This is a genomic window from Dactylosporangium sp. NPDC000521, from assembly GCF_042898305.1.
GTDB lineage: Bacteria > Actinomycetota > Actinomycetes > Mycobacteriales > Micromonosporaceae > Dactylosporangium.
This window is the reverse complement of sequence record NZ_JBIAYW010000034.1, coordinates 1-55,807: the sequence shown is the minus strand read 5'-3', so window position 1 is coordinate 55,807 and position 55,807 is coordinate 1. Positions and strand designations below refer to the sequence as shown.

54 protein-coding genes and 3 pseudogenes (1 of these 57 cut by a window edge) are annotated in these 55,807 nt (G+C 71.7%); 25 read left to right on the top strand and 32 right to left on the bottom strand.

All coding sequences use genetic code 11. The annotated features are described in order from the left end of the window. From ACFY3L_RS50565 to ACFY3L_RS50530, 8 genes are all read right to left on the bottom strand, one after another. On the bottom strand, positions 1 to 684 hold the 5' portion of the coding sequence (locus ACFY3L_RS50565) for a hypothetical protein (RefSeq protein ID WP_389341742.1). Its footprint begins 510 nt before the window's first position; only the first 684 of its 1,194 coding nucleotides appear in the window; its start codon is at positions 682 to 684; the stop codon falls past the left edge of the window. 2 nt (positions 685 to 686) lie between these two features. Beyond that, positions 687 to 1,439, bottom strand: coding sequence for a SigE family RNA polymerase sigma factor (locus ACFY3L_RS50560; protein ID WP_389341739.1), 753 nt, complete (start codon positions 1,437 to 1,439; stop codon positions 687 to 689). 81 nt (positions 1,440 to 1,520) lie between these two features. Beyond that, positions 1,521 to 2,360, bottom strand: coding sequence for a PH domain-containing protein (locus tag ACFY3L_RS50555; protein WP_389341736.1), 840 nt, complete (start codon positions 2,358 to 2,360; stop codon positions 1,521 to 1,523). 5 nt (positions 2,361 to 2,365) lie between these two features. Next, the gene (locus ACFY3L_RS50550) at positions 2,366 to 2,563 is read right to left on the bottom strand and encodes a hypothetical protein (RefSeq protein ID WP_363409904.1); all 198 of its coding nucleotides are present in this window, start codon (positions 2,561 to 2,563) and stop codon (positions 2,366 to 2,368) included. 98 nt (positions 2,564 to 2,661) lie between these two features. Beyond that, positions 2,662 to 3,342 (bottom strand): DUF6758 family protein, encoded by a 681-nt coding sequence (locus ACFY3L_RS50545; protein ID WP_389341733.1) that lies wholly within the window; start codon positions 3,340 to 3,342, stop codon positions 2,662 to 2,664. Between the two features lie 19 nt (positions 3,343 to 3,361). Further along, positions 3,362 to 3,979 carry a TrmH family RNA methyltransferase gene (locus ACFY3L_RS50540; protein ID WP_389341730.1) on the bottom strand — a complete coding sequence of 206 codons (618 nt, stop codon included), beginning with the start codon at positions 3,977 to 3,979 and terminating at the stop codon, positions 3,362 to 3,364. A gap of 166 nt (positions 3,980 to 4,145) precedes the next feature. Continuing rightward, positions 4,146 to 5,081 (bottom strand): MFS transporter permease, encoded by a 936-nt coding sequence (locus ACFY3L_RS50535; RefSeq protein WP_389341727.1) that lies wholly within the window; start codon positions 5,079 to 5,081, stop codon positions 4,146 to 4,148. Continuing rightward, the gene (locus ACFY3L_RS50530) at positions 5,078 to 5,512 is read right to left on the bottom strand and encodes a hypothetical protein (protein ID WP_389341725.1); all 435 of its coding nucleotides are present in this window, start codon (positions 5,510 to 5,512) and stop codon (positions 5,078 to 5,080) included. Before ACFY3L_RS50530 ends, ACFY3L_RS50535 begins: the two co-directional genes overlap by 4 nt. A gap of 292 nt (positions 5,513 to 5,804) precedes the next feature. Between ACFY3L_RS50530 and ACFY3L_RS50525 the strand changes: the two genes are divergently transcribed. After that, a complete protein-coding gene (locus ACFY3L_RS50525) occupies positions 5,805 to 6,299 on the top strand; it encodes a MaoC family dehydratase (protein ID WP_344512166.1) in 495 nt (164 codons plus the stop codon). A gap of 21 nt (positions 6,300 to 6,320) precedes the next feature. Then, on the top strand, positions 6,321 to 7,079 hold the full coding sequence (locus tag ACFY3L_RS50520; RefSeq protein WP_389341723.1) for a DUF695 domain-containing protein: 759 nt from the start codon (positions 6,321 to 6,323) through the stop codon (positions 7,077 to 7,079). Between the two features lie 135 nt (positions 7,080 to 7,214). On the opposite strand, the gene ACFY3L_RS50515 is transcribed toward ACFY3L_RS50520, so the two are convergent. Further along, positions 7,215 to 7,703 (bottom strand): hypothetical protein, encoded by a 489-nt coding sequence (locus ACFY3L_RS50515; protein WP_389341720.1) that lies wholly within the window; start codon positions 7,701 to 7,703, stop codon positions 7,215 to 7,217. Positions 7,704 to 7,974: 271 nt separating this feature from the next. Continuing rightward, positions 7,975 to 8,382, bottom strand: coding sequence for a thiol-disulfide oxidoreductase DCC family protein (locus ACFY3L_RS50510; RefSeq protein ID WP_389341717.1), 408 nt, complete (start codon positions 8,380 to 8,382; stop codon positions 7,975 to 7,977). Positions 8,383 to 8,507: 125 nt separating this feature from the next. Here ACFY3L_RS50510 and trxA point away from each other — a divergent pair. The 6 genes and pseudogenes from trxA to ACFY3L_RS50480 all read left to right on the top strand — a co-directional run. Further along, a pseudogene (gene trxA / locus ACFY3L_RS50505) lies at positions 8,508 to 8,861 on the top strand (thioredoxin); the annotation flags it as partial. Between the two features lie 243 nt (positions 8,862 to 9,104). Further along, positions 9,105 to 11,033 (top strand): annotated as a pseudogene (locus ACFY3L_RS50500) (intein-containing Rv2578c family radical SAM protein); the annotation flags it as partial. A gap of 585 nt (positions 11,034 to 11,618) precedes the next feature. Continuing rightward, positions 11,619 to 12,329, top strand: coding sequence for a hypothetical protein (locus tag ACFY3L_RS50495; RefSeq protein ID WP_389341714.1), 711 nt, complete (start codon positions 11,619 to 11,621; stop codon positions 12,327 to 12,329). Positions 12,330 to 12,360: 31 nt separating this feature from the next. Then, a complete protein-coding gene (locus ACFY3L_RS50490) occupies positions 12,361 to 12,903 on the top strand; it encodes a potassium channel family protein (RefSeq protein WP_389341711.1) in 543 nt (180 codons plus the stop codon). Positions 12,904 to 12,912: 9 nt separating this feature from the next. Then, complete coding sequence (locus ACFY3L_RS50485) at positions 12,913 to 13,647, top strand: hypothetical protein (protein WP_389341708.1); 735 nt, start codon at positions 12,913 to 12,915, stop codon at positions 13,645 to 13,647. A 177-nt stretch (positions 13,648 to 13,824) separates the two neighbouring features. Further along, positions 13,825 to 14,238, top strand: a complete 414-nt coding sequence (locus ACFY3L_RS50480; protein WP_389341705.1) for a CoA-binding protein — start codon at positions 13,825 to 13,827, stop codon at positions 14,236 to 14,238. On the opposite strand, the gene ACFY3L_RS50475 is transcribed toward ACFY3L_RS50480, so the two are convergent. Next, positions 14,216 to 15,421, bottom strand: coding sequence for an acyl-CoA dehydrogenase family protein (locus ACFY3L_RS50475; RefSeq protein WP_389341702.1), 1,206 nt, complete (start codon positions 15,419 to 15,421; stop codon positions 14,216 to 14,218). The genes ACFY3L_RS50480 and ACFY3L_RS50475 overlap by 23 nt on opposite strands. A 120-nt stretch (positions 15,422 to 15,541) precedes the next feature. Between ACFY3L_RS50475 and ACFY3L_RS50470 the strand changes: the two genes are divergently transcribed. Further along, complete coding sequence (locus ACFY3L_RS50470) at positions 15,542 to 15,745, top strand: DUF4190 domain-containing protein (protein ID WP_389341699.1); 204 nt, start codon at positions 15,542 to 15,544, stop codon at positions 15,743 to 15,745. A 13-nt stretch (positions 15,746 to 15,758) separates the two neighbouring features. Here the strand turns inward: ACFY3L_RS50470 and ACFY3L_RS50465 are convergent, their stop codons facing one another. Both ACFY3L_RS50465 and ACFY3L_RS50460 read right to left on the bottom strand, forming a co-directional pair. After that, positions 15,759 to 16,670 (bottom strand): SDR family NAD(P)-dependent oxidoreductase, encoded by a 912-nt coding sequence (locus tag ACFY3L_RS50465; protein WP_389341697.1) that lies wholly within the window; start codon positions 16,668 to 16,670, stop codon positions 15,759 to 15,761. A gap of 87 nt (positions 16,671 to 16,757) precedes the next feature. Beyond that, positions 16,758 to 17,699: an HpcH/HpaI aldolase/citrate lyase family protein gene (locus ACFY3L_RS50460; RefSeq protein ID WP_389341694.1), complete on the bottom strand. Its 942-nt coding sequence runs from the start codon at positions 17,697 to 17,699 to the stop codon at positions 16,758 to 16,760. 75 nt (positions 17,700 to 17,774) lie between these two features. Here ACFY3L_RS50460 and ACFY3L_RS50455 point away from each other — a divergent pair, with 75 nt between their 5' ends. After that, positions 17,775 to 18,593, top strand: coding sequence for an SDR family NAD(P)-dependent oxidoreductase (locus ACFY3L_RS50455; protein ID WP_389341691.1), 819 nt, complete (start codon positions 17,775 to 17,777; stop codon positions 18,591 to 18,593). Positions 18,594 to 18,792: 199 nt separating this feature from the next. Here ACFY3L_RS50455 and ACFY3L_RS50450 read toward each other — a convergent pair whose 3' ends face one another. From ACFY3L_RS50450 to ACFY3L_RS50440, 3 genes are read right to left on the bottom strand one after another with little or no spacing between them, the layout of a single operon-like run. Beyond that, entirely contained in the window at positions 18,793 to 19,290 is a 498-nt protein-coding gene (locus ACFY3L_RS50450) for a hypothetical protein (protein WP_389341688.1), read from the bottom strand. 20 nt (positions 19,291 to 19,310) lie between these two features. After that, positions 19,311 to 19,913: an AmmeMemoRadiSam system protein A gene (gene amrA / locus ACFY3L_RS50445; protein ID WP_389341685.1), complete on the bottom strand. Its 603-nt coding sequence runs from the start codon at positions 19,911 to 19,913 to the stop codon at positions 19,311 to 19,313. Continuing rightward, a complete protein-coding gene (locus tag ACFY3L_RS50440) occupies positions 19,910 to 20,632 on the bottom strand; it encodes an HAD family hydrolase (RefSeq protein ID WP_389341682.1) in 723 nt (240 codons plus the stop codon). Before ACFY3L_RS50440 ends, amrA begins: the two co-directional genes overlap by 4 nt. 118 nt (positions 20,633 to 20,750) lie before the next feature. Here ACFY3L_RS50440 and ACFY3L_RS50435 point away from each other — a divergent pair. Further along, positions 20,751 to 21,581 (top strand): annotated as a pseudogene (locus ACFY3L_RS50435) (DMT family transporter); the annotation flags it as partial. 56 nt (positions 21,582 to 21,637) lie between these two features. On the opposite strand, the gene ACFY3L_RS50430 reads toward ACFY3L_RS50435, so the two are convergent. After that, positions 21,638 to 22,495 carry a PhzF family phenazine biosynthesis protein gene (locus ACFY3L_RS50430; RefSeq protein WP_389341679.1) on the bottom strand — a complete coding sequence of 286 codons (858 nt, stop codon included), beginning with the start codon at positions 22,493 to 22,495 and terminating at the stop codon, positions 21,638 to 21,640. An 82-nt stretch (positions 22,496 to 22,577) separates the two neighbouring features. Here ACFY3L_RS50430 and ACFY3L_RS50425 point away from each other — a divergent pair, with 82 nt between their 5' ends. Next, the gene (locus ACFY3L_RS50425; protein WP_389341676.1) at positions 22,578 to 23,873 is read left to right on the top strand and encodes a magnesium transporter MgtE N-terminal domain-containing protein; all 1,296 of its coding nucleotides are present in this window, start codon (positions 22,578 to 22,580) and stop codon (positions 23,871 to 23,873) included. Continuing rightward, entirely contained in the window at positions 23,866 to 24,450 is a 585-nt protein-coding gene (locus ACFY3L_RS50420) for a DUF1003 domain-containing protein (RefSeq protein ID WP_389341674.1), read from the top strand. Before ACFY3L_RS50425 ends, ACFY3L_RS50420 begins: the two co-directional genes overlap by 8 nt. Before the next feature lie 215 nt (positions 24,451 to 24,665). On the opposite strand, the gene ACFY3L_RS50415 is transcribed toward ACFY3L_RS50420, so the two are convergent. Next, entirely contained in the window at positions 24,666 to 25,256 is a 591-nt protein-coding gene (locus ACFY3L_RS50415; protein WP_389341672.1) for an O-methyltransferase, read from the bottom strand. Between the two features lie 216 nt (positions 25,257 to 25,472). Between ACFY3L_RS50415 and ACFY3L_RS50410 the strand changes: the two genes are divergently transcribed. Together ACFY3L_RS50410 and ACFY3L_RS50405 are read left to right on the top strand one after the other, a co-directional pair. Further along, a complete protein-coding gene (locus ACFY3L_RS50410; protein ID WP_389341668.1) occupies positions 25,473 to 26,774 on the top strand; it encodes a S1C family serine protease in 1,302 nt (433 codons plus the stop codon). Positions 26,775 to 26,842: 68 nt separating this feature from the next. Beyond that, positions 26,843 to 27,286: a twin-arginine translocase TatA/TatE family subunit gene (locus ACFY3L_RS50405; RefSeq protein ID WP_389341665.1), complete on the top strand. Its 444-nt coding sequence runs from the start codon at positions 26,843 to 26,845 to the stop codon at positions 27,284 to 27,286. 444 nt (positions 27,287 to 27,730) lie between these two features. On the opposite strand, the gene ACFY3L_RS50400 is transcribed toward ACFY3L_RS50405, so the two are convergent. Continuing rightward, positions 27,731 to 28,873, bottom strand: coding sequence for an Mrp/NBP35 family ATP-binding protein (locus ACFY3L_RS50400; protein WP_389341662.1), 1,143 nt, complete (start codon positions 28,871 to 28,873; stop codon positions 27,731 to 27,733). Positions 28,874 to 29,073: 200 nt separating this feature from the next. Between ACFY3L_RS50400 and ACFY3L_RS50395 the strand changes: the two genes are divergently transcribed. Next, on the top strand, positions 29,074 to 30,123 hold the full coding sequence (locus tag ACFY3L_RS50395; RefSeq protein WP_389341659.1) for a hypothetical protein: 1,050 nt from the start codon (positions 29,074 to 29,076) through the stop codon (positions 30,121 to 30,123). 2,094 nt (positions 30,124 to 32,217) lie between these two features. Here ACFY3L_RS50395 and ACFY3L_RS50390 read toward each other — a convergent pair. After that, on the bottom strand, positions 32,218 to 33,705 hold the full coding sequence (locus ACFY3L_RS50390; protein ID WP_389341656.1) for a leucyl aminopeptidase family protein: 1,488 nt from the start codon (positions 33,703 to 33,705) through the stop codon (positions 32,218 to 32,220). 104 nt (positions 33,706 to 33,809) lie between these two features. Then, a complete protein-coding gene (locus ACFY3L_RS50385) occupies positions 33,810 to 33,977 on the bottom strand; it encodes a DUF3117 domain-containing protein (RefSeq protein ID WP_081971220.1) in 168 nt (55 codons plus the stop codon). Between the two features lie 231 nt (positions 33,978 to 34,208). Here ACFY3L_RS50385 and ACFY3L_RS50380 point away from each other — a divergent pair, with 231 nt between their 5' ends. Genes ACFY3L_RS50380 through ACFY3L_RS50370 form a run of 3 tightly spaced genes read left to right on the top strand, consistent with a single transcriptional unit; the run spans position 34,209 to position 36,068 of the window. Continuing rightward, entirely contained in the window at positions 34,209 to 34,994 is a 786-nt protein-coding gene (locus tag ACFY3L_RS50380; RefSeq protein WP_389341653.1) for a PaaX family transcriptional regulator C-terminal domain-containing protein, read from the top strand. A gap of 14 nt (positions 34,995 to 35,008) precedes the next feature. Further along, positions 35,009 to 35,794, top strand: a complete 786-nt coding sequence (locus ACFY3L_RS50375; protein WP_389341650.1) for an enoyl-CoA hydratase-related protein — start codon at positions 35,009 to 35,011, stop codon at positions 35,792 to 35,794. A 46-nt stretch (positions 35,795 to 35,840) separates the two neighbouring features. Then, a complete protein-coding gene (locus ACFY3L_RS50370; protein ID WP_389341647.1) occupies positions 35,841 to 36,068 on the top strand; it encodes a hypothetical protein in 228 nt (75 codons plus the stop codon). 4 nt (positions 36,069 to 36,072) lie between these two features. Here the strand turns inward: ACFY3L_RS50370 and ACFY3L_RS50365 are convergent, their stop codons facing one another. The 5 genes from ACFY3L_RS50365 to ACFY3L_RS50345 all read right to left on the bottom strand — a co-directional run bounded on the left by ACFY3L_RS50365 (position 36,073) and on the right by ACFY3L_RS50345 (position 39,000). Continuing rightward, entirely contained in the window at positions 36,073 to 36,579 is a 507-nt protein-coding gene (locus ACFY3L_RS50365) for a hypothetical protein (protein WP_389341644.1), read from the bottom strand. 215 nt (positions 36,580 to 36,794) lie between these two features. Further along, complete coding sequence (locus ACFY3L_RS50360; protein WP_389341641.1) at positions 36,795 to 37,358, bottom strand: GrpB family protein; 564 nt, start codon at positions 37,356 to 37,358, stop codon at positions 36,795 to 36,797. A gap of 44 nt (positions 37,359 to 37,402) precedes the next feature. Then, positions 37,403 to 37,981: a DNA-3-methyladenine glycosylase I gene (locus ACFY3L_RS50355; protein WP_389341638.1), complete on the bottom strand. Its 579-nt coding sequence runs from the start codon at positions 37,979 to 37,981 to the stop codon at positions 37,403 to 37,405. 21 nt (positions 37,982 to 38,002) lie between these two features. Further along, entirely contained in the window at positions 38,003 to 38,488 is a 486-nt protein-coding gene (locus ACFY3L_RS50350) for an SRPBCC family protein (protein ID WP_389341635.1), read from the bottom strand. Continuing rightward, positions 38,485 to 39,000: a DivIVA domain-containing protein gene (locus ACFY3L_RS50345; protein ID WP_389341632.1), complete on the bottom strand. Its 516-nt coding sequence runs from the start codon at positions 38,998 to 39,000 to the stop codon at positions 38,485 to 38,487. The genes ACFY3L_RS50350 and ACFY3L_RS50345 overlap by 4 nt, the downstream gene beginning before the upstream one ends. A 74-nt stretch (positions 39,001 to 39,074) precedes the next feature. On the opposite strand from ACFY3L_RS50345, the gene folP reads away from it, so the two are divergent. Then, entirely contained in the window at positions 39,075 to 39,938 is an 864-nt protein-coding gene (gene folP, locus ACFY3L_RS50340) for a dihydropteroate synthase (RefSeq protein WP_389341630.1), read from the top strand. Between the two features lie 10 nt (positions 39,939 to 39,948). Here the strand turns inward: folP and ACFY3L_RS50335 are convergent, their stop codons facing one another. Continuing rightward, the gene (locus tag ACFY3L_RS50335) at positions 39,949 to 40,335 is read right to left on the bottom strand and encodes an NADH-quinone oxidoreductase subunit A (protein WP_389341627.1); all 387 of its coding nucleotides are present in this window, start codon (positions 40,333 to 40,335) and stop codon (positions 39,949 to 39,951) included. Between the two features lie 137 nt (positions 40,336 to 40,472). On the opposite strand from ACFY3L_RS50335, the gene ACFY3L_RS50330 reads away from it, so the two are divergent. The 3 genes from ACFY3L_RS50330 (at position 40,473) to ACFY3L_RS50320 (ending at position 44,917) form a co-directional block, all read left to right on the top strand. Further along, positions 40,473 to 41,852 (top strand): hypothetical protein, encoded by a 1,380-nt coding sequence (locus tag ACFY3L_RS50330; protein ID WP_389341625.1) that lies wholly within the window; start codon positions 40,473 to 40,475, stop codon positions 41,850 to 41,852. A 196-nt stretch (positions 41,853 to 42,048) separates the two neighbouring features. Beyond that, a complete protein-coding gene (locus ACFY3L_RS50325; protein WP_389341622.1) occupies positions 42,049 to 43,896 on the top strand; it encodes a 2-oxoacid:acceptor oxidoreductase subunit alpha in 1,848 nt (615 codons plus the stop codon). Beyond that, entirely contained in the window at positions 43,889 to 44,917 is a 1,029-nt protein-coding gene (locus tag ACFY3L_RS50320) for a 2-oxoacid:ferredoxin oxidoreductase subunit beta (RefSeq protein ID WP_389341619.1), read from the top strand. The genes ACFY3L_RS50325 and ACFY3L_RS50320 overlap by 8 nt, the downstream gene beginning before the upstream one ends. Positions 44,918 to 45,100: 183 nt before the next feature. On the opposite strand, the gene ACFY3L_RS50315 is transcribed toward ACFY3L_RS50320, so the two are convergent. Beyond that, entirely contained in the window at positions 45,101 to 47,797 is a 2,697-nt protein-coding gene (locus ACFY3L_RS50315) for an adenylate/guanylate cyclase domain-containing protein (RefSeq protein ID WP_389341616.1), read from the bottom strand. Positions 47,798 to 48,066: 269 nt separating this feature from the next. Next, on the bottom strand, positions 48,067 to 48,279 hold the full coding sequence (locus ACFY3L_RS50310) for a zinc ribbon domain-containing protein (protein ID WP_389341613.1): 213 nt from the start codon (positions 48,277 to 48,279) through the stop codon (positions 48,067 to 48,069). A 55-nt stretch (positions 48,280 to 48,334) separates the two neighbouring features. Here ACFY3L_RS50310 and ACFY3L_RS50305 point away from each other — a divergent pair, with 55 nt between their 5' ends. After that, complete coding sequence (locus tag ACFY3L_RS50305; protein ID WP_389341610.1) at positions 48,335 to 49,492, top strand: lytic murein transglycosylase; 1,158 nt, start codon at positions 48,335 to 48,337, stop codon at positions 49,490 to 49,492. Positions 49,493 to 49,582: 90 nt separating this feature from the next. After that, a complete protein-coding gene (locus ACFY3L_RS50300) occupies positions 49,583 to 50,578 on the top strand; it encodes a GNAT family N-acetyltransferase (RefSeq protein ID WP_389341812.1) in 996 nt (331 codons plus the stop codon). Between the two features lie 19 nt (positions 50,579 to 50,597). Here the strand turns inward: ACFY3L_RS50300 and ACFY3L_RS50295 are convergent, their stop codons facing one another. The 3 genes from ACFY3L_RS50295 to ACFY3L_RS50285 all read right to left on the bottom strand — a co-directional run. Further along, positions 50,598 to 51,485 (bottom strand): DUF3152 domain-containing protein, encoded by an 888-nt coding sequence (locus ACFY3L_RS50295; RefSeq protein ID WP_389341607.1) that lies wholly within the window; start codon positions 51,483 to 51,485, stop codon positions 50,598 to 50,600. 109 nt (positions 51,486 to 51,594) lie between these two features. Beyond that, positions 51,595 to 53,697 carry a ThuA domain-containing protein gene (locus ACFY3L_RS50290; protein ID WP_389341604.1) on the bottom strand — a complete coding sequence of 701 codons (2,103 nt, stop codon included), beginning with the start codon at positions 53,695 to 53,697 and terminating at the stop codon, positions 51,595 to 51,597. A 61-nt stretch (positions 53,698 to 53,758) separates the two neighbouring features. After that, positions 53,759 to 55,807: carbohydrate-binding protein (locus ACFY3L_RS50285; protein ID WP_389341601.1), on the bottom strand; the 2,049-nt coding region annotated here is incomplete at its 5' end.

Here is a 55,807-nt window from a genome sequence, read left to right as displayed (position 1 = left end):
GCGGCCGAGGAGCAGATCGGAGCCGACGAACCCGACCGCGACCGCGGTCTCCGGCACCTCCGCGGTCACCTGGTCGGTGAGCTGCTGCTTCTTGGTCTTGTCGTCGGTGGTGGTGCGCGTGGCGACGGTGACCTTGCCCTCCTGCGCCCACGCGACCTTGTCGCCGCCCTTCGCGACGGCGATGTTCGACGCCTTCTTCACCAGGACCTGCGGCTGCTTGTCGTGGTCGTCCTGGAGCACCAGCTGCTTGTCACCGTCGGCCTCGGTGTTGACGACCAGGTAGCCGTCCTTCGCCTTGTACGCGGCGTCGACCTTGCCGTTGTCGGGCAGCTTGAGCCGGACCGTGGTGGACGGCTGCGCATCCCCGTCCATCGCGGCGACCTCCTTGCCCACGGCCGGCGGATCGGACTGCGTGGCGAGGGTGGCCTGCGGCTGCGAGCTCTGCGGACCGTGGTCGCCCTGCGCGACCGGTGCCGAGGGCGTGCCCTGGCCGACGACGTGGAACGTGGCGATGGCGGCGACCGCCATGACGACGAACGCGGCGAACCCGCTCGCGGCGGCGCGGCGGCGCCGGCGGATCCGCCCGGCGTTGCGGATGGCGACGTCGGCGATACCGTTCAGCGGCGCCGGCGGCGCGGTGCCCGCCTTCGCCTTGAACGCCTCGCGGAGCGCATCTTCGATCATGGTCACGTCACCAGTCCCACTTCCACCGGCCCGGAGGTCTCCACCAGGACGGCCTCGCGTCCGGGCGTTTCGCACTCGTCTTCGGGTGCGGGCTGCTCCTTCGGCACGACTTGCTCTGCCTGTGCGGTTCTCGCCACGTTCGTCGTCAGCGCGGACATCGCGGTGTTCGCCGCGGTGTTCGCCGCGGGTTTCGTGACCGGTGCCGCCGGCCTCAGCCGCACCGTCGGCGGTCTCGCCGGCCTGGCGGCGGGCTCGATGCCCTCCGCGCTGAGCCGCTGCCGCAGCGTGGCGAGCGCCCTGGACGCCTGGCTCTTCACCGTGCCGACCGACACGCCGAGCAGGCGCGCCGTCTCGGCCTCCGACTGGTCTTCGTAGAAGCGCAGGACCAGCACGGCGCGCTGCCGGTTGGGCAGCTCCCGGACGTGCCGCCACAGGGCGTCACGCTCCAGGCTCTCCTCGACCCGGTCAGCGGCGGCGGACTCCGGCAGGATCTCGGTGGGGCGTTCGCCGTGCCACCGGCGCCGCCACCAGCTCGTGGAGGTGTTGACCAGGACCCGGCGGGCGTAGGGCTCGACGGCCTCGATGTGGCCGAGCCGCTTCCATGCGAGGTAGGTCTTGGTCAGCGCGATCTGCAGCAGGTCCTCGGCGGTCGCCCAGTCCCCGGCGAGCAGGTACGCGGTGCGCAGGAGCGCACTGGACCTGGTCTCGACGAAATCACGGAAGTCTTCCTCACGGAACCCCGCCTCGTCCGGCACCGCCGCTCCCTCCCCCGCTCCGCCCACCAGGCAAGACGCGATGGAGGTGCGGCACGGTTGCACCTCGGGGGAAAAGTTTTCCTAGGTTCCGTCGTCCTCGACGCCGGCGGCACGGCCCAGGCGGGCCTCGACGGCCTCCGGCTCGTACATCTCCTCGACGATGCGCAGGTAGAGCTCATTCGGGTTGGGCAGGTTGCGGATGTTGCGCAGCGCCTGGTCCTGGCCGGCGGACTCCAGCTCGAAGTGCCCGTAGCCGAACATGCGTCCGGTCAGCGACTGCACGTACTTCATGTCGGTGACCCGCAGCAGCGGCATCATGGCCACGTTGCGGGTGAAGATCCCGGAGACCACCATCACCCGCTTGTTGGTGAGGATGAAGCGGTCGTACCACCAGTCGGCGACCCGCCACGCGCAGTAGAGGATCACGACGGCCCAGATGACCAGGACGACGGTGCGCAGCTGCGTCTGGTTGTGCTTGGTCAGCCAGCCCGCGATGTAGCCCATCGCGATCGTGGCGGCCACGGCGATCCCGCCCTCTTTCGCGAGCTGGATCCAGTGCCGCTTCCACTCGCCGCGGAACTTCTCGGTCGGGAAGAGATAGCGGGCCGCGTGCCGGCTGGCCTCCTCGTCGAGGGGCGCCATGCGGCTGCCGGGCGGCATGGACGGGCCGGTGTCGGCGCCGGCGCGCAGGCCGGAGAACTCGTCCTCGGTGAAGGTCGGCGGGCCTTCCTCGACGTAATAGTCGCCGCGGTCATAACCGCCGAGGCCGGCCGACTGTGCACCGCCGTTGTACGGGTCGGGGTCGGCATAGCCGGCGGGGTCGGGATTGGCCGGACGGGCCCGCGGGATCGGCTCGGTGTCACGATCTTCCCAGCGGCGTGCACCCGGTTCTTCAGCGGAAGGCTCAGGCCCGGTGGACATCGCAGTCAGGCGACCAGACTGGAGAAGAAGTCCCCGAAACCGGTGGCGATGTCCATGATTCCGCCGCCGATGGACTTGAAGACCTCAGCCGCGGACTGCGGCCGATATGCCACAAAGAAGATGAGGAAGGCAATGCTTCCCCAGGTGAGGACCTTTTTGACCATTGCCGTCAATCCCCTCCCCACGGCGTCGTGCACCTGCACCGCGGCGAACTCAGCGTATCAGTTGCGCGGCACACGGTGAATGTATGGCGCGCCGACATCGACCCCATCGACTGAGGGTCGATCCTAGTCGTGAACTTCTACGCCTTGCCGTGAAGATAGGGCGACGGCGCGCCGTAGACGAGATGGGTTGGCACATCGTCGGCGAGGTCGTGCAGGTCGAGCTCCTCCTCCAGAAGGTAGCCCGCGGCGGCCGGCCAGGTGACGACATACAGCCACACGCCCATCGCCTCACCGACGTAGGCGCAGCGGTCCTCGGGTGACTTCGCCATCCACAACGGCGTCGGCCAGCCGGCGGCGCGGACCTTGGCGTGCGCGGTGGTGGTGGCGATGTCGGCGTCGAAGAACGGGCCGGGGTCGGTCCCGGGAATGCCGGCGAAGCGGGTGCCCAGGCCGATGCCGGGCTCCTCCGCGACGATCACGCAGTCGGCGGGGCCGTGCTCGACCGGGCCGGGGCCGCTGCACGCGACGGCGGTGGCGCGCACGCCGGAGCGCTCGTCGCCGACCCAGCCGACGCCGGTCACGGTCCAGCCGGTCGGCAGCGGCCACGGGCACCACATCGGCGTGGGCCGCCGCTCGCCGGCGCGCTGGGCCGCGGCGATCAGCCTGGCCTTCGCCGCCTCGACGATCTCCGGTCCGATGTGCTGTGCGACGTGCAGCGGCAGCACTTCGCCGTCCTCATCGCACCTCCACTCGGAGTGCATGAGGTCCGGTGACCGCACCGGGCCGCCACAACGGGGACAGCTGACTGCGACGCCCATGTACCCACGGTAATGGGTCTTATGGGCTGTTGTCGCCGTACGCCCGGATCCAGGTGTGCATCGCGATCCCGCTGGCGACGCCGGCATTGATCGACCGGGTGGAGCCGTACTGCGCGATGGAGTACACGGCGGCACATGCCTTCCGGGCAGGTTCCGAGAGGCCAGGGCCCTCTTGGCCGAACAACAGCACGCACCGGTGGGGCAGCTCGGCCCGCTCGATCGGCAGCGCGCCCGGCAGGTTGTCGATCCCGATCACCGGCAGGTCCTGCGCGCCCGCCCAGTCGAGGAACTCCTCGACCGTCGGATGATGCCGGACGTGTTGATAGCGGTCAGTGACCATTGCACCGCGTTTGTTCCACCGGCGGCGGCCGACGATGTGCACCTCGGCGGCGAGGAACGCGTTGGCGTTGCGCACGACCGTGCCGATGTTGAGGTCGTGCTGCCAGTTCTCGATGGCGACGTGAAACGCGTGCCGGCGGTGGTCGAGGTCGGCCACGATCGCGTCGAGCCGCCAGTACCGGTAGCGGTCCACGACATTGCGCCGGTCACCGGCCGCGAGCAGCTCAGGGTCGTAGTGGGCCCCGGCCGGCCACTCGCCGTCCCAAGGCCCTACGCCGATGTCGTCGTCGTTGTGCATCTACCGTGAATCCCCGGGCCGACACTCATTCACCCTGTGGCGCTCACCCGATACGCTACGTTCCTTGCAATCGCAGACCCGGAGGGGATTGCCGAAAATGGTCAAGAAGGTCCTCACCTGGGGAGGCATTGCCTTCCTCATCTTCTTCGTCGCGTATCGGCCGCAGTCAGCGGCCGAGGTGGTCAAGTCCATCGGCGGCGCCCTGATGGACATCGCCGGCGGCTTCGGTGACTTCTTCGCGAGCCTGTTCGGCTGAGCCGGCCGGCTCCGCCCGCCGCAGCAGACGGCGGGTCCAGACCACCGGGGTGACCTTCTCCAGGGGCAGGAAGCACGCCATCGCCACCTGGTGCGGGACGAACGAGATCGTGATCAGGCAGAAGGTCATGAGGTGGAAGGCGTAGAAGCCGGCGACGACCGCGGCGCGCACCTTCGGCTTCACCACGAACACCAGTGGGCTGAGCAGCTCGAAGCTCACGATGCCGATCTGGCTGGCCGTGGTGAAGCCGGGGATGCCGAGCAGCCAGTGCGCGAGCGCGGTGCCACGGCGGATGAACGCCCGGGTCAGCGTCGCCCCGGTCAGCCAGGCGAACCCACCGAAGCGCAGTTTGGCGATCGAGGACAGGAAGTACGTGCAGACGACGCCGACCTGGGTGAGCCGCAGCGCCCAGCCGCCGGCCTCGGTGACCTCCTTGTCGCCGTGCCTGGCGCGGCCCGCGGTCGGCAGCACGGCGAGCGCGACCAGCAGGCCGAACCGGTCGTGATCGATCTTGCCGTAGCTCATCGCGATGATCATGTACTCGAGGTACAGGACGAACACGCTCCAGCCGAGGAGCCGGTGCGCGCGGCCGGTCGCGGCGGCGAGGCTCAGCGGGATCAGCGCCCAGTAGATCGCGCCGACCACCAGCGGGGTGGGCGTGGGCAGCGGCAGCAGCCGGCCGACGACGAGCGGCTGGTACAGGTTGCCGGGCAGGTCGCCGTGGCTCTTGATCCAGGCGCTGAAGAAGACCACGTCGAGCGCGACGAAGACGTAGATCAGGGTGCGGAAGGCGGCGATGCGCCCCTTCGGCACCGGCTCGAAGAGCCAGTCGCGCAGCTTGGTCATGATTTCCACCTGGCGAGCACGACCTCGGTGATCACGCCGGTCGGCTGCGCGTTGCGCAGATGGTGCTGCACCTCGACGATGTCGACCTCCACCAGCGGCGGCCGGCCCGGATTCCGGGCGGCATAGGCCTCCTGGACCGAGCGCAGCAGGCTGGGGTCCGCCTTGAACCGCTCGATCTGCGCCTCGATCTCGGCCCGGCGCACCCCCGCGTTGCGCTCGTCGAGCACGATCCGCTTGCCCGTGGTGTCGATCCCGTCGGTGCGCAGCACCAGGACCGGCTCGTTGGGCTTGTCGGCGATCGCGAACATCTGGAACGGCGCGAACGGGAACCAGAAGTCGTTGCCGACGAGCGTGCCGGCGAAGGTCAGCACGACGACCACCAGCGTGACCGCCACCCGCGCCACGCGCCCCCGCGTGCTCAACCGTTCCATCGGCGCCAGACTTTACCGTCCGCCGTCTCGTACACCCGACGCCCACTACGCTCTGTAGTGAGAGTATCGACACACTCCGTAGTCCTTGCGCTCAATTTTCGTCTCATTTCCATAACTGTGATCTGCGTCTCTATACGGAGCGTGGTATTCGCGACCAAGATACTGGTCACACAGCGTGGGCGGCGGGCGCCAGGGAGGGCCCCGCCGCTCACTGCGTCTTTGTCACACTCGGCTGAATTTCCCGTCCGTACCCGGCATGCTTGCAGACCCCACAACGACGAGGGAGTCGCTGATGCAGTTCGGCCGGTATTTCGAGGAGTTCGAGGTCGGCGCCGTCTACCGGCACTGGCCCGGCAAAACGGTCACCGAGTCCGACGACCACCTGTTCTGCCTGCTGACGATGAACCATCATCCGCTGCATCTCGACGTCCACTACGCCGAGACGTCGACGCATTTCCAGCGCAACGTGGTCGTCGGCAACTACGTCTATTCGATCCTGCTCGGCATGTCGGTGCCCGACGTGTCCGGCAAGGCGATCGCCAACCTCGAGGTCGAGTCCCTGCGGCACACCGCGCCGACCTTCCACGGGGACACCATCTACGGCGAGACCACGGTGCTCGACAAGCGCGAGTCGGAGTCCAAGGACGACCGCGGCGTGGTCACCGTGCAGACCAAGGGCTACAAGCAGGACGGCACGCTGATCTGCGTCTTCCGGCGCAAGGTCATGGTGCCGAAGAAGTCCCACGCGGGGCCGGAGATGCCGAGCTTCCCGGAGCCGCGCGAATGACGCTCGTTTAGGAGGACGGCAGTGGGGTTGCTGCGCAGGCTGCTGGGGCGCGAGCCGGCATGGGTCGAGCGCTGGGCCGTGTATCCCGGCGAGATCGGGGCCGGGCTGGCGATGTACAACATCGACCTCGGCGCCGTCGAGGCGGCTCCGGTGGCCCGGCTGCCGCAGCGCTTCGACGTCGAGTTCACCTATGCCGGTGACGGCGCCAGCGGCATGCCCGCCGAGTCCGAGCTGGGCGCCATCCACGCGCTCGACGAGGCCGTGCGGCAGGCGCTGCGCGGCGCCCGCGGGGCGATGGTCGGCCGGGTGGTGACCGCCAACACCGGGCGCATCACCGGCTACCTGCCCGAAGGCGCGGCCGCGCCCGCACTGCCGGACATCCCCGCGCTGTCCCCCACCGGCACGCTCGAACCGGACCCCGGCTGGAGCAGGGTCCGCGAGGAGCTCACCCCCAACGGCTGGCAGCGCAACATCATGGAGGACAACCAGGTCGTCCAGGAGCTGGAGGGCCACGGCGACCGGCTCAGCCAGCCGCGACCGGTCGAGTTCCTCGCGTACTTCCCCGACACCGACCGCGCCGAGGCGGCCGCACAGGAGCTGCGCGACCTCGGGTTCGCGGTGACCGTCGAGCGCGGCGACGAGGCCGATTTCGTGCTGCAGGCGATCCGGCGGGACGCGGTCGAGCCGCCGGCGCTGCACGAGGTCACCTGGGCGGTGCGCGGCGTGGTCGAGCGCCAGGACGGTGTCTATGACGGGTGGGGCTGCATGGTGCAGGCCTGATCCTGCCGGCGTTCGCGATCCTGTCGGCGTTCGCGGCATCCGTACGACTGCCGCTCATCCGGCGGTTGTGTTTGGAGGCCAGCCGGATGAGAAGGTTTGCCCAGCCCACCCGACCGGCGTCCGCCGGCGCTCGCGCTACTGGCGGTGTAGAGCCAGCGCCAATTCCCTGCCGATCTCGTTGACGAACTCCCGCTCGGCGAGCAGGATCTCCACCCCGCCGAGCTTGATCACGCCGGGCCGCCACGCGGTGCGCCCGACGCTGGCCGCGACGTCCATCAGCCACTCGCCGTAGGCGAGCGCGACGTCCGCGCCCAGCCGACCGGCCAGCATCCGCACCGCCGCGCCACACTCCGCGAGGACACCCTCGCGGTCCAGCGGCTCGGTGCCGGTGACCTGCTCGTGCTCGGCGAAGATCGCCGCGACGACGCCCCGGACGAGCAGCGCCCGGGAGCGCTGGCCGGCCGCGATGGCCTCGACCCCGGCGACGGCGTCGACGTTGTCGTCCCCGGCGCTGGCGACGACGAGGACGTGTCGGGGCAGCCGGACGAGCCGGTCCCACTCGTGCCTGTGCAGCGGCAGATCGACCCCGGCGCTGGGTTGGCTCGGTGTGGGCTGGCTCGACATGGCGTACCTCCCACTCGCGAGCGTATGCCGAAAAGCCCGGCTCAGCCGCAAATCTCCGGGTTTGCCCCTTACCGCTTTGCTTTCGCCGTCCAGGTTCGTCTGGCCGACCCGTCGTAGCGGGTCGGCGCCGCGGCCTGTTGTTCGCGGCAGCCTGTTGTGGTGTTTGCGGCAGCCCGTTGTTCTGCGGGCAGCCTGTTGCTCGTGCGGGCAGCCTGTCGCTGTTGCGCAGCGGCCGGCGGGGCGGAGTGGCGCCGCGGGCTGCTGCTCCGGGTCAGTGGCCGGCGCGGGCGGGGTGGTTCGGCGGCAGCGCGCAGGCGGCGGTCCCGCCGGGCATGCGGTGCCGGTTGCGGGCGACCCACCGGTACACCGGCCAGGCGAGCGCGGAGACGGGCCGCAGCCCCAGAACGGCACCCAGCGGGCGCCACAGGAACCGCCCGGCCGGTCCGGGCACCGAGCGCAGCATGTCGGCGATCGCGACCGGGCCCGCGGTTGGCGCACGGCCGGCGGTCACCCACTGCACGGCGGCGCCCGCCTCGTCCTCGGTGACGCCGAGCGCGTCGAGGTCGGCGAACTGCCACGCCACGACATGCGCCGCCGGCTTGATGCGCCGCTCGATGAACCGGGCGCATGATGAGCAGAAGGCGCAGTCACCGTCGAACACGAACGTCGGCCGATCCATGCCCTCCATGATGGATCACGTGCCGGGCCCCGCCACCGTGAGCCCTGACACCGGTTGGGAATGCGAGTAAGGGGTACGTGGTTATGACGGTGCGTACCCGACCGCCCGAAAGGATCGGAACAGACATGGCAACCGTAGAACTGACCGCCGAGAACTTCGCTGAGAAGGTCGGTGGCGAGGGCATCACCCTCGTCGACTTCTGGGCCGAGTGGTGCGGGCCGTGTCGTGCCTTCGCCCCCACCTTCGAGAAGGTCTCCGAGAACAACCCGGACCTGACCTTCGGCAAGGTGGACACGGAGGCGCAGCAGGAGCTCGCGATGGAGTTCCAGATCCGCTCCATCCCCACGCTGATGATCGTGCGTGACGGCGTCGCGGTGTTCTCCCAGCCGGGCATGATGCGGGAGCAGCAGCTCGAGTCGCTCATCCAGCAGGTCCGCGACCTGGACATGGACGAGGTGCGGGCGCAGATCGCCGAGCACGCCGCCAAGCACGACTCGCCCTCCAAGTCCGCGCCCGCCAAGGCCGAGCCCGAGGCCGGCAAGGCCGAGGCCAGCAAGACCGAGGCGGCGAAGGCCGACACGAGCAAGACCGAGGCCGCCGAGGCGGAGACCGCGAAGGAGCCCGAGGCGAAGCCGGCGGGCGTCACGGAGCGCGAGAACGCTGTGGGCGAAACCGTCGAGGCGTAGCTTGCGATTCGTTCGTACACGTGTTCGAATTGGCGTGTGCGATGGGACAACCTGAAGGCGACTGGCGGTCCCGGCACCGGTGACGCCGGGCCAGTGCGAGCGCTTCCGCTCGCACTGCCCGGGGCCGTCGCCCGCACCTTCGACACCCCGGAGTTCCGCGGTGTCACGTTCTACGAGGTGCAGGCAAAGTCCCTGATCAACCGGGTGCCGGGCCAGTCACGCGTGCCGTTCGAGTGGACGATCAACCCGTACCGTGGCTGCTCGCACGCGTGTGTCTACTGCCTCGCCGGCGACACCGCGATCCTCATGGCCGACGGCACCACCCGGCCCCTCGCCGATCTGCGCCCCGGCGACGACATCATCGGCACCGTCCGTGACGGCCGGCTGCGACGCTATGTGACGACGAAGGTTCTCGCGCACTGGTCGACCGTCAAGCCCGCGCACCGCGTCACCCTCCACGACGGCACCACCCTCGTCGCGTCCGGCGACCACCGGTTCCTGTCCGACCGCGGCTGGAAGCACGTCACCGGCGCCCGGCACGGCCGCGCCCGCCGGCCGCACCTGACCACCGCCAACCGGCTCACCGGCTTCGGCGCCCTCCCCGAGCGTCCCCGGGTGACGCCGGGCTATCGGCGGGGCTATCTGTGCGGGTTCGTCCACGGCGACGGGCACGCCGGCCCGGTCGCGCCCGCCGCGCTGCGCCGGGCCAGGGCCTATGCCACCGCCTGCGGCGGGCTGCACGCGATGGCCGCCGACGACCGGGAGTATGCCGGCGCCAGCGTCCGCGACGCGAGCGCCGTCATCGACTGGCCCGAGGTCCCCACCCGTGCGTGGCGGCAGGGGTTCGTCGCCGGGCTGTTCGACGCCGCCGGCGACATGTCCGGCGAGCTGCCCGCCTTCGACCTGGTCGACAAGGTGGTCGTCGACTGGCTCGTCGAGTGCCTGACGGTCCTCGGCTTCGCCACCGTCACCGACGGCACGCTGACCAGGGTCCTCGGCGGGGTGCGGGAGCGGCTGCGCTTCGGGCTGACGTTCGCCCCGGCCACCCCGACCGGCACCGTCGCCGGCGAGCTCGTCCGCGGCGACGAGGGCCTGCGGGTGACCGCGATCGAGCCGCTCGGCGTCGACGTGCCCATGTTCGACATCACGACCGGGACGGGCGACTTCATCGCGGGCGGCGTGGTCAGCCACAACTGCTTCGCCCGCAACACCCACACCTATCTCGACCTCGACGCCGGCCATGACTTCGACTCGCAGATCGTGGTCAAGGTCAATGCCGGCGAGGTGCTGCGCCGCGAGCTCTCCGCCCCCTCCTGGTCCCCCAGGCACCTGGCGATGGGCACCAACGTCGACTGCTACCAGCGCGCCGAGGGGCGTTACAAGCTGATGCGCGACATCCTCGCCGCGCTCCGCGACCACGCCAACCCGTTCTCCATCCTCACCAAGGGCACGCTCATCGCCCGCGACCTCGACCTGCTGACCCAGGCCGCACAGGTGACGACCGTCAGCGTCTCGATGTCGATCGGCTTCGTCGACGAGCCGCTGTGGCGCTCCGTCGAGCCCGGCACCCCCAGCCCCCGCCGCCGCCTCGACGTGGTGCGCCGCCTCGCCGACGCGGGCTTCGCCGTCGGCGTCCTCATGGCCCCGATCCTGCCCGGCCTCACCGACACCCCCGAGTCGATCGACACCACCGTCGCCGCCCTCGCGGCCGCGGGTGCCGCCAGCGTCGTCCCGCTGGCCCTGCACCTGCGCCCGGGCGCCCGCGAGTGGTACCAGGCCTGGCTCACCCGCGAGCACCCCCACCTCGCCCCTCGCTACCGCCAGCTCTACGGCGACGGCGCCTACGCCGGCCAGGCCTACCAGCGCGAGATCGCCGCCCGCGTCCGCCTCGCCTGCCGCCGCCACGGCCTGCCCACCGGCGGCACCGGCACGACCCGCCAACCTTCCGTCGCCCCGCCCCCACCGCCCGCCGACACCCTGCCGCTGCCCTTCCCCCCAGCCACCACCGAAACCCCCGTGGCCAGGCGCACCGGCCGGCCGGCGGCCACCAACGGCACCTCGACGCCTCCCACCACCGAAGCCGCAACGAACAGATCCACCGGCGACCCGGCGACAACCACCGAGCCCCTACCGCTGCCCGTCACCCAAGCCACCGAGGCGTCGGCGGGCAGGCGCAACGGTGGCACGGCGAACAGGCCCACCGGCGGGCCGGCGGCCGGCACCGAGCCCCTACCGCTGCCCACCGGTCCAAGCGCCACCGGAACGCCGGGGACGAGCGCCGTGGCACAGTCCACGAGCAGCGGCGGCCCGGGCCCGTCGTCATCGTCCACTCCCAGCTCCACCCGTACTTCCACCCACGCCTCCGCGGGGACGGCCGCGATCAGGGGCGCAGGCCGGCTGGGAGCGGAGGGTGAGCCAGGGCTGCCGGTCACCCCCGCTGTCCTTCCCGCGCCGGGTGCGCAGGAGCGGCGGGTGGAGGTGGGCGAGCAGTTGTCGCTGCTGTGATCGGCGGTCAGGAAACGGTCAGCTTGCGTGCATAAGCTCGGTTGTATGCGTGCTCGTGCCGGTGACTTCCTGGTGCTCCTCGCGCCGACCCTGGTGGTCGGCGTGCTGGTGCCGGTGGTGACCAGAGACGACCCGGCCGCGTACGTGCCGGTGCTCCTGGCGTTGCTGATCATCGCGACGATCGGGATCGCGTTCGGGCTGATTCTCCTGGCGCACACGACGCGGGGGCCGTCGACGCTCGCGATCGTGGTGTGGCGGGAGCAGGCGGCGTTCGGGGTGCAGCCGAACTTCCGGCGGCAGTGCGTGTTCTACGGGGTGCTGGGCGCCGCGCTGGTGCTCATGGCGTTCAACGGGTTCCGGGTCGGGCACCTGTCGGTGCTGCGCGCCATGTCCTACGGGATCATCGTCCTGACCACGCTGTTCCTGCTGGTGTTGTCGGTCAGGATGCTGCGCAGCGGCCCGCTCGTGCTGACCCCGGAGGGGCTGGCGATCGACGGCGGGCGCTCGTTCGTGCCGTGGGACGCCCTGGGCGCCAGGTCGGAGTCCGGCGCGTGGGCGATCGACAGCCCCGAGCTGGTGCGGGGGCGGCGGGTGCGGGAGTTCCGCCCCGGCGAGGACGTGCCGCTCGAGGTGTCGCTGTACTTCCTGACCAGGGTCATCGACCTCTACGCCCGGCAGCCCGAGCTTCGCGCGGCGATCGGCACGCCCGAGGAGCTGGAGCGGCTCCGGGGCGCGCTCACCCGGCAGGTCACCTGACCGCACCGCCGCCGTGGGGCACGGTGGAGCTGTGCGGAGACCGGTCCGGCGCGGCGTGTGCACTCTCGCGGCCGCCGGGTTCCTGTACTACCTGGTCCCGCTGCGCCTGATGCGCACCGCGGGCGAGTGGGCGCAGGCCGGCGGGGCCGTGCTGCTGCTCGCGGTGCTGGCCGCGATGTTCCGGCGGCAGTTGCTCCGGCAGGTTCGCGCCGCCGAGCGAGGCTCCGCGCACCTGGAGACGCTGATCAATCTGCTGGTCGTCACCGTGTTGGCGTTCTCGCTCGTGTACGTGCTGCTCGCCAACCACCAGGGGCAGTTCACCGGGCTGGCCACGAGGACCGACGCGCTGTACTTCACGCTGTCGACGCTCGCGACGGTCGGCTACGGCGACGTGCACCCGGTGGGTCAGGCGGCCCGGATCGCGGTCATCGTGCAGATCGTGTTCAACCTCGTCTACGTCGGCGCCGCCGTCACCGTCCTCGGCGGCGCGGTCCGCCGCAGGGTCGGCAGCACCGGCGCGGGGCCCGGCGGCGAGGCCGATCGGGGGACGCAGCGCGGGGATGGGAGTGGATAGCGTATGGCCATGAGCGCGCCACGTCGCAATCCGTCGAACTGGCTGTGGGTCGCGGTCCCGCCCGGCGTGACGCTGCTCGCGGGTGCGCTGCTGCTGGCGCTCGGAGGACCGGCGGGCAGCCCGGTGCTGGTGCCGTTCGTGCTGGCCAACGTGGTCGTGCACGGCACCAACTTCGCCGTCAACGAGCTGCGCCGGCGGGACGAGGCGCCGGCGCGGCCGGGGTGGGAGCTCCACCGGCCGTTCCGCGAGGCGTGCGCGCGGGTCGGACGGATGTTCGCGGTCGGGTCGGTGGGGCTCGTCTGGGCGCTGCTGGCGGGCGCCGCACCGGTCGTCGTCGTGGTCTCGATCGGCTGCGCCGCGGCGATGTACGCGTCCGGTGCACGGGGGCTCCTGCGGCTGGTGCGCGGCACGCCCGCGGTGCGGCTCACGGGAGACGGCGTGCGGGTGGGCGGCCGCTCGTACACCTGGAGCAGCATCGAACGGGTCGAGCTCAACGGCGACCGGTCGCATCCCAGGGTCGACCTGCTCGTCGCGGGGCGGTCGCGGCCCGTGACGGTGCGGCCGGAGGACGTGGACGGCAGTCTGCTGTTCCTGATGGATCTGATCGGCTACTACGTGGCGCATCCGGAGCGCCGGGCGGTCGTCGGCGATCCGGGTGAGGCGGTGCGGGTGCACGCGCTGCTGCTCGGCGCGCGGCTGTCGGCGGGGCTGACCGGCGGGCCGACGCCCATCCGCGCGTTGTGAACCGCCGGCGGGTCCGGCCGGCGCGTCAACGCCCATCCCGGCGCTGTAAGCATCGGCGGGACGGCGGCGGACCGGTGCGGGACGGTGGCGGACCGGCGCTGTAAGCCGTTGGCGGGAGCGGCCAGCAGGCCGGCGCCCATCCCGGCGGGGTGAGGTGCCGCGCGCTACGGTCGGAGCATGCGCAGCGCTGAGCAGATCCTGCGGGAGTCGGCCACGATCGCCGTCGTCGGGGCGTCGCGGGACCCGCGGAAGACCGCCCACGCTGTGCCGCTGTCGATCCAGCGGCGCGGCTGGCGGATCATCCCCGTGAACCCCTTCGCCGACCAGATCTTCGGGGTGCGCGCGTACCGCAGCCTCGCCGACATCCCGGAGCCGGTCGACTTCGTGAACGTCTTCCGGCCGTCCGCCGACGCGACGCAGGTCGTGAAGGACGCGATCGCGCTCGGCGCGCCGGCGGTCTGGCTGCAGCAGGACATCGTCTCGCCCGAGGGGCGCGCCCTGGCCGAGGCCGCCGGCGTCGACTACGTCGAGGACACGTGCATCGCCGTGGTGCGGGCCGTGCACGCGATCAGCGGGCCCCGTACTCCTTGAGCAGCCCCCGGCTGATGATCGTCTTCTGGATCTCGCTGGTGCCCTCGCCGATGAGCAGGAACGGCGCCTCGCGCATGAGGCGCTCGATCTCGTACTCCTTGGAGTAGCCGTAGCCGCCGTGGATGCGGAAGGACTCCTGCACGACCTCGGCGCAGTACTCGCTGGCCAGGAGCTTCGCCATGCCGGCCTCGACGTCGTTGCGCTGGCCGGCGTCCTTGAGCCGGGCGGCGTTGACCATCAGCGCGTGCGCCGCCTCGATCTTCGTGGCCATCTCGGCGAGCTTGAACGCGATCGCCTGATGCTTGACCAGCTGCGCGCCGAACGTCTGGCGCTGCTGCGCGTACGCGATGGCCAGCTCGAACGCGCGGATCGAGAGACCGCACGCCCGGGCGGCGACGTTGACGCGGCCGACCTCGATGCCGTCCATCATCTGGTAGAAACCGCGGCCCGCCTGGGACGCTCCGCCGAGGACCGCGCTGCCGGGCACCCGGACGTTGTCGAGGACCATCTCCGTCGTCTCGACGCCCTTGTACCCCATCTTCTCGATCTTGCCGGGGATGGTGAGGCCGGGCAGCGCCTCGTTCTCGCCGAAGCCGGGCGCCTTCTCCAGCAGGAACGTGGTCATGTTCCCGTACACCGAGTCGACGCCCAGGTCCGTCTTGACCAGGGTGGCGACGACGGAGGAGTAGGCGCCGTTGGTCAGCCACATCTTCTGGCCGTTGATGACGTAGCCGTCGCCGTCCGGGACCGCCTTGGTGCGGATGGCGGCGACGTCGGACCCGCAGCCCGGCTCCGACATCGAGAACGCGCCGCGGACCTCGCCGGCGGCCATCCGCGGCAGGAGACTCGCCTTCTGCTCCGCCGAGCCGTGCTGCGCCACCAGGTAGGCGACGATGAAGTGCGTGTTGACGATGCCCGACACCGACATCCAGCCCCGCGACAGCTGCTCCACGACCAGGGCGTAGGTCAGCAGCGACTCGCCGAGACCGCCGTGCTCCTCGGGGATGGTGAGGCCGAACAGGCCCATCTCGCGCATGCCGTCGACGATGTCCGCCGGGTAGACGTCGCCGTGCTCCAGGTGCTGCGCGTGCGGGATGATCTCCTTGTCGACGAACTCCCGCACCGTCTCCAGAATCGACTGCTGCACATCGGTCAGACCGGGCGTCTGGGCGAGGCGGGCCATTGACGGACCTCCATTGGTCAGCGTCCTGCTTGTTACCGGCAGGTATGGAGGCAGTATTGCGGCTCGGCCTGGCCCAGGCCAACGTGAGCAGTCCACACACCGCTGTGAAATGGTTCTCAGGTGGGCTACAACAAGATGGCGATCGCTGCCCTGGTCTGCGCGGTCCTGGTGCCACCGTTCGGGATCCTGATGGGGCACATCGCGTGGGCGCAGACCGGCCGCACCGGCCAGCGCGGGCACGGGCTCGCGCTGGCGGCGCTGGTGATCGGCTACGTGGAGCTGCTCGTGCTCTGCGGCATCCCGATCGTGGCGCTCGGCTTCTGACGCCGTCCGACGCTTACCGGTACTGGGCCTCGCGGACGCTGTTACCGCCGTCGATCACGAGCATCTGCCCGGTGATGTACGAGGCGCCGGGTGAGCACAGGAAGGCGATCGTGGCGGCCACCTCCTCGGGGGTGCCGGGGCGGCCCATCGGCGTGCCGAAGCCCTGCTTGAGCTCGACCAGCGTCGACGCGCCGGTGTGGATGATGCCGGGGGCGACCGCGTTGACGGTGATGCCGTCGGCGACGAGCTCCATGGCGAGGGCGCGGGTGAGCCCGACGACGCCGGCCTTCGCGGCCGCGTAGCCCGCCTCGGCGGGCAGGGCGTTGACCGGGCCGGCGGTGGCGGCGAGGTTCACGATGCGGCCCCAGCCGTGCTCGGCCATGCCGCCGACGAACGCGCGGCTGACCAGGAACGCGGTGGTGAGGTTGCGGTCGATCTCGGCGCGCCACTCCTCGTAGGTGAGCTGCGCGACGGGGCGCAGCACCTCGGGGCTGGCCTTGCTGGCCAGGCCGGCGTTGTTGACGAGGATGTCGACGGTGCCGACCTGGTCGACGATCGCGTCGGCCAGCGCGCCGACCTCGGCCTCGACGGTGAGGTCGGCGACGAAGCCGGTGACGCCGAGCTCGGTGGCCCGGTCGTGGATGCGCCGGGTGGTGGAGACGATGGCGACCGCCGCGCCCATCGCCTTCAGCCGGCGGGCGGTGGCGTAGCCGATGCCGTCCGGGCTGCCGGCGCCGGTGACCAGCGCGACGCGGCCGTCGAGACGGTCGATCGCCGCGCCCTCGTCCTCCGCCACCGGCTCCTCGGCGAGCTCAGGTCCGGTGGACGGGACGGCCCGCAGGGTGCGGCGGGCCGAGGAAGGGCGGCTCGCGTCGCGCCGGTTGCCTTTGCCCGCGGGGCCGGTCGATCGTAGGTCGGGTGCCATAGGGCAAATCCTGCCTGCCCGAGCCGCTTCCGGGCAATGCGACACGGATTTCTCAGGCCCGCGGGTTGCACTCGGTCCGGCGAACGCTCAGGACGGCGGCGTGAACGAGGTCGTGCGGGACATGCCGGCGGCACGCCCCTTCGCGGAGATGACCAGGGCCATCTTGCGGGACGCCTCATCGATCATCTCGTCGCCGAGCATGACGGCGCCGAGCTTGCCGCCGGCCTCCGACGTGTAGTGCTCGTACGCGTCGAGGATGAGCTCGGCGTGGTCGTAGTCGTCCTGGGCGGGCGAGTAGACCTCGTTGGCCGCGTCGATCTGGCCGGGGTGCAGCACCCACTTGCCGTCGAAGCCGAGCGCCGCGCTGCGGGTCGCCACCTCACGGAACGCGTCGACGTCCATGATCTGCAGGAACGGGCCGTCGATCGCCTGCAGGTCGTGCATCCGCGCGGCCATCAGGATGCGCATGAGGATGTAGTGGTACGGGTCGCCCGGGTACCCGGGGATGAGCCCGCCGACCACGAGCGACCTCATGTTGATCGACGCCATGAAGTCGGCGGGGCCGAAGATGATCGTCTCGATCCGCGGGGAGGCGGCCGCGATGGCGTCGACGTTGACGAGGCCGGCCGCGTTCTCGATCTGCGCCTCGATGCCGATCCTGCCGGGCTCGAGCCCGATCGTCTTCTCGATCTGGGTGAGGGTCAGGTCCAGCCACTCGACCTGCCCCGCCGACTGGACCTTCGGCAGCATGATGCAGTCCAGGTTGGCACCGGCGCCCTCGACGACCTCGATCACGTCGCGGTACGTCCACGGCGTGGTCAGGTCGTTGACCCGCACGACCCTGGTCTTGCCGCCCCAGTCGCCGTCGTTGAGCGCGGCCACGATGTTCTTGCGCGCGTCGGGCTTCGCCAGCGGCGCGACGGCGTCCTCGAGGTCGAGAAACACCTGGTCGGCGGGGAGCCCCTGAGCCTTGTCGAGCATCTTGACGCTGGAGCCGGGGACGGCGAGGCAGGACCGGCGTGGGCGCATGGCGGTGCTCCTTAGGCTTCATTAAGGGGACCTTCGCCACGGTAGCCTCGTCGCGTGATGGCGCAGAATGCCCCTGTGGGAGATCTCACCGGCCGCACGGTGGTGGTCACCGGTGCCAGCTCCGGGATCGGCCTGGCGGCCTCGGTCGACATGGCCCGGCGCGGCGCGCACGTCGTCCTCGTGGGCCGCGACCCCGACCGGCTGAACGCCGCGGTCGCCCAGGTGGCCGCCGCCGGTGGGCGCACTCCCCCGGCGTACCGGGCCGACTTCAGCCGCCTCGACGACGTGCACGTGCTGGTGGATCAGCTGCGCCAGCGGTACCAGCGGATCGACGCCCTCGCGAACAACGCCGGCGGTGTGGTGGCCGGGCACGCCCGCACCGTCGACGGCTTCGAGCCGACCATCCAGACCAACCATCTGGCCGGGTTCCTGCTGAGCCACCTCCTGCGTGAGCAGCTGCGCAGCGGCCGGATCGTCAACACCGCCTCCGCCGCCCACTCGATGGGCACGATCGACCCGTCCGACCTGCGAGGGGACCGCAAGGCGGGGATGTGGAAGCGGTACGGCGCGGCGAAGCAGGCCAACATCCTCTTCGCCGCGGAGGCGGCCCGGCGGTGGCCCGACATCATGTCGGCGAGCTACCACCCCGGCTTCGTGCGCAGCCGCTTCGGCGCCGGCATCGGGGTGAACCTGATGTCGAAGGTGACACCGTTCGCGAAGACGCCCGAGCAGGGCGCGGACACGCTCGTCTGGCTGGTGGCGACGCCCCGGCCGCAGCTCGTGTCGGGTGGCTACTACGAGAAGCGCAAGCTGATCCGCCCCAACGCGGCCGCCGAGGACCCCCGGCTGGCCGCGCAGCTGTGGGACGCGAGCCTGGCGGCGGTCGGCTTCTGACCCGCCGCCCGCGGCCGCCGCGGCACCTGCGGGTCGGCGCGGTGCCGGCGCGGGGTGGGTGGACCGCTTCGTCGCCTGCGAGGCTCAGTCACACCGGTCGCCTGCGAGGTCAGGCGGCGACCGCCGCCCACGGCGCGGGCGGCGTCGCGAGCGGGGACGGGGCGACGCGGCTGTCACCCGCGAGGGCAGGCGGCGCTCGTCACTTGCGGGGCTTGGCGCCGCGGACCTTGTGCAGGCGGAAGGGGCGCTTCGGCAGGCGTGTCGCCGGGGAGGGCTTCGGCGGTGCTGCCTGCGAGTCGTCGGGCATCGGGACGAGCGGGGCGTCCTCGACCGGGGTGAGGCGGCTGACCACGCAGTCCGTGGCCCACTTGGTCGCGAGGTCGGTGCCGCCGTTGAGCCGCTTCCCGGCCAGCTGCGGCACGAGCTCCGCCCAGGCATCCCCGGCCGGGTCCATGCGCTCCACCGCCGCGGTCCAGGTGACGATCCGGCCGCCGTGGTCGCCGCGGAGGGAGACCTCGGCGGTGCCGGTCTCGGCCAGGCCCGGGGCGGCCTGCTCGCCGGGGCCGCTCACGACCAGCAGCGACCCGCCGAGCCACGCGCACCAGACCAGGTAGGCAGGGCCGGCGCCGGGCACGGCGAGCCAGGCGACGGCGGCCTTCTTGGCGGCCTCTTCGACCAGCGGTTCCACGCCTGCCATCCAATCACAACGGTGGCCTGTCAGGTCGCCGTCGCCGCCAGGGTCAGCGGCGGGCGCGGGGCGCGGTCCTCGAACTCGGCCGAGGTGTAGGCCAGGGCCCGCAGGTCCGGCGGCCAGGAGGGCCACCCACCCTTGTGGAGCAGGGCGTCGAGGAACTGGGCGGCAGTCGGCAGCATGGCCCAGACCGCCGGCAGGAAGGTGGCGCGGCGGGTGCCGTCGGTCAGGATCAGGCCGTGCACCCCCGGCTCCAGGATCGCCAGCAGGGCCGCACGGCTGCCGGCGGGCAGGTCGGCGGGCGTGGTGAGGACGGAGACCGTGATGTCGAGCTCGGGCCAGTCGGCCGCGGTGACCGGCGGCACCCGTGGGTCGTTCATGGACCGCACCGCGTTGTGCACGACGTCGCGGTGCAGCGGGCGCTCCGGCTCGAGGGTGCCGACGCAGCCGCGGAGGGCGCCGGCACGCTGGAGGGTCACGAAGGAGGCGCCGAGGTCGTGCAGCGGACCGGCCGGCGGGATCGGGAACGTAAGTCGCTCGCCGGTCAGGCGGGCGCGGACGGTGGCCGCCGCGAGTCCGGCGAGCAACCGTCCGTCCATCGGCGGCAGAAGCCCTGACGGCGCCGTCACCAGTCCAGCATAGGCGCGCCGACCGTCGCGGGCAGCGGCATACGGCCGCCGACCAGGTCGGGGATCTGGTCGAGGCTGGTGATGCGGGCGCCGTCCCAGTCGAGGTCGGCGTGGAAGGTGAGGTGCCCGCCGAGGTCGGGCGCGTCGAGCTGGACGGCGGTGAGGCCGAAGCTGCGGGCGCCGGTGAGCTCGTGGCCACCGCCGTCGCCCACGTACAGACATGCCTCGGGGTGGACGCCGAGGCGTTCGCACGCGGTGCGGTACATCGCCGGGTGCGGCTTGGCGTGGCCGACCTGCGAGGAGTAGACGCCGGCGTCGAAGAGGCGGCCGATCGTGGTGCCGGGCAGGACGGTCGGGAGTTCGAACCAGCAGTCGCTGACGACGGCGGTGCGGATGCCGTGGTCGCGCAGCCAGCGCAGGACGGGCTCGGTCTCTGGGCGGGGTGAAGCGTCCTGCTGGAGCGAGGCGATGCGCAGCTCGGCGGCCTCGCGGAGCTGGGCGGGCGTGGGCTCGACGCCGAGCTCGACGCACAGCGCGCGGAGACCCGCTAAGACGCTGCCGTAGGCGCCTTTGGCTCGTGCGTCGAAGGTGCGGTCGAGGAGGCTGAGCCACGCGCCGGGGTCGACGCCGAGGACCTCGGCGGTCCTGCGATGGCCGTCTCCGCGCACGACGGCGGTGGTGCACGTGTTGAAGTAGTCGAAAAGGACAGCACTAAACACCGTTCGGCTCCCATGGCATCGTCCGAAAGTACGAGTACAGATCGCTCTGGTTTACTGCCTGAGCGCCCCGCCAAGTGTCGGATCGCTGACAATTTTCACCTGGTGACAACATCGGCGCATGCGTCAAATCGGGACAGCTGCCGCTGCCGCCCTCACGGTCGCGATCATCGCGGTCTCGTCGTCGGCGCCGTTGATCGCCTACGCGGCCGCGCCCGCGCTCGCGATCGCCTTCTGGCGCAACGCGCTCGGGGTCGCCGCGATCGCCCCGGTGGCCGTCACGGCGCGCCGTGAGGAGTTCCGGTCGCGGGCGGTGCGCGCCAGCGCCGCGTCGGGAGTGCTGCTCGCCGTGCACTTCGCCACGTGGGTGCCGAGCGCCAAGCTGACGAGCGTCGCCATGTCGGTGGCGCTGGTCAGTACGACACCCATCTGGACATCACTGATCTCCGTGGCACGGGGAGTGCGGGTCCCGGGCAGCACCTGGGCCGGAGTGGGGGTCGCCGTCGTGGGCGTGGCGCTGGCGACCGGCGCCGACCCGGACCTGTCGGGCCGCGCGCTGCTCGGTGACGCGCTCGCGCTGGCCGGAGGGATCGCGGCCGCCGGGTACACGATGCTCGGCGCCCACGCGCGGGGGACGATCGCGACCAGCACCTATGCGACCGTCTGCTACTCCGTCTGCGCGGCGCTGCTCGGGCTGGCGTGCGTGCTCGGCGGGCAGGAGCTGGGCGGCTACTCGACGCGGACGTGGCTGGCGATCGTGGCGATGACCGCCGGCCCACAGCTGCTCGGCCACACCCTGATCAACTACGCGCTGCGCCGGGTGCCGCCGACGACGGTCGCCGTGCTGCTCCTGCTGGAGGTGCCGGGCGCGCTGCTGCTGGCGTGGCTGATGCTCGACCAGCTGCCGGCGGCACAGACGCTGCCCGGCATCGCGCTGCTGCTCGCCGGCGTGACGATCGTGGTGGTCGGCGGCCGGCGCGCCGCGACGCCCGCCGGATCCGGGCCGGGTCAGCCCACGAACGGCGGCACGATCATCTCGCCGAAGGCGATCGGCACGGCATGGCCGGACACGGTCGCGGACACGGCCTCGCCGCCGGCCGCGGTGATCGAGCAGCTCAGCAGCGAGGGCCGGCGCATCTCCGAGCCCTGATGGATCTGGTACCGGCTGATGCCCTCACCCGGCAGCAGCCCAGACGCGACCAGCCACACCCCGAGCCCCATCGCCGCCGAACCGGTCGCGGGGTCCTCGGCGACGCCGACGTCGGGGACGAGGACCCGTACATGAGCCTCGTGCCGCTCGGCGTCCCAGTGCAGGACGCTCAGGTTGTCGACGAGCCCGCCGGGCCGCAGCCGCCCGACCGCCTCGTCGGTCACGGACAGGAACGTGAACGGCAGGCCGCACCCGGCCTTGCGGGGCGCCGGACCGACGTGGTCGGCCTCCGTCAGGCCGACGGCGGCGAGCAGCGGCGCCGGATCGAGGGCCGGCTCGACGGTCGGGGTGCCGCCGGTGACGGTGGCGGTGCCGTGCACGTCGTCGATGGTGATCGGCAGCAGGCCGGCGCCGCACTCCATGATCACGTCGGTCGTCTTGACCAGGCCGTCGCGGTGCAGGGTGATGGCGCAGCCGACGCTGGGGTGCCCGGCGAACGGCAGCTCCGTGCCCGGGGTGAAGATCCGCACCCGGTAGGTCGCCTCGGGCGTCGTCGGGCGCAGCACGAAGATCGTCTCGGACAGGTTGAACTCGAGCGCGATCGACTGCATCTGCTCGCCGGCGAGGTCGTCGGCGTCGAACACGATGGCGAGTGGGTTGCCGGTGAACGGCCGGTCGGTGAATACGTCGACCACCTTGTACCGCAGCATGCGCATGCGTACGAGCCTAGGCGCTCGAACAGGCACGGGAGGCGGTCCAACGGCAAGCCGGCGGTCTTCTTCAGTAGTCTTGAACCTCGTGAGCACCGCGCCCAGGGTCTATGTCGCGCGCCTCGCCGGCCTGAGTGTCTTCGACCCGAACGGTGACCAGGTCGGCCGGGTGCGTGACGCGGTCGCGCGGGCGCGCACCGACGACATGCCGCCGAGGGTCGTGGGGCTCGTCGCGGAGATGCCGATGCGGCGGCGGATCTTCCTGCCGATCGGCCGGATCACGGCGATGGAGCCCGACGCCGTGGTGCTCAACACCGGCACGCTCAACCTGCGCCGGTTCGAGAAGCGGCAGGGTGAGCTGCTGGTCCTGGAGGACTTCATCGACCGGCACGTGAGCATCCCGGCGACCGGCCGCACCGGCACGGTCGTGGACGTCGCGATGGAGGCCGACCGGGCGGGGACGTGGGCGTTGAGCCGGGTCGCGGTCCGGGAGTTCAGCGGCCGGCTGACCCGCCGCGGTCACCTGAACCAGCTCGAGTGGGGTGAGGTCGCCGGGCTCGCCGGCACCCCGCACGCGCAGGGCACGGCCGGCATCCTCGCGGTGCTGGACAACATGCGCCCCGCCGACCTCGCGAACGTGCTGCAGGACCTGTCCGAGACCCGCCGCGTCGAGGTCGCGACCGCGCTGGACGACGAGCGGCTCGCCGACGTGCTGGAGGAGCTTCCCGAGCACGACCAGCTGGAGATCATGGCGGCGCTGGAGCCGGAGCGGGCCGCGGACGTGCTGGAGGAGATGGACCCCGACGACGCCGCCGACCTGCTCGCGGAGATGCCGAAGGGCGAGCAGGAGGTGCTGCTGGACCTCATGCAGCCCGACGAGGCGTCGCCGGTGCGGGCGCTGCTGGACTACCTGCCCGGCACCGCCGGGTCGGTGATGACGTCGGAGCCGATCGTCATGGCGCCGCACGAGACCGTCGCGGAGGCCCTTGCCCGCATCCGGGAGCCGCAGCTGTCACCCGCGGTGGCGGCGGGCGTCTTCGTGACCAGGCCGCCGATGGCGACGCCGACCGGGCGGTACCTCGGCGTCGTGCACTTCCAGCGGCTGCTGCGCGAACCGCCGTCGGCGCTGCTCGGCGGCGTCGTGGACAACGACATCAAACCGCTCGCGCCGCAGGCCACGCTCGGCGAGATCACCCGGCGGATGGCGACCTACAACCTGGTGGTCATGCCGGTCATCGACGACAACGACCGGCTCGTCGGCGCCGTCACCGTCGACGACGTGCTGGACCATCTGCTGCCCGAGGACTGGCGTGACCGGGAGCACGCCGGCCCCGTCTGGTCGAGCCCCACCGGCTCGGCAGGACGGGCGCTCGACCATGGCTGACCGGCGGCGGCTCGACCAGCCACGCGAGCCGGGTCGGTTGAAGCTCCCCCGCTTCGACCCGGAGGCGTTCGGGCAGTGGTCCGAGGGGATCGCGCGGTTCATGGGGACCGCGAAGTTCCTCGTGTACATGACGGTCTTCATCCTCGCGTGGGTCGTGTGGAACACGCTCGCGCCGAGGACGTGGCAGTTCGACCCGTACACGTTCACGTTCCTGACGCTGATCCTGTCGCTGCAGGCGTCGTACGCGGCGCCGCTGATCCTGCTCGCGCAGAACCGGCAGGCGGACCGGGACCGGCTCGCCGCCGAGGAGGACCGCCGGCGGGCCGCGGCGCAGAAGGCGGACACCGAGTACCTGGCGCGGGAGATCGCGTCGCTGCGGATCGCCGTCGGTGAGGTCGCCACCCGGGACTTCCTGCGCTCGGAGCTGGCGCGGATGAGCGAGGAGCTGGACGAGGCCGCGGTGCGCCGGGCGAAGCTGGAGCGGAAGAAGGCGAAGAAGTCGCTGGACGAGCCGGAGGAGGACACCTTCGACCCCGGCGACGACCCGCCCCGGCGGCGCTCCCGCTCCACCCGCTGACCTGCACCACCTGTGCCGTCCATGCCGTTCTGTTCTGCCTTGTACCGCCTGTGTCGCTTGGGCTCGTGCCGCGTTCGCCGCCCCTACCCCGCGTGCGCCGCTTGAATCCCGCGTGCGCCGCCTGCGCTCCCTGTGCCGCCTGTGCCGCTTGCGCTCCCTGTGCCGCCTGCGCTGCTTGTGCCGCCTGCGCTGCCTGCGCCGCTTGTACCCGCCGGCTACTGCGCCCTGGCGGCCACGAGGAGGCCTTCTCCCAGGGGCAGGATGGCCGGGACCCATGCGTCGCTGTCCCTGATGGCCTTGACGGCCTCCCTGAGCAGGACGGTCTCCGCGTCGCGGATCGTGGGGTCGCTGACCCGGCCGCCGCCGAGCGCGCCGGCGAGCACCAGGGTCCCTCCGGGGCGCAGAAGCCGCTCCGCCGCGGCGGTCACGGCGGCGTACTCGCCCGGGTCGTGGTCGACGAACACCAGGTCGTAGGCGCGGTCGGCGAGCCGGGGCAGGACGTCCAGGGCGCGGCCGCTGATGATCCGGGTCCGCGACGGCGGGTTGCCGGCGGCGGCGAACACCCGCCGGGCGACCCGCTGGTGCTCAGGCTCGAGGTCGATCGTGGTGAGGACACCGTCGCGGCGCATGCCGCGCAGCAGCCACCCGCCGCTCACCCCCGTGCCGGTGCCCACGTCGACGACGGCCTTCGCGTTGCTGACCGCGGCGACGACCCGCAGCGCCGCGCCCTCGCCCCGGCTGACGCTGGAGATGCCCAGCTCAGCGGCCTGCTCGCGGGCGGCGGTGAGCACGGGGTCCTCCAGCACGTAGCCGTCGACGAAGTCGGCGAACTGCTGCGCTGCTCTGACGGACGGGGGGATGTCACACCTCCATGAGACGTCGATCCCCGCAAGCCTAGGCCCTGTTCGGAAGGGGGCGGCGGTTCATCCCCCCTTCCAAACAGGGCCTCGGGAGACCTCGCCCTCACGTGTGGGATGCCGGCCCGTGTAATGCTGGATGCGAAACGGACGGAGGAGCCGATCGTGACAGACGGTTCGGCCTGGCGCCAGCCTGGCCACGGCGCATCGACCAGCCCCGCTGGCTGGCCGATGCCGCCCGCGCAGCCACGACCGCAGCCCGCCCCGAGCAGCTGGTGGTCCGACGCCCTGGCCGACCCGTGGCGCGACCCGGACGCGCAGGTCGTCGTGGTCAAGACGCCGGCGGACGAGCCGCCGGCGCTGGAGAAGGTCCCGCCGCCCGGCCCCGCACCGCGCGCCGGCCTCGGGCTGATCCTGATCGTGTCGATCGTCACCGCCCTGCTCGCCGGCGCGCTCGGCGGCACCCTCGGCTACGTGTTCGCCGGTGGCGGCGGTGGCGTCCTGGGCGGATCGACGCTCGGCGGCAACCCGCCGCTGAACGGCCGCCCGCCGGACACCGTCGCCGCCCTGGCGAAGAAGGTCCTCCCCAGCGTCGTCACGATCAGCATGCGGGTGGGCGCCGGCACGTCCCTGGGCTCCGGCTTCGTGGTGTCGAACGACGGGTACGTCATCACCAACAACCACGTGGTGCAGGGTGGCACCGGCTCCGCCACGGTCCGCTTCACCGACGCCTCGGTCGCCCCCGCCTCCGTCGTCGGCAGCGACGACGAGTCCGACATCGCCGTGCTGAAGATCGACACCGCCGGTCTGCCCGACGGCCAGCTGAAACCCGTCGAGTTCGGCGACTCCGACCAGCTGCAGGTCGGCGACCCGGTGGTCGCGGTCGGCGCCCCGCTCGGCCTGACCAGCACGGTCACCTACGGCGTGGTCAGCTACCTCGACCGCCCCATCCGCACCAGCGAGGGCGGCACCGCCCGCTACTACTCGGCGATCCAGACCGACGCGGCCGTCAACCAGGGCAACTCCGGCGGCCCGCTCTTCGACGGCGCCGGTCGCGTCGTCGGCATCAACTCCGTGATCGGCACCCTCTCCGAGGACCAGGCGACGGCCGGCAACGTCGGCCTCGCGTTCGCCATCCCGATCAACCACGCCCGCCGCGTCGCCCAGGACGTCATCAACACCGGCAAGGCCCGGCGCACTGTGATGGGTGTCTCAACCGACCCGAGCTACCGCAACCCCGCCGGCGGCGCCCGCCTCGCCTCCGTCGAGGCCAACGGGCCGGCCGCCGGCGCCGGTCTGCACGCCGGGGACGTCATCCTGGCCGTCAACGGCAAGCCCGTCGAGGAGGTCTGGGACCTGACGGCCCTCATCCGGAAGTACGCTCCCGGCGCGGTCGTCGAGATCCAGTACCTGCGCGGCACCACCAGGGAGAAGACCTCGGTGACCCTGGTCGCCGACGCGAAGTGACCGGTGGGCCCTCCCCGAGGGGGGCTCCGGGTGCGTAGGCTGGCGGGCGAGAGCAGGGAGGGCCGGCAATGGGCTTGGAAAACCTCGGTGGCTGGGAGTTCATCGTCATCATCCTGGTGGGGCTGTTCATCTTCGGCCCCGACCGGCTGCCGAAGGCGATCAGCGACGGCATGCGCATGCTCCGCAACGTCCGCCAGATGGCCCGCAACGCCACCGGCGACCTGAGCCGCGAGCTCGGCACCGACATCCAGCTCGAGGACCTCCACCCGAAGGCCTTCCTGCGCAAGCACCTGCTGAGCGAGGCCGACGAGGCCGCCCTGCGGCGCCCCCTCCAGGAGATCGTCGGCGAGGTCCGTGGCGTCGCCGACTCGGTCAAGCGCGACGCGGAGGCCGCCGCCTCGGGTATCAGCGCCAAGTCGGCCCCCACGCCGGCCCCGACGTCGCTCACCAAGCCCGCCGCGGCCCCTGTCACCCCCGCCCCGGCCCGCCCCTCCTGGGACGACGTCACCTGACCTGGACGCGCCGCCGCCCGAGGGCGGCGACAGCTGGGCGCTCGGGGGTCGTGGGTCGTTCACCGCGACGGCAGACAGACCGTGGCCGGTCCGGCGCTCATGTCGCTTGTCAAGCCCGTCGCCCCGCCCTGGCCCGCCCTTCCTGGGATGACGTCACCTGGCCTGGGCGCGCCGCCCGAGCGCGGCGCAGGGCAGCGCCAGCCGGGCGCCAGAGGGTCGCGGATCGTTCACCGCGACGGGCAGACGAGACCGCGGCCGATCCAGCGCTGCGGTGAGCGTGCCCAGCCTGCTGTGCGCCAGGTCCGGCGGACCGGGGTCCGCCTGGCCTTCGGCTTTCTGCGGCTCGGCCGCCCCGCCGTCCGCACCTGCACGGCCGGCCCGCTAGCAGCGCCTGCCCAGAGGGGTGGCCGCTCAGTACCATGGCCGCGGTTGCTGCTCTTGAAATCAGCGACCGGCGGGCTTGAGGCCGAGCGGCTTGCCGGCCAGGCTCTCGCGGCGCACGGCGAGGCGGTCGGCGACGGCGGTCAGCGCGGCCGCGGCGGGGGTCGACGGGTCGGACAGCACGAGCGGGAGACCGGCGTCGCCGCCCTCGCGCAGGCGCGTGTCGAGCGGGATCTGGCCCAGCAGCGGGACCTTCGCGCCGACGGCCCGGCCCAGCGACTCCGCGACCTGCGCGCCGCCGCCGCTGCCGAACACCTCCATGCGCTGGCCGTCGGGCAGCTCCAGCCAGGACATGTTCTCCACGACGCCGACGATGCGCTGGTGCGTCTGCAGGGCGATCGAGCCCGCCCGCTCCGCGACCTCGGCCGCGGCGGCCTGCGGGGTCGTCACGACCAGGATCTCCGCCGACGGCAGCAGCTGCGCCAGGGAGATCGCCACGTCACCGGTGCCCGGCGGGAGGTCCAGCAGGAGGACGTCCAGGTCGCCCCAGTAGACGTCGGCGAGGAACTGCTGCAGCGCCCGGTGCAGCATCGGCCCGCGCCACACCACCGCCGTGTTGCCCGGCGTGAACATCCCGATCGAGATGACCTTCACCCCGTGCGCCGACGGCGGCATGATCATCGACTCGACCTGCGTGGGCCGGCCGGTCGCGCCGAGCATCCGTGGCACCGAGTGGCCGTAGATGTCCGCGTCGACGACGCCGACCTTGAGGCCCTTCGCGGCGAGCGCCGCCGCCAGGTTGACCGTCACGCTCGACTTGCCGACGCCGCCCTTGCCGCTGGCGACCGCGTAGACCCTGGTCCGCGAGCCCGGCTGGGCGAACGGGATGACCGGCTCCTGCACGTCACCGCGCAGGCTGCTCTGCAGCTCCTTGCGCTGCTCGGCCGTCATGACCCCGAAGTCGACCTCGACCCCGGTGACCCCGTCGACCGCGCCGACCGCGCCGGTGATGTCGGCCCGCAGCTTGTCCTTCAGCGGGCAGCCGGCCACCGTGAGCAGCAGCCCGATCACCGCGACGCCGTCGGGGCGCAGCACGACCTCGCGCACCATGCCGAGCTCGGTGATCGGTCGGCGGATCTCGGGGTCGTCGACGGTCGACAGAGCGGCGGCGATCGCGGCTTCGACGGTGGTGGCCGGGGCTGACATGCCGCCATCGTACGTCGGCCGCCGAGGCTGTTCAGGCGACCGACCCCTGGGTCGTAACGCATCACACTCACCCGAACGGTGACAGGGTTGTCCCGCGTCCGCGGCGGTGGCAACATCGTTGTCAGCCGCGCGCCTCGCCCCTTGAGGCGCGCGGCTTTTCCTTCCCGAAATTGTCGTACCCCTGTTCGAAAATTGGGGGCATGACAGCACTCGGCACGACCACCAGCACCGTCCTGTCCGCCACGGCCCCGTTCGACCTCGCCTGCTCGCTGCGCGCCATGGAGTCCTTCGCCCCCTGCAGCGGCGACCAGCTCGTCACCGCCGGCCGCGCCCGCCGCGCGTTCCTGCACCCGTCCGACCCGGCCCGCGCCGTCGTCGCCGAGGTCACCGCCCGCGACGACGGGCTCCCGGGCGTCGCGCTCACCGTGTTCAGCGACGGCGAGCTGAGACCCGGGGAGACCGAGGCGGTCGGCGACCGGGTCAGCGATTGGCTCAGCCTCCGCGACGACCGCGCCACGTTCCTGCGCCTGGCCCGCGCCGACCCGGCCATGACCTCGGTCCTCGCCACCACCGAGGGCCTGCATCAGGTCCGCTTCGCCTCCTTCACCGAGGCCGCCGTCTTCTACACGCTCGTGCACCACTCCGCCCACTGGTTCGCCAAGGCGTACAAGCGCCGCCTCCTCACCGACCACGGTCCCCACGGCATCGTCGACGGCGTCCGCTATGCCGCGTTCCCGCCGATGTCCACGCTGGTGGCGCTCGGCGTCAAGGGCCTCACGCCGTATGCCAGCAACACCCTGAGCGCCCGCCGCGTCCACGCCGTGCTGACCACCCTGAGCACCCTTGACGAGCACCGGCTGCGCACGGCCCCCGCCGACGAGGTCTACGACACGCTGCTGTCCGTGCGCGGCATCGGCCCCTTCACCGCCCACGCCCTGCTCCTGCGCGCCCTCGGCCACCCCGACCGCGCCCCGCTCGAGATGCGCCAGCACCTCACCTCCGCCGAGTCCGTCTACGGCACCCCCGCGCCCTCCCCAGCCGACCTCCGCGAGTGGTATGGCGCCACGATCGGCTGGTGGGCCTACACCGTCCGCACCGCCTTGGACTGGCTCGACCAGGACCGCCGCGCCGCCGCCCGCTCCACCCGCTCCCCCGGCCGAGCACCCCGCACGCCGCACCTCCTGCGCCAGACCAACGCACTGCACGCCGTTGCATCCCACGACGACCATCCAGCCGCCCACGCTTCCTGACCGCGCCGACGCCCCGGCTTCCCGCGTCTCCTCCGGTCGGCCGGGGCATTGGCCGGCACTCCGCCGCTTTTGCCCGGGGTGGCCGGCGCTCCGATGCCCGTGCGCCTGACCATGCCGGGGCGCTGCCGGTGACGGGCCTCTCCGGGGTGTTCTGGTTGTTTGCTTCGTCGGGTCGTTGGGTTGCTCCCGCCTCGCGCCCGCCAGCGCGGGGCGGAGCCGCCACACGTCCCGACTCCCCGACGCGCTGACCTCCCCGCCGTTCCGGCCTCCTGTTTCCCGGCTGCCGGTCTTCCTGACTTCCTATCGGCGAGCCGTCGACTTCCCCAGTTGCCCGACCGCTGCGGCATGCCCGCTTGGCCGGGCTCTCAAGTCACACCGCGGACCATGTTCACGATCCGGCGCAAACTCGGCTATCGGGTTCGCCACGCGCCGACCAGCGCGGAGCCGAGTCACCCACCAACACTGTTCAGCGACCCCGCCCCGCAACTCCACGCCCACCCCGAACACGCAACTCAACGCCCCGACACTCGACTGCCCCCGGGCCCGGCACTTCGATCTCCGCAGGCCCATGCCGGTCGCGCGACTGGCATGCCTCCACTTGACTGGGCTCTCAAGTCACACCGCGGACCGTATTCGCGATCCGGCGGAAACACGGCCAACGGGGTTCGCCATGCGCCGACCAGCGCGGAGCCGAGTCACCCATCAGCACTGTTCAGCCACCCTCGCCCCGCGACCCACCCCCACACGCAACTCAACACCCCGACGCTCGACTGTCCCCGTGCCGGCGCTTCAACCTCCGCAAGCCCACCCCCAGTCGCCCGACCCGCTGCGGCATGCCCCCTCGGGCGGGCTCCCAGGTCACATCGCGGACCATGTTCACAATCCGGCGGAAACTCGGCCCACGGTTCGCCACGCGCCCACTGGCACGAGCCGGATCACCCACCCACACCCTTCAGCCACTCCGCCCTGCGACCCACCCGCACACGCCACTCATCGCCCCGACGCTCGACTGTCCCCGTCCCGGCGCTTCGATCTCCGCAAGCCCACCCAGTCGCCCGACCGGCATGTCCGCCTGGCTGGGCTCTCAAGTCACACCGCGGACCGTATCCGCGATCCGGCGCAAACACGGCCACCAGCGCTCTTAGCCACCCTCGCCCCGCGACCCACCCGAACACGCAACTCAACACCCCGACGCTCGACTGTCCCCGTGCCGGCGCTTCGACCACCGCAAGCCCACCCCAGTCGCCCGACCCGCTGCGGCATGCCCCCTCGGGCGGGCTCTTAGGTCACATCGCGGACCATGTTCACGACCCACCGCAAACCCACCCACACCCTTCAGCCGCCCCCGCCCCGCGACCCACCCGAACACGCAACTCAACGCCCCGATACTCGACTGCGCCCGTGCCCGGCACTTCGATTTCCGCAACCCCCAGGCGCGCGACCGGCATGGCCGTCTGGCTGGGCTCTCAAGTCACACCGCGGACCGGTATTCGCGATCCGGCGCAAACACGGCCAACGGGGTTCGCCATGCGCCGGCCAGCGCGGAGCCGAGTCACCCACCAGCACTGTTCAGTCGCCCTCGCTCCACGACCCACCGAACACGCAACTCAACGCCCCGATGCTCGGCTTCGCCGTGTCCGCGCTTCGATCTCTGCACGCCCGCCCCAGTCGCCCGGCCCGCTGCGGCGTGCCGCCATTTGACGGGGCTCTCAGGTCACACCGCGGACCATGGTCATAATCCGGCGCACACTCGGCCAAGAGTTTGCCCCGTGCCCACCAGCACGAGCCGAATCACGCACCAACGCCGTCCAGGCCACCCTCGCCACGCAACTCCACGATCACCCCGAATGCCCAGCCCGCGGCCCGGCGCCCGGCCGACGTCGACCGCCCTACCCGACGCTCCGACCCAGCAGCACCGTTCCGCCATCCGTCCGTGGGTGGCGGCATCAGGCGCGGGACGTGACGGACCGTGCGATTCGAAGGTCGAGCATCGAGCCGGCAGCGACCGTGATCCCGTGCGAGGCGAAGCAGCCCGACGCGGTCGTCGCCGTCGAGGGGTGGCTGCGCCGTACGGGCGGGGAAGACGCGGAAACGTCAGGCTGTTGTCTCGAGCCAGCGCAGCAGGGTGCGGACGCCCCAGCCGGTGGCGCCCTTGGTGAGGTCGGCGTCGGCGGAGTCGGACCAGGCTGAGGATGACATGTCGATGTGGGCCCACTGGTCGCGCAGAGGGCCGGTGAACTCGCGCAGGTAGAGCGCGGCCATCACGGAGCCGGCGCCGACGTCGGTGGAGTTGACGATGTCGGCGACGTCGCTGTCGAGGGCGTCGGTGTAGTCGTCGTGCAGGGGCATGCGCCAGACCGACTCGCCCGCGGTGTCGGCGGCGGCGGCGAGCTCCTTGGCGAGGGTGTCGTTGTGGCTGTAGAGGGCGGCGGTGCGCTTGCCGAGGGCGACGCCCTGCGCGCCGGTGAGGGTTGCCAGGTCGATGATCGTGTCGGGGCGCAGGCGCCGGACGGCGTAGGCCATGGCGTCGCCGAGGACGAGGCGGCCCTCGGCGTCGGTGTTGTGGATCTCGGAGGTGATGCCGCCGTAGTGGCGGATCACGTCGCCGGGGCGGAAGGAGTCGGCGCCGAGCGCGTTCTCCGCGAGGGGGGCGAGTGCGGTGATCCGCACTGGCAGGCGCAGCGCCGCGGCGGCGAGGGTCGCGCCGATCACGGCCGCCGCGCCGCCCATGTCCTTGCGCATGAGCTTCATGCCGGACAGGGGCTTGACGCAGATGCCGCCGGTGTCGAACGTGATGCCCTTGCCGACCAGGACCACGTGCCGCCGGGCGCCGCGCGGGCGCCAGGACAGCTCGACGAGGCGCGGGCCGCGGGTGGAGCCGCCGCCGACGGCGAGGATCGCGTTGAACCCCTGCTCGGCGAGGGCCTTCGGGTCGCGGACGGTCACCGTCAGCCCGGCCACGCCCGCGGCGGCCTTCTCGACCCGCTTCGCGAACCAGGCGGGGGTCTTCTCGTCGCTGGGCATGTTGGTGAGGTCGCGGGCGAGGCGGGTCGACTCGGCGACCACCTTGGCGGCGGCGAGGCCCGCCTCGAGTTCGGCCGGCCGGGCGGCGACGAGGGTCACCCGGCGTAGCGAAGGGGGCTCGCCGGCGCCGAGGCGGAAGCGGTACGACGCGAGCCACAGCCCCTCCCCGAGGCCCCGCACCGCGGCCGGGGTCACGTCGTCGTCGGGCAGCAGGACGGTGAGCGTCGGCTCGTCGCCGGCGGCCCTGGCGAGCTTCGCGCCCGCGGCCCGCCAGCCGGCCTCGTCGCCGGCCCCGACACCGACGAAGAGCAGCAGGTCGGGGCGGTGCCCGGCGCGCGGCAGCTTGTGGAGAGTGCCGGCCGACCCGGAGTGCTCGACATCCAGCAGGAACGCGGTGATGTCGTCCAGGTCGGCCGGGCCGAGCTTCAATCTCGCCAGCGACGCCCGCACGGCGGCCAGCCGTGTCGCCGCGGGGTCGTCGGAAGAGTCAGCGGCCGGCACGACAACGGCGACCGCACCGGAGACGTTGCGGGCCGTGGCGAACCGGATGTCCAGCAAGAGCTTGCCTCCACTCGAAACTCGCATGTTTCCGCGCACGCCTCGGGGAGCGACCGCCTCAGGGCCACTCGGGTTGCGCGGGGTCGTGCTGGATGAACGAGACCTCAGCCGGTGGCGGTCTTCAGTGCCTCGCTGAGCTCGTTGGCCTCATCCTTGGTCATCTCGACGACGAGCCGCCCACCACCTTCCAGCGGGACCCGCATGACGATGCCCCGGCCCTCCTTGGTGACCTCCAGCGGACCGTCGCCTGTCCGCGGCTTCATGGCCGCCATGTTGTCTCCCTTCGCTCCCTGATGTCCCAGACATCAGGTGGCACAGCCGTCCCCGCATGCCGCGCGGCCACTCACGAACGTCGGCCGGGACCTGCCTCCCGGCCTTCCGACCCGTGATGAACGCGCCAACAGATGATTTTCCCTGATGATGGCCCCAAGACCCAAACTGGGACGCGAACCATGTGACAACTCCTGGCGGTGAATGCCGGTCAACTGTCACAATAAGCGGCCATGCAGGCCCGGTCCGCCCTCTTTGATCTCTATGGCGACCATCTCCGTCCCCGCGGTGGACGGGCCGCCATAGCGGCCCTCGTGCGCCTGCTCGCACCTCTCGGCATCGCGCCACCCGCCGTCCGGACCGCGGTGTCACGGATGGTACGGCAGGGTTGGCTGCACCCTTTACGGTTGCCGACCGGTCCCGGCTACGGCATCACCCCGAAGGCGGCACGGCGGCTCGACGCGGCGGGTGCCCGCATCTACCGCACCCCGACGGGCGACGCCGGCTGGGACGGCCGCTTCGATCTCATCACGCTGGACCCGCCGCAGCATCGAGGCGCGCGGGCGAAACTCGTCGCCAACCTGGGATTTCTCGGTTACGGGGCGATCGACGCGTCCACCTGGATCGCGCCGCGCCCCGGCGAGGGCGTCGACGCGCTCCTCGTGGAGGCCGGCGTCCGGTACGACCGGTTCAGCGCGGCGCACGTCGCCGGCGGCGAGCAGCTCGTGTCGCGCGCCTGGGACCTGCGGGCGATCGGCGAGGCGTACGAGCAGTTCGTGACCGACCTGACGCCGCTGGTGTCGGCCGTCGGCCCCGGCACCGACGACGAGCGCGCGTACGCGGCCAGGTTCATGCTGGTGCACGCGTGGCGGGCGTTCCTGTTCCGCGACCCGCAGCTGCCGCCCGAGCTGCTGCCGCAGCACTGGCCGGGGACGGCGGCGGCGGCGTTCTTCGACCGGCATGCCGGGCGGCTGCGCCCGGCCGCCGACCGTTACGTTGACCAGTGTCTGCGAGCGTAGAAGGAGTTCATCGAATGAGTCTGCAGGTCGAGCGCAACGAAGCGGTCGCCGTCGTCACGTTCAACCGTCCCGAGGCGCTCAACGCGCTGGACACCGCCACCAAGGTCGCCCTGCGCGACACCCTCAAGGAGCTCGCCGAGGACCCCGCGGTCAGGGCCGTCGTCCTCGCCGGCACCGGCCGGGCCTTCTGTGTCGGGCAGGACCTCCGCGAGCACGTCTCGCTGCTGGAGTCCGGCAGCGATGCGCCGCTGTCGACGGTGCGGGAGCACTACAACCCGATCTCCGAGCTGGTCGCGACCATGCCGAAGCCGGTCGTCGCGGCCGTCCGGGGCATGGCGGCGGGCGCCGGGGCGTCCCTGGCGCTGCTCGCCGACTTCCGGATCGGCGGGCCGGGCACCGGGTTCCTGATGGCGTTCGCCAACGTGGGCCTCGCCGGCGACACGGGCGTGTCGTGGACGCTGCCCCGGCTCGTCGGCCACGCGAAGGCGGCCGAGCTGCTGCTGCTCGCCGAGCCGGTCGACGCGAAGACCGCGGACCGTCTCGGCCTGCTGACCCGCCTGGTCGACGACGACGAGCAGGTGCTGCCGGTCGCCGTCGAGCTCGCGACCCGCCTCGCCGCCGGCCCCACCGTCGCGTACGGGCAGATCAAGCGCCAGCTCGCGGCCGGCTCCTCCGGCACGCTGCGGGAGGCCCTGGAGGTCGAGGCGCAGGCCCAGGCGATCTGCGGGCAGACGACGGACCACAAGGCATCGACGACCGCCTTCGTGCAGAAGCAGAAGCCGGTCTTCGCCGGAGCCTGACCGCGGATTTACGCGACTCGAACACGCGGGCCCTACCGTTGGCCGCATGGCCGATCGGACAGCACTCGCGCACCTGCTGCGCCGCGCGACCTTCGGGCCGACCGCCGAGGAGGTCGACGCGGCGGAGCGGGCCGGCCTGTCCGATCTGGACAACGGCGACCTGAAGTTCACGACCGACTTCCGCGCCGTGTACGCCTCGCTGCTGTCGAACGTCCTGGACGCCGATCCACAGCGGATTCTGGGGTACTCGCCGGCGCTGCTCGGGCTGTTCTGACGTTCTAGTCCTCTTCCGGATCCTGGTTGGCCTCGGCGCCGAGCACGAACGCCTGCATGGCGAGCTCGTCGCCGGCCGGCCAGACGAACGCGGGCAGCTCGGCCGGGCCGAGGTCGCGCACGTAGGTCCAGAACTCGCGCACCGCCTCGCCCGGGGACGCCGCCTCGATCGGCAGGTCGACGCTCACCAGCCAGGTCCGCTTCGCCGCCGGCTGCTTCGCCGCGCCCGTGACCCCTTGCGTGACCGCGCCGAACGCCGCCTCGTCCAGGCGGTGCTCGCCCTGCTCCAGGCTCTTGCCGAACGGCACCGGCTCCGCGATCAGGTCCACGGTGTACCGCAGCCGCCCCTCACCGTCGGCCCGCGCGACCCCGAACACCACGGGCGGATCGACCGCCGCCACCAGCAGCGCCTCGTCCCCGGCGGGAAGCGTGGTCCCCGGCACGAACCGCGAGGCGTAGAGCCGCTCCTGCTCGTACCGCTCCCCGGAAACAACCACCGCCCACTTCGCCATGCCCCCATTCCACCATCCGGCCCCGCCCACCCACCGGAGAGGCTGTGCGGTCAGGTGCTGTCCGTGACCGACCGGATCGGGCGAGCTGACCAGCACAATGCCCCAGCGGCGCCTGGCGGGTGCTGCGTGCCCGAGGCCGGCGCGCCGCGGGGATGGGGGGCTCCGCTCCGCCCCACCCACCGGAGGTGGGGTTCACCACAACCGCCGGGGTGGAACTACCTCTCGTCGACGGTCCAGCCGGTCTGGTCGGCCCATTGCTCGGCGCGGTCGAGCATGTCGAAGATGAAGTCGGTCTTGGCGCGGGTGTAGCCCTCGCGGTCGTCGGCGAAGCGGACGGCGAGGCGGCGCTTCACCTGGGCATAGGCGTCGGCGGCGAGGTCGTGGTTGCGCAGGAAGTCGACGAAGAGCAGCTGGACCCGCTCGTGCGAGGAGCCGCGCGACGTGACGTGGACGTGCCGGGTGCGCGGCGGGGTGGCCGGGCGGTAGAAGGACCAGGAGGCGGCCGGGTCGCGGTGGGCCAGGGCCATGCCGGTCGACTCGACCGCGGAGCGGTAGCCGTCACGGTCGTGCTCGTCGGCGACGACGATGAGGATGTCGATGACGTTCTTCGCGGCCAGGCCCGGCACGGACGTGGAGCCGATGTGCTCGATGCGCAGCGCCACCGGGCCGAGGGCGTCGGCCAGCTCGTCACGGTAGTAGGCGAACTTCGCGGGCCAGCTTGGGTCATATTCGACCAGTTCGAGTGGACCCCCGTAGTCGGCGGCGAACTCGGCGGTCATCAATCCACACTCCAGTCGCTCACCCGGGCGGTCGTCAGTCCGGATCATGGCCGGTCGAGCTGCACAAAACAAGAGGCGAGGTGATCGTCGACCATGCCGGTGGCCTGCATGAGGGCATACCCAGTCGTCGGGCCGACGAATCTGAAACCGTGCCGCTTCAGCGCCTTGGCCAGCGCTTTGGACTCGGCGGTCGCGGCCGGCACCTCGGCGAAGCTGGCGGGGCGGGCGGCTCGCGGCTCGGGTGCGAAAGACCACAGCAGCGCGGCGATCCCGTCGGGGAGGTCGGCGGCGGCGCGGGCATTGGCGATGGCGGCCTCGATCTTCGCCCGGTTGCGCACGATGCCGGCGTCGCCGAGGAGCCGCTCCACGTCGCCCTCGCCGAACTCGGCGACCGTGGCGATGTCGAAATCCGCGAACGCGACGCGGAACGCGGGCCGCTTGCGCAGGATCGTGATCCACGACAGGCCGGACTGGAAGGCCTCCAGGGTGAGCCGCTCGAAGAGCCCGTTGTCGTCGCGGACGGGCCGGCCCCACTCGGTGTCGTGATAGACGGCATAGTCGGGGGTCGAGCCACCCCACGCGCACCTGGCGAGCCCGTCCTCACCCACCACGACATCAACCACGCCCAGCAATGTACTGCAGCCCTACGACAGTTTCCCCGTCTCGACGAGCCGGGCGAAGCGTCGCAGGGCGCCGGTGAGGCTGACCTTGGAGCCGGGCCAGAGGACCGGCCAGGCCGCCTTCCCGGCGACCCCGGCCGGCAGGTGGAACCACTCGTGCCAGACGACCTGGGTGCGGTCGCTGCCCAGTGGCGTGCAGCGCAGCACCCCGGGGCCGCGCAGCACCTTGCCGTGGTGCACGACGCGGACCTCGTACGGAGGGTCGACCTTCACCACCCGCATGAGGTCGCGCAGCACGGCCGGGCCGACGCGGGTGACGGCCTCGATCGAGCTGCCCTCGCCGCCGTCCCCGGACAGGACGCGGACCCTGGTGAAGGGGATCCAGTCGCTCTGCCGGGGCCAGTCGATGAGCCCGGCGAAGACCCGCTCGGCGGGCGCCCGGACGATCACCGTCGCGGTCACCTCGCCGACGCCGGGCTGCGCGACCGCCTCGAAGGACGGATCGGTCACTTCACCACCGGGGAAGGCTCGCCCCAGGTGTGCGCGGTGCTGTCGTCATCCGTGGCCCGCTTGTCCAGGTCGACGATGTGCTCTGCCTCGGGCTCGACCTCTGCCGACGGCGTGGCGGACGGCGGGGACAGCACGACGTTGCCGCCGGCGCCGGTGACCGCCGCCTCGCGGGCGTCGCGCAGCGCGTCGGCGTCCTCGGTGCGCCCGTCGCGCAGCGCCTTGACCTCGGCCTCGAGGACCTGGATCAGCTCCTCCTTGTAGCCGATGTCGTAGCCGGCGCGGCGCAGCGCCGCGTCGACCTGCGCCATCCGGTACCCGCGCAGGGTGGTGTCGAAGCGGACCTGACCGACGTCGCCTTCGACCAGGGGCCGGGAGGACGGCAGGGGCACCGCGCGCCCGTCAGGCTCGTGACCTTCGATCCCCGGGTCGTCACCGGTGATCAACAAGGACACGCCGAACCCGATTGCCCCGACGACCACGGCGGCGATCAACACCAGGAGGAACTCAGCCATAGGGGGAATCGTGGCACGCTGACTGGGGCGCGGGCGAGCCCGGCACACCCTTCTGAAGGAAAGACGGAGGATTCATGATGTTTCGGCTGGGCCGCCGGCAGTTCACCGACGGTGACTACGCGGTGATGGCGATCGTGAACCGGACGCCGGACTCGTTCTTCGACAAGGGCGCCACGTTCGCCGAGGACGCGGCGCTGCGGGCGGTCGAGGCGGCGGTCGGCGAGGGCGCGGACATCATCGACATCGGCGGGGTGAAGGCCGGCCCGGGCAGCACCGTGGACGCCGCGGAGGAGCTGCGCCGGACGCTGCCGACGGTCGCGAAGGTCCGCGAGCGCTTCCCTGACGTGGTCATCTCCATCGACACGTGGCGGGCGGAGGTGGCCCGGGAGGTGATCGCGGCCGGCGCGGACCTGATCAACGACACGTGGGCGGGCGCCGACCCGGACCTCGCCGTCGTCGCCGCGGAGACCGGCGCGGGCCTGGTCTGCTCCCACGCCGGCGGGCTCACCCCGAGGACCCGGCCGCATCGGGTGGCGTTCGCGGATCCCGTCGAGGATGTTGTACGGACAGTGACCGCACTCGCCGAGCGGGCGGTCGCCCTGGGGGTCCGCAGGGACGGCATCCTCATCGATCCGGCGCACGACTTCGGGAAAAACACACGGCACTCGCTCGCCATCACCAACCGGCTCGACGAGATGACCGCGACCGGCTGGCCCGTGCTGGTGGCACTGTCGAACAAGGACTTCATCGGCGAGACCCTCGACCTGCCGGTCGGCGAGCGCCTGGAGGGGACCCTGGCGGCCACGGCGGTGTCGGCGTGGCTGGGCGCGCGGGTCTTCCGGGCCCATCAGGTGCGCGCGACCCGCCGGGTCCTGGACACGGTGGCGGCGATCAGGGGCGACCGGCAGCCCGCGGTCTCCCGGCGAGGCCTGGCCTGACCGGCCTGCGTCACGTCCAGCGCAGGATGCGCTTGCGCCACGCGTACAGGATCCCCAGGGCGAGGACCGCCACGAAGATCGCCATCTCGACGACCGCGGCGGTCCCGAACCCGGGCCGGTCGAAGATCACCGCCCACGGGAAGAGGAACACACTCTCCACGGCGAACAGCGCGTACAGGAACGCGTACACGTAGTAGCGAATCTGTGCCTGCGCCCAGTCCCCACCCACCGGGTCGAGCCCGCACTCGTACGTGTCGAACTTCGCGGCGGCCGCCCCGCTGTCCGCCGACCGGCGCGGTCCCAGCAGCCGGGCGGCCGCGAAGGCGGCCACGAAGACGCCCGCGCCGACCAGCAGCAGAAGGCCGAGCGTCGCATAACCACCGAGATAGCCGTTCACAACACGCACCGTACTCGCAGAAACACAATCTCCGACATGCCGAAAACCAGAACTTGTCTAGATAATGAGCTTCCTTGCCCTATGGCAAGCAAGCAGCTAGCGGATCGTCAACCGCCGCCAGGATACGAGGACGCCCCATGGAAGCACCCGCGCGCCGCCGCGCCCGGCCACGTGCTGCCTTCGTCGCGCTGAGCACCTCCTGCGCGCTGCTCTTCACGCTCACCCCGGCCGCGTACGCGGAGCCGGGCCCGGAGGAGTCGACGACGGCGCCGTCGGATCCGCCGGTCACCACCGAGCCGGCGGCGTCGCCCTCACCGACCGAGGCGCCGACGACCAAGCCTCCGGTGACGCGCCCGACGACGAAGGCGCCGCCACCACCACCGCCGCAGAAGGTGCGCAAGTTCACGGTGTCGGTCAGCGACGTCGTGCTCGGCGACGCGTACTGGCAGGGCAACGGCGCCTCGAAGCTGGTCATCTCCGTCCAGAACCTCGGCGAGACCGCGGAGACCATCACCGGCTTCTACACCTTCCCCAGCGGGACCCGCGCGACCGGCGGCTACGGCATCGACGGCTGCAGGACCAGCAACGGCACCCTGAGCTTCTCCTGCCCGCTCGCGCCGGGCGGGATCGGGCGGGTCGTGGTCGACGTCGACGTCGCGCCGGACGCCTGGCGGCTGTCCGGATCCGGCAACGTGACGGCCGTGATGGAGAACTTCCCGGAGAAGGTGCGGAACTTCTCGATCACGTTCAACACGAAGCCCCCGGTGCCCGGCATCGAGCTGACGGCCGACCCGTTGACCCTCCCGGCGCAGGCGACGCCGCGCACCGAAACCGCCACGCTCCAGGTCAAGCTGCGCAACACCGGCTCGGCGAAGGCCGCCGGCGCGCTCGAGGTGGTCACCCCGCCGGGTGTCGACGTGGTGTCGTTCCCGAGCGCCTGCCGGGCACAGCGGAAGCTGTCGCCCGAGCGGTCGCGCTGCGAGCTGGGCGATGTCGCCGCCGGCAAGGACGTCCCGGCCAACTTCGTGCTGTCGATCAGCGCCGCCGCCCGGGCCGAGGTGCCGCTGACGGGCGCGGTGCACGGCTACCTGGCGCCGATCGGCCTGGACCCGGTCGAGACCCGCGCCGACTACAAGATCACCGGGCCGCCGCTGGCCGGTGAGCCGCAGCTGCCCACCGACGCCCCGGCGTCGCCGGTGGCCGTGACCAGCAGTCAGCTGTCCAGCCTGCCGTTCATCGGCGGGATCATCGGGCTGGTCGCGCTGGTGGGGTTCCTCGTCGTGTTCTCGCTGCGGCGACGCCTGCGGGACGAGTCCGCGACCCGGGACCGGCCCGGCATGCAAGACGATTCCGGTGCACGAGACGCCGCGTCCCAGACGCTGGTGCCGGAGCCGCGCAGAAGTGACGAAGATCTACCGCCGCTGCCCCAGCGCACGCCGATTCCCAGGTCGCTGACGCTGCCGAGGCTGCCGAGCGGCCCCGTCGCGGGGTCCAGCTTCCGGCAGCCGGACGAATAAAGCGCAGAATAGCGGCGTTTGTGTGGTTCGACGTCAGCCGCACAAATCCGGGATCCGACGCACACCGGCACCTGCGAAGGCGGCGGGCGCGGACCTTCGACGTACCCTCTGATTGTCAGAAGGATCGGGCCGGCTCGACGATGTCGTCGCACCACCGCATCCCCGCTCCGCCGGCTCAAACAGGAGGTCAGCTCACGTGACCAAGCAGGTCCGCCAGCTGGATCGAGTGGTCATCAGGTTCGCTGGCGACTCGGGCGACGGCATGCAGCTCACCGGTGACCGGTTCACGTCGGAAACCGCGCAGCTCGGCAACGACATCTCGACCTTGCCCAACTTCCCTGCCGAGATCCGCGCACCCGCCGGCACCCTGCCGGGCGTGTCGAGCTTCCAGGTCCACTTCGCCGACTTCGACATCCTGACGCCGGGCGACGCACCCAACGTCCTGGTGGCGATGAACCCGGCGGCGCTGAAGGCCAACCTCGCCGACCTGCCCAAGGGCGCCTCGATCATCGTCAACACCGACGAGTTCACGAAGCGCAACCTGGCGAAGGTCGGCTACGCGAGCAACCCGCTCGAGGACGGGTCGCTGGAGGGCTGGGCCGTCGCGCCGGTCGGGCTGACGTCGATGACCGTGAAGGCGCTGGAGTCGCACGGCGTGTCCAAGAAGGACGCCGAGCGGGCCAAGAACATGTTCGCCCTCGGCCTGCTGTCGTGGATGTACTCCCGGCCGCACGAGTCGACGCTGCGCTTCCTGGAGCGCAAGTTCGCCGCCCGGCCGGAGCTCGTCGCCGCCAACATCGCCGCCTTCAACGCGGGGTGGAACTTCGGCGAGACGACCGAGGCGTTCGCGGTCCGCTACGAGGTCAAGCCGGCCAAGATGACCGCGGGCAACTACCGCAACATCACCGGCAACGCCGCGCTCGCTCTCGGTGTCGTCGCGGCGGGTGTACGAGCGGAGCTGCCCGTCTTCCTGGGCGCGTATCCGATCACGCCCGCGTCGGACATCCTGCACGAGCTGAGCAAGCACAAGAAGTTCGGCGTGACGACGGTCCAGGCCGAGGACGAGATCGCCGCGATCGGCGTGGCCCTCGGCGCGTCCTACGGCGGCGCGCTGGGCGTGACGACCACTTCGGGCCCGGGCGTCGCCCTCAAGGGTGAGACCATCTCCCTCGCGGTCGCCCTGGAGCTGCCGCTGCTCATCATCGACGTGCAGCGGGCCGGCCCGTCCACCGGCCTGCCGACCAAGACCGAGCAGGCCGACCTCAACATGGCGCTGTTCGGCCGGCACGGCGAGGCCCCGGTGGCGGTCATCGCGCCGCGCTCCCCCGCCGACTGCTTCGACGCCGCGATCGAGGCGGCCCGGATCGCACTGACCTACCGCACCCCGGTGATCCTGCTGTCCGACGGGTACATCGCCAACGGCTCCGAGCCGTGGCGGCTGCCGGAGGTCGCGGACCTGCCGGACCTGCGGACCGAGTTCGCGACCGAGCCCAACGGCGAGGACGGCACGACGTTCCTGCCGTACCTGCGCGACCCGGTGACCCTCGCCCGCCCGTGGGCGGTCCCCGGCACGCCCGGCCTGGAGCACCGCATCGGCGGCCTGGAGAAGGCCGACAAGACCGGCGACATCTCGTACGACCCGGCCAACCACGACTTCATGGTGCGCACCCGCGCCGCGCGGATCGAGGGCATCGAGGTGCCCGACGTCGAGGTCGAGGACCCCGACGGCACCGCCCGCGTGCTGGTGCTCGGCTGGGGCTCCACCTACGGCCCGATCGGCGCCGCGGCGCGGGCCCTGCGCCAGCGCGGGCTGCCGATCGCGCAGGCGCACCTGCGGCACCTGTCGCCGATGCCGAAGAACCTCGGCGCGGTGCTCGCAGCCTACGACAAGGTCGTCATCCCGGAGATGAACCTCGGCCAGCTGGCCGGCGTCATCCGTTCGAAGTTCCTGATCGACGCGATCGCGTACAACCAGGTCCGCGGCCTGCCCTTCACCGCCGCGGAGCTGGAGTCCGTGCTGGAGGAAGTGGTCAAGAATGCCTGAGGCACTCAAGCTGACGACGAAGGACTTCAAGTCCGACCAGGAGGTGCGCTGGTGCCCCGGCTGCGGGGACTACGCGATCCTGGCCGCGGTCCAGTCGTTCATGCCGGAGCTCGGCATCCCGCGCGAGCGGATCGTGTTCGTCTCCGGCATCGGCTGCTCGTCGCGATTCCCGTACTACATGAACACCTACGGCATGCACTCGATCCACGGCCGCGCGCCGGCGATCGCGAGCGGCCTGTCGGTGTCCCGCCCCGACCTGTCGGTGTGGGTGGTGACCGGCGACGGTGACGCGCTGTCGATCGGCGGCAACCACCTGATCCACGCGCTGCGCCGCAACGTCAACCTGAAGATCCTGCTGTTCAACAACAAGATCTACGGCCTGACGAAGGGGCAGTACTCGCCCACGTCGGAGGTCGGCAAGATCACGAAGTCGACGCCGGTGGGCTCGGCGGACTCGCCGTTCAACCCGATCTCCCTGGCCCTGGGCGCGGAGGCGAGCTTCGTCGCCCGCACCATCGACTCCGACCGCAAGCACCTGCAGTCGGTGCTGCGGTCCGCGGCCGAGCACCGCGGCTCGGCGTTCGTGGAGATCTATCAGAACTGCAACATCTTCAACGACGGTGCGTTCGACGCGCTGAAGGAGCCCGCCACCAGGGACGACTTCACGATCCGCCTGGAGCACGGCCAGCCGATCACGTTCGGCAAGGACGGCGAGTGGGCGGTGACGCACCCGCCGGGCGGCTTCGGCCTGTCCGTGGTGCCGACGGCCTCGGCGGCGCCGGAGGAGATCGTCGTGCACGACGAGTCGGTCGCCGATCCGGCGTACGCGTTCGCGCTGTCCCGGCTGCCGAGCCTCGACCTGCGCAACACGCCGATCGGGGTGTTCCGCAACGTGGAGCGGCCCGCCTACGACGACGTGGTCCGCGACCAGCTCACCACGGCGAAGGCCAAGGCGAAGGGCACCCCCGAGGAGGAGCTCGGCGCCCTGCTCAACAGCGGCGACACCTGGACCATCCTGTAGACCATCCTGTAGACCATCCCGTAGACCATCCTGTGGACGGTCCCTGTAGGCAACCGGTACAGGAGCCGATGCGTCTGAAGAGGTAGCGCACCGACACGTCGGTGAGCCCTCCCTGAGGTGGGGTGGCAGCGCAGCGGGGCAATCCCCCGGCGAGCTGCCACCCCATCCGGCGTTTCGCGGAAGCTATTCGGCGGCGGAGAAGCGGATCGAGCCGGCCACCAGGTCCGGGTGCTCGATCGTCAGGGCCAGGGCCACCGACTCCTCCAGGCTCAGCGCGCCACCGGCGGCGGAGGCCTCGTCGAAGTCCGCGTCGCCCATCGCGGTCCGCAGCGCGGCCTGCTGCTCCGTCCAGTACGCGCCGAACCCGCCGGCGGAGCAGCGCAGCCGCACCCTGGCCGCCTGGGCGGCGCCGAAGAGCCGCGCCGCGGTGCCGGTCTCGCCGGCGAGGGAGCACCGCACCGCGATCGCCATCAGCGCCTCGCACACCCGCAGCTGGAAGCCGAAGCTCATCCGCGACCGCAGCGCCACGATGAGGTGGTCGTGCGCCGCGACCAGGTCACCGCGGGCCAGCGCGACCATGCCGAGCAGCATGTCGACGGTCCGCCGGCCGCGCTCCATCGGGCGGGAGTTCTCCAGGGCCCGGGCGGACGCCAGCAGGTCGGCGGCCTCGTCGAGCGCGCCGCGGCGCCACAGCAGCTGCGCGAGGGCGTAGACGGCGGAGAGCGTCTCCCCGGCGACGCCCTGCTCCTCGGCGAGGGCGATCACCTCCCGGCAGCCGCGCTCAGCCTCGTCGAACCGGCCCATGTCCAGCAGCGGCGCGCCCCGCCCGGCGAGCACCCGCGCGATCAGCCCGGGGTCGCCGGCCCGTCGCGCCGCCGCCTCGGCCCGCTGCGAGAAGCGCAGCTCCTCGACCGTCTCGCCGTCGGCGCCCGCGTGCAGGGAGTGCATGTGGTAGGCCGCCGCGAGCTCCGCGTCGGGGACGGGTTCACCGGTCGCGCTGATCCGCTCGTACAGGCGGAACAGCCACATGCGACCCTCACGGACCAGGCCGCGCTCCCGCCACCACTGGTCGAGCGCGCCGGCGACGGCGAGGCCCTGCCGCCCGCTGCCGCGGGTCACGGTCCAGTGCAGGGCGGCCCGCAGCTCGTCGGCGAGCGGGTCGAGGGTGTAGAGCGACAGCGTGACGGGCCGCCCGTCGGTGTCGACGTGGGCGTCGTGCGCGGCCTGCAGGCACCAGGCGACGTGCCGCTCCCGGGCCGGCTCCTCCTCGCCGGCCTCGACGAGCAGCCGGGCGGCGTAGGCGCGGATCGGGTCGAGCATGCGGTAGGTCGCGTTCGTCGCGCCGGCCTCCGCCTGCAGCAGGGACTTGTCGACGAGGGTCGCGAGCGGGTCGAGGGGGTCGCCGTCGTGCAGCCACTCGATCGCGGGCAGGTCGACGGGGCTGGCGAAGACCGACAGCCGGCGCAGCAGCCGGGCGGCGCGCTCGTCGAGCGTCCGGTACGACCAGTCGACGGCCGCCTGCATGGTGCGGTGCCGGTTGCTGGGGACGTCGGCGTCGGACAGGGCGCCGCGACCGGCGTCCAGGGTGCCGAGGACGTCGTCGATGCGGGCCGCGAGCTGCGCGGCGGACAGCAGCCGCAGCCGCGCCGCGGCGAGCTCCAGCGCGAGCGGCAACCCCTCCAGGGCCTCGGCGACCCGGGTGAGCTGGGCGATCTCGCCCGGCTCGGCGGGCCGGCCGCCCCGCGCGGCGGAGGCCCGGTCGACCAGCAGCGCGACGGCGTCGCTGAACCCGCCGCCGCTGGCCGCCTCGACCGACAGCGGCGGGATCCGCCAGACGACCTCGCCGGCGAGGCCGAGCGGCTCGCGGCTGGTCGCCAGGACGGTGACCTCCGGTCCGGTGGACAGCAGCCGCGACACGAGCCGGCGGGCCGCGGGCAGCTGCGCGTCGGACGTGTCGAGCAGGAACAGCATCCGCCGGTCGCGGACGTGGTCGGCGAGGGTCTGGATGACGGGCCGGCCCGGCTCGGGGCGCAGCCCGGCGGCGGCCGCGACGGCGACGTCGACGAGGTCGCTGGTCGCGACGGCGCTGAGGTCGGCGAACCAGACCCCGTCGCGGAACTGCTCGACGAGCTCACCGGCTGCCTCGACGGCGAGGCGGGTCTTGCCCGCGCCGCCCGCGCCGACCACGGTGACGATGCGGTGGGCGCCGACGAGGTCACGCACGGCGGCGCGCTCGGCGGCGCGGCCGATGAACCGGGTCGTCTGCACCGGCAGGTTGTGGGCGGGAGCGTCGATGGTGCGCGGCCGGGGGAACTGGCGGTCGAGGCCCGGGGCGACCAGCTGGAAGATCCGCTCGCAGCCGTCGAAGCCGCGCAGCCGGTGCAGGCCCAGGTCGAGCAGGTAGGCGTCGTCACCCAGGGCGCCCTCGGGCCCGCCGACGCGGCCGGCGGTGGCCGCGGAGCACAGAACCTGCCCGCCGTGGGCGGCGGCGGCGACGCGGGCCGCGCGGTGCACCTCCGGCGACGTGTACTCCCCGCCGTAGGGCTCGGCGAACCCGGTGTGCAGGCCCATGCGGACCTTCGGCCGGGCCTCGGACCCGTCGGGCGCGGCCGGCCAGTCGTGGGCGGCGAGCTCGCGCTGCGCCTCGATGCAAGCGGTGAGCGCGGCGGCGGCGTCGGCGAACGCGACGAAGAGCGAGTCACCCTCGGTGAAGAGCTCGACACCATCCGCTTTGGACAGCGCGCGACGGATCACCTGCCGGTGCTCCTGGAGCACCGGCCGATATCCCGTGCCGAGCATCTGGGCAAGTCGAGTCGAGCCCTCGATGTCGGTGAACAGGAATGTCACCAGCCCGCTGGGCAGATGCGTCCGCGCCGACACGTGAAACCCCCGCCTCCCTTTTCAGGCGTTCCCCATATTTCCCCACCCCTGGGTCGCGCACATCGTAGAAACGGTCCCCAACCGGTCGTCCTCAAGGTCGGACAGACGTTGGTCTGCGCTCTTCCAAGCAGGTCAGCAAGCATACGGGGATGAAGTTCGAGTGGGTTTCGCGTGACGTAACGACAACTTGACCGGCCGAGTTGTGGCACGCGAGGCCACAACATCAAAGACATCCGGCGGTTATTGCGAAACCGGCCCGTAACAATGCATCAGCAACCGCACGAGCCGCCGCAACACCCGCCACCGGAAGGACGCTGCGAGAGGCCCGCGGCGTTGACACCATTGACGGCGACCGTCGACAGCAGCTTCACCGTGTCGTCGTGGCCTGCCGGACACGCGGCGTTCGCATTGGCTTCAGCCATCGGTCGCTGGACTTCGAACGTGTCGCCGCAGGCCCTGCACCGGTACTCGTAACGAGGCATCCCCACAGGTTAGGCGACGGTGACACGTGCGCGGCAAGTGCGGAATACTCGACACGTGGCACAGAACCGCGGTCCCCGGCCCGACGAGCAACAACCCACCACAGTGGACACACTCTCGGTGACCGCGATCCGCTCACCCGCGCCGGATGAGGGCTCCTCCCAGGGGGATCCGCCGCCGAAGCACGGTAGAAGAGCGGCGAAACACCACAAGTCCACCACCGACAATGCCGCCGACTCGTCGCCGAGCGTGCCGCCGCAGCAGCGTCACATCCCGAAGCACGCCGCGAAGGGGCCCGGCGACCAGTCGCCCACGGCGCAGCCGCAGGCGCCCACCGGCAAGCCGCCGGTGCCCGCGCCCGCCGACGTCCTGCAGAGCCGCCCGGCCCGCTTCGAAGGGCTGCGGGTGTGGCTGCCCACGCCCGGCGGCCGGATGCTCGTCGCCGGCCTCTCCCTCGCCCTGATGCTCGGTGTCGCCTTCGCGTCCGGCAGGTTCCTCGTCCCGGCCGTGTCCGAGCCGGAGGCGGGCGGCTCCGCCCCGCCGCCGGCGACCGCGACCCCGGGCGGGATCGAGACCGGCGAAGCGCCCGTGCCCCAGCCGCCGCCGACGACGTTCAGCCCGCCCGCCGGCACCAAGGAGCGCCCGTCGGACGTCCTGGCCGCGTGGGCCGGCCCGCGCGCGGTGAAGCTCAACATCCCGCCGGTCTCGATGCAGGCGTACGGGTACGCGGAGCTGATCACCGCCCGCACCACGCCGGGCTGCAAGCTGACCTGGACCACGCTCGCCGGCATCGCGAAGATCGAGTCGGACCACGGCCGGACCGGCGGCGCGCTGGTGCAGGACGACGGCAAGTCGGTGCCGGCGATCATCGGCCCGCCGCTGGACGGGCAGAGCAACCGGCAGGCGATCAAGGACACCGACGGCGGCGCGATCGACACCGACAAGACCTGGGACCGGGCGGTCGGGCCGATGCAGTTCCTGCCGAGCACCTGGAAGCAGTACGGGATCGACGCCGACGCCGACGGGGTGACCGACGTCAACGACATCGACGACGCGGCCCTGACCGCCGCCGCGTACCTGTGCGCCGGCGGCCGCGACCTGTCCACGCTGGAGGGCTGGAACGCCGCCATCCACTCGTACAACATCCCCGAGGAGTACCGCACGGCGGTCTTCAACGCGACGAACGACTACGGCCGCCGGGACCGCACAGGGTGAGGCGACGGGTAGATCCGCGTACATGAAAGGCCACGCTCTGCGGCGCGGTACTTCCGCTGAGCCACAAAGGTAGGCAAGCTTGACTCCGTGATGGTGCGCGAGTGGGACCCAGGGACCGCGACCGCGGCTGAGATCGAGGCGGTGCTGCGGTCGCTCAACGAGATCGTGGCCTTCGACGTGCCCGAGGATCCGCCGTGGCGCGACGTCAAGTTCCGGGAGTATCTCGCGGTCACGATGCCCGGTGAGCGGCGCACGTCGTGGCTGGCCGTCGACGAGTCCGGCGCCGTGCTCGGCCACGCGAGCCTGCTCGCGCTGGAGGACATCGGCGTGCTGGAGCTGTCGGTGGTGCCCGCGGCGCGCGGCGGGCACGTCGGCACGGCGCTGCTCGCCGCGGTGGCCCGGCGCGCCGCCGAGGAGGGCTTCGAGTCCGTCGGCGTCGAGGTGATCGGCGGCACCCCGAGCATCAAGTTCTTCGAGTCGTTCGGCTTCGAGTGCGCGTTCATCGAGCAGCGCAACCTGCTGGACCTGGGCGGGGTCGACTGGCTGCGGCTGGGCGAGATGGCGGCCGGCATCGGCGCGGGCTACCGGGTCGAGTACCACCCGGGCGGCCCGCCGGAGCAGCACTACGCGGCCTACGCGGCGGCGAAGGAGGCGGCGCGGGCGTCGGTCGTGGCGGACCTGGAGCTGCGGCCCAGCTCATACGACGCGGAGCGGCTGCGGGCGAGCCTCGCGACCCTGCACGCGCGCGGCCTCAAGCCGTACATCGTCCTCGCGGTGCACGAGGCGTCCGACACGATCGCCGGGCTCACCGAGGTCGTCGTCCCGGCGCAGCGGCCGACCCGCGCCGACCAGTACGACACCATCGAAGTGCCGGCGCACCGCGGCTATGGCATCAGCCGGGCGATCAAGGCGCGGATGCTCTTCGAGCTGCGGGCCGCCGAGCCGCACCTGCTGGACGTGCAGACGTGGAACGCGACGGAGAACGAGCCGCTGCTGAAGGTCAACGCCGAGCTGGGCTTCAAGCCGGACCGCGAGTGGCGCGAGTACGACGCCGACGTCATCGACCTGCTCCGCCGCCTCAAGTAGCAGGACCTTCGGCGTCGGATCAGCTGGGTGCCCAGGGGCCTTGGACAAAGGTCCCTTCCGCGGTGAACGGGAACGAGTTGTACTGGCACCCGTTCAGCGCGATCGTCTGCGTCTGCATGATCGGCGCCGGTCCGGAGCCCGGGCACTTCATGTGGTCGAAGCCCAGGAAGTGGCCCATCTCGTGGTTCACGGTGTTGGCGTGGAAGTCCACGCCCGGCGCCCCGTCGATGCCCTTCAGCCAGCGGCGCAGGTTGAGCAGGATGGTCTGCCCGTACCGGCACGAGTAGATGCCCTGGGTGTTGACGCCCACGGCCTTGCACAGCTTGTCGACGGTGCCGGGGGTGGCCAGCCGCAGCCGCACGCTGTAGTCCTCGCCGCTGACCCGCTGGAAGGACCAGCTGGCGTCGGCGAGCTTGTTGGACGGGTAGGTCACCGGGTGCTCGGCCGACGCGGTCCAGCCGAGCTCCGCACCGAGTGCCCGCTCGACCTCGGCGGCGGTCTTCTCCGGCGTCCAGACCGGGTTGCCGCCCCACTGGATGCCGTTCTCGACCTCGACGCGGTACTTCACCAGCGTCGCGCCCGTGCCGACGATCGCGGTGCCGCCGGTCGCGACGGTGAACGTGCCGGCCGCCGTCGCCGGGACGCCGTCGCCGCTCGGCGGGGGCGCCTTCGCCCCGCCGGTGTCGCCGCCCGCGGTGACCTGCTTCTTGAGCGTCGAGGACGGCTTCGGGGCCGGCTTCTTGCTGGTCGACGGCTTGGCGGACGGCTTCACCGACGGCGACGGCGACAGCGGCGGCGACGGCGACTCGATCACCGCGACGGATGCCGCCTCACTCGGCGGTGGTGCCGCCGTGTCCGATTTACCGGACTTATCGGCGCAACCGGCCAGTCCGACGGAAGCGATCATCGCCACTGCGAAACCTGCTCGTGTCCCCCGCACCCGGCCCACCCTAGTAGGGAATGCAAACGGGAGGGGCCCCGGGCAGGTGCCCGGGGCCCCTCCGTGGAGCGGTTCGTTACGGCAGCGTCCACTTCTGGTTCGCCGGCACCGGCGAGATGCAGGTCCACAGGTGCACGACGGTGCTGTCCGCGGAGTTGTTGCCGGACACGTCGAGGCACTTGCCGGACTGCGGGTTGCGCAGCGTGCCGTCGGCGTTCGGCGCCCAGTTCTGCGCGCCGGACCCGTTGCACGTCCACAGCTGGATCTTCGTGCCGTCGGCGCTGCCGCCACCCGACACGTCCAGGCACTTGCCGAGGGCCCGCAGGGTCTGGCCGTTGCGGGTCCAGGTCTGCGCGCCGGAGCCGTTGCAGGTGTACAGCTGGATCTGCGTGCCGTCGGCGGTGCCGCTGCCGCGGACGTCGAGGCACTTGCCGGCCAGGCCCTTGACCGGCCCGACCCCGGTCTGCGTCGTGCCCTTCACCAGCGTGAAGTCGTCGACGTCGAAGAGGCCGGTGCCCGTGCCGGTGAAGGTCAGGAACAGGTTCGCGTTGCCCGACGGGACGCCGGTCAGGGTGGTGGTGACGTTGGCGTAGGTGTCCCAGCTGCCGGTGTTCGGCACGTTGACGGTGCCGAGGATCGTGCCGGTCTGTGAGCCGTTGCGGATCTGGATCTGGCCGCCGGCGCCGCCGGACACGACCCGCGCCCGGAACGACGTGGCGCCGCCGACGTTCACGTTGTTGTAGCCGGCCCAGTCGCCCGGGTCGATGTAGCCGAGGGTCTGGCCGTTGTTGGCGCCGGCCTTGGTGAAGGCCTGCGCGCCGTTGACGGAGCTGAAGGACTCGGCCTGCACGGTCACGTCGGTCGACGGGTTCCCGCCGAGGTCCTTGATCCGGATGTTGCGGAACGAGGCCGTGTCACCGGTGCCGTGGTTCTGGATGCCGATGTACCCGTCGAGGTTGCGGTTCGGGTCGGTGTTGGTGAAGTCGTTGATCAGGCTGCCGTTCAGGTACACCCGGATCCGCTGCCCCTCGACGAGCAGCTCGTAGGTGTTCCACTCGCCGGCCGGGTTGAGCGCCGCGTCGCGGGCCGCGATGTCCGCGGACTTGAACGTGTAGATGGCGCCGGTGGTGCGGTCGGCGGCGTCGGTCGCGTCGATCTGGATCTCGTACCCCTGGTTGACGGCGACCCACGGGTCGGTGCCGGGGTTCGGGAAGCCGACGAAGATGCCGGAGTTGCTGTCGCCGGTGAGCCGCCAGTCCGCCTTCAGCGAGTACGAGACGTACTGCTTCGCGCTGTACCAGAACAGGCCCATGCCGCCGACGGACGTCAGCGTCGCGTCGCTGTTGGTGAAGCTGCCGGGGCCGGCCTGCGACCAGCCGGTCGTGGAGCCGTTGTAGATCGCGGTGTAGCCGCTCTCCGGGCGGCAGTCCGCCTTGGCCCGCTTCGCCGCGTACCGGATGCCGCCGAGGAGCTCGTTGCGGAAGTTGCCGTCGGAGTACGAATCCTGCGTGTGCCCGAAACCGGTGTAGAACGACCGGCCGCTGTCGATCGTCTTGCACCACGTGATCGGGTGGTCGGCGCCCATCGACCCGCCGGAGTAGGACGACTCGTCCAGCGTCGCCAGGACGCGGGCGCTGCCGCGCGGGTTGGTCTGGTAGTTGTACAGCTCGTCGGTGCGCGTCCAGGTCTGCGGCAGGTGCGCCGTCGCCGGGTGGGCCCGGTTCTCGGTCTTCGAGTTGACCTGCTGGATCGCCGGGTGCGAGGCGAACCAGGCGCCGACGAGGTTGCCGTAGAACGGCCAGCTGTACTCGGTGTCGGCGGCCGCGTGGACACCGACGTAGCCGCCGCCGCCCCGCACGTACGACTCGAACGCCGTCTGCTGGGCGTCGTTGAGCACGTCACCGGTGGTGTTGAGGAAGACGACCGCCTCGTACTGCGCGAGGTTGCCGGTGGTGAAAGCTCCTCCGTCCTCGGTGGCGGTCACGGTGAAGTTGTTCGCCGCGCCCAACTGCTGGATCGCGGTGATGCCCGCCGGGATCGCGTCGTGGCGGAAGCCGGCGGTCTTGGAGAACACGAGGACGTCGTAGGGCGCGTCGGCGGCGACGGCCGGGCTGGCGGCGGACAGGGTGCAGGCGGCGAGGGCGATGGCGGCGCCCGCTCCGGCCAGGATTCTGCGCACAGAAATCTCCTTAGCAGGGAAGGAGGCGCCCGTGTGGCGGCACGGGCGCCCGATCACCTCGTTAGGGCAGGGTCCACTTCTGGTTGGCGGGCGCTGGACTGATGCAGGTCCACAGGTGCACGACGGTGCTGTCCGCGGAGTTGTTGCCGGACACGTCGAGGCACTTGCCGGACTGCGGGTTGCGCAGCGTGCCGTCGGCGTTCGGCGCCCAGTTCTGCGCGCCGGACCCGTTGCACGTCCACAGCTGGATCTTCGTGCCGTCGGCGCTGCCGCCACCCGACACGTCGAGGCACTTGCCGAGGACCTGCAGCGTCTGACCGGACCGGGTCCAGTTCTGCGCGTTGGTGCCGTTGCAGGTGTACAGCTGGATCTGCGTGCCGTCGGCGGTGGCGGCGCCGCGCACGTCGAGGCACTTGCCGGCGAGACCCTTGACCGGGCCGATGCCGCTGCTGCTGGTCGTGAAGGTGAAGCTGTCCACGTCGAACAGTGCGGCGGTGCCGGTGCCGGCGAACGTCACGAACAGCGACGTGGTGCCGGCCGGTGCGCCGGAGATCGGCGCGGTCACCGTCGTGAACGTCTCCCACGAGCCCGTCACCGGGATCGTCGCGGAGCCGATGATCGGGCCCGTCGCCGAGCCCGTGCGGAACTGCACGGTGCCACCGGTGCCGCCGGACGACGCCCGGACGGAGACCGAGGTGGCGTTGTTCAGCTTGTACGGGTCGAACTGGATCCAGTCGCCGTTGTTGATGTCGCCGACCGTCTTGCCGCCCTCGGCCGTCGTCTTGGTGAACGTGTTGATGCCCGACGACGTCTTGAAGTGCTCCGCCTGCCGCTTGCGCGGCTGGAGGATGTTCTGCGCGTGGACGGTCAGCCCGCCCTTGTCGGTGTACTGCGCGTCGAAGATCGGGAAGATGTTCGCCGCGTCGTCGTGCTCACCGTCGACCGGGATGTTGATCGTGCCGGTGCACCCGGTCTGCGAGGTGATCTGGTGGGCGTGCTGGTCGTGCCCGAGCACGTAGGTCATGGTGACCTTCGAGCAGTCGATCGCCCCGTCCTCGGGGTCGGTCACGGTGACGCTCCACGGCACGCTGTCGCCGAAGGACACCAGCTGCCCGCTCGCCGGCGCGTTGACCACGACCGTCGGCGCGGTGTTGCCGACGTTGATCAGCACGCTGGACGTGGCCGGGGCGTTCTGGTTGTCCCGCACGGTCAGCGTCGCGTTGTAGGTGCCGTTCGTGGTGTACGTGAACGACGGGTTCGCCGCCGTGGAGTCCTGCGTGCCGTTGCCGTCGAAGTCCCACGAGTACGTCAGCGGACCGCCCTCCGGGTCGCTGGACCCGGCGGAGGAGAACGTCACCGCCAGCGGCGCCGCACCCGAGGTCTTGTTCGCGCTCGCGACGGCGGTCGGCGCACGGTTGCCTCCGCCCACGTAGTCGTAGCGGTACAGGGCGGAGTTGGCGTCGCCGTTGAAGTAGCCGGTGCCGTAGTCCAGGACGTACAGCGCGCCGTCGGGGCCGAACTGCATGTCCATGACCTGCTTGCCGCCCCACGGGAACGTGTCGATCGCGCCGCGGCTGCCGTCGCTGTTGACGACGATCGGCTTGATCCAGCCGCGGCCGAACTCACCGGCGAAGAACATGCCGTTGAAGCTGGCCGGGAACTTCGTCGCCGACGGGTTGGCCGCGTCGTAGCGGTACACGGGCCCGCCCATCGGCGACTCGGAGCCGCCGCCGAACTCGGCCGGGGTGCCGGAGTCGCCGCCGTACTTGATCCACGCGGACCGCGCCGCGGGCAGGGTGCCCAGGCCGGTGTTGCGGAACGAGTTGTTCGTCGCCCCGCCCGCGCAGTTGTACTTGGCGCCGGTCGTGTTGTTCGAGAAGTTCCACTCGTTGTAGGTCTCGCTGGTGGTGTTGCTGCCCGTGCAGTACGGCCAGCCGTAGTTGCCCGGCGACGTGATCCGGTTGAACTCGACCTGCCCCGACGGGCCCCGGTTGGCGTCGGTGGTGCCGGCGTCCGGGCCGTAGTCGCCGACGTAGACGACGCCGGTGGCCTTGTCGACGCTCATCCGGAACGGGTTGCGGAAGCCCATCGCGTAGATCTCGGGCCGGGT

Coding starts and splice junctions, on each gene's coding strand:
- ACFY3L_RS50555 (WP_389341736.1), bottom strand. CDS start 2,360: ATGTCCACCGGGCCTGAGCCTTCCGCTGAAGAACCGGGTGCACGCCGC.
- ACFY3L_RS50545 (WP_389341733.1), bottom strand. CDS start 3,342: ATGGGCGTCGCAGTCAGCTGTCCCCGTTGTGGCGGCCCGGTGCGGTCA.
- ACFY3L_RS50540 (WP_389341730.1), bottom strand. CDS start 3,979: ATGCACAACGACGACGACATCGGCGTAGGGCCTTGGGACGGCGAGTGG.
- ACFY3L_RS50535 (WP_389341727.1), bottom strand. CDS start 5,081: ATGACCAAGCTGCGCGACTGGCTCTTCGAGCCGGTGCCGAAGGGGCGC.
- ACFY3L_RS50530 (WP_389341725.1), bottom strand. CDS start 5,512: ATGGAACGGTTGAGCACGCGGGGGCGCGTGGCGCGGGTGGCGGTCACG.
- ACFY3L_RS50525 (WP_344512166.1), top strand. CDS start 5,805: ATGCAGTTCGGCCGGTATTTCGAGGAGTTCGAGGTCGGCGCCGTCTAC.
- ACFY3L_RS50515 (WP_389341720.1), bottom strand. CDS start 7,703: ATGTCGAGCCAGCCCACACCGAGCCAACCCAGCGCCGGGGTCGATCTG.
- ACFY3L_RS50510 (WP_389341717.1), bottom strand. CDS start 8,382: ATGGATCGGCCGACGTTCGTGTTCGACGGTGACTGCGCCTTCTGCTCA.
- ACFY3L_RS50495 (WP_389341714.1), top strand. CDS start 11,619: ATGCGTGCTCGTGCCGGTGACTTCCTGGTGCTCCTCGCGCCGACCCTG.
- ACFY3L_RS50485 (WP_389341708.1), top strand. CDS start 12,913: ATGAGCGCGCCACGTCGCAATCCGTCGAACTGGCTGTGGGTCGCGGTC.
- ACFY3L_RS50480 (WP_389341705.1), top strand. CDS start 13,825: ATGCGCAGCGCTGAGCAGATCCTGCGGGAGTCGGCCACGATCGCCGTC.
- ACFY3L_RS50475 (WP_389341702.1), bottom strand. CDS start 15,421: ATGGCCCGCCTCGCCCAGACGCCCGGTCTGACCGATGTGCAGCAGTCG.
- ACFY3L_RS50465 (WP_389341697.1), bottom strand. CDS start 16,670: ATGGCACCCGACCTACGATCGACCGGCCCCGCGGGCAAAGGCAACCGG.
- ACFY3L_RS50460 (WP_389341694.1), bottom strand. CDS start 17,699: ATGCGCCCACGCCGGTCCTGCCTCGCCGTCCCCGGCTCCAGCGTCAAG.
- ACFY3L_RS50450 (WP_389341688.1), bottom strand. CDS start 19,290: ATGGCAGGCGTGGAACCGCTGGTCGAAGAGGCCGCCAAGAAGGCCGCC.
- ACFY3L_RS50430 (WP_389341679.1), bottom strand. CDS start 22,495: ATGCGCATGCTGCGGTACAAGGTGGTCGACGTATTCACCGACCGGCCG.
- ACFY3L_RS50420 (WP_389341674.1), top strand. CDS start 23,866: ATGGCTGACCGGCGGCGGCTCGACCAGCCACGCGAGCCGGGTCGGTTG.
- ACFY3L_RS50405 (WP_389341665.1), top strand. CDS start 26,843: ATGGGCTTGGAAAACCTCGGTGGCTGGGAGTTCATCGTCATCATCCTG.
- ACFY3L_RS50400 (WP_389341662.1), bottom strand. CDS start 28,873: ATGTCAGCCCCGGCCACCACCGTCGAAGCCGCGATCGCCGCCGCTCTG.
- ACFY3L_RS50395 (WP_389341659.1), top strand. CDS start 29,074: ATGACAGCACTCGGCACGACCACCAGCACCGTCCTGTCCGCCACGGCC.
- ACFY3L_RS50385 (WP_081971220.1), bottom strand. CDS start 33,977: ATGGCGGCCATGAAGCCGCGGACAGGCGACGGTCCGCTGGAGGTCACC.
- ACFY3L_RS50380 (WP_389341653.1), top strand. CDS start 34,209: ATGCAGGCCCGGTCCGCCCTCTTTGATCTCTATGGCGACCATCTCCGT.
- ACFY3L_RS50375 (WP_389341650.1), top strand. CDS start 35,009: ATGAGTCTGCAGGTCGAGCGCAACGAAGCGGTCGCCGTCGTCACGTTC.
- ACFY3L_RS50370 (WP_389341647.1), top strand. CDS start 35,841: ATGGCCGATCGGACAGCACTCGCGCACCTGCTGCGCCGCGCGACCTTC.
- ACFY3L_RS50365 (WP_389341644.1), bottom strand. CDS start 36,579: ATGGCGAAGTGGGCGGTGGTTGTTTCCGGGGAGCGGTACGAGCAGGAG.
- ACFY3L_RS50360 (WP_389341641.1), bottom strand. CDS start 37,358: ATGACCGCCGAGTTCGCCGCCGACTACGGGGGTCCACTCGAACTGGTC.
- ACFY3L_RS50345 (WP_389341632.1), bottom strand. CDS start 39,000: ATGGCTGAGTTCCTCCTGGTGTTGATCGCCGCCGTGGTCGTCGGGGCA.
- folP (WP_389341630.1), top strand. CDS start 39,075: ATGATGTTTCGGCTGGGCCGCCGGCAGTTCACCGACGGTGACTACGCG.
- ACFY3L_RS50330 (WP_389341625.1), top strand. CDS start 40,473: ATGGAAGCACCCGCGCGCCGCCGCGCCCGGCCACGTGCTGCCTTCGTC.
- ACFY3L_RS50320 (WP_389341619.1), top strand. CDS start 43,889: ATGCCTGAGGCACTCAAGCTGACGACGAAGGACTTCAAGTCCGACCAG.
- ACFY3L_RS50310 (WP_389341613.1), bottom strand. CDS start 48,279: ATGCCTCGTTACGAGTACCGGTGCAGGGCCTGCGGCGACACGTTCGAA.
- ACFY3L_RS50300 (WP_389341812.1), top strand. CDS start 49,583: ATGGTGCGCGAGTGGGACCCAGGGACCGCGACCGCGGCTGAGATCGAG.
- ACFY3L_RS50295 (WP_389341607.1), bottom strand. CDS start 51,485: ATGATCGCTTCCGTCGGACTGGCCGGTTGCGCCGATAAGTCCGGTAAA.